The organism is Akkermansia sp. UNK.MGS-1 (assembly GCF_000980515.1).
Classification (GTDB): Bacteria; Verrucomicrobiota; Verrucomicrobiia; order Verrucomicrobiales; family Akkermansiaceae; genus Akkermansia; species Akkermansia muciniphila.
In genome coordinates, this window is record NZ_LBCB01000040.1 from 115,344 (window position 1) to 173,014 (window position 57,671).

At 54.8% G+C, this 57,671-nt stretch carries 43 protein-coding genes (2 of these 43 cut by a window edge); 9 read left to right on the forward strand and 34 right to left on the reverse strand.

The features are described from left to right. Positions 1-739, forward strand: the 3' portion of a protein-coding gene (locus WW58_RS11995; RefSeq protein ID WP_102758705.1) for a beta-N-acetylhexosaminidase. 1,259 nt of this gene lie to the left of the window's left edge; 739 of the gene's 1,998 nt are visible here — the last part of the coding sequence; its start codon lies off the left edge, out of view; it ends in the stop codon at positions 737-739. Positions 740-1,072: 333 nt separating this feature from the next. On the opposite strand, the gene WW58_RS12000 is transcribed toward WW58_RS11995, so the two are convergent. The 6 genes from WW58_RS12000 to WW58_RS12025 form a co-directional block, all read right to left on the reverse strand. After that, entirely contained in the window at positions 1,073-1,552 is a 480-nt protein-coding gene (locus WW58_RS12000; protein WP_146023934.1) for a hypothetical protein, read from the reverse strand. 53 nt (positions 1,553-1,605) lie between these two features. Beyond that, entirely contained in the window at positions 1,606-4,146 is a 2,541-nt protein-coding gene (locus WW58_RS12005) for a ligand-binding sensor domain-containing protein (RefSeq protein ID WP_180975835.1), read from the reverse strand. 1,220 nt (positions 4,147-5,366) lie between these two features. Continuing rightward, positions 5,367-6,767: a glutamate decarboxylase gene (locus WW58_RS12010; RefSeq protein WP_046437926.1), complete on the reverse strand. Its 1,401-nt coding sequence runs from the start codon at positions 6,765-6,767 to the stop codon at positions 5,367-5,369. A 652-nt stretch (positions 6,768-7,419) separates the two neighbouring features. Next, positions 7,420-7,983, reverse strand: a complete 564-nt coding sequence (locus tag WW58_RS12015) for a GNAT family N-acetyltransferase (protein ID WP_046437928.1) — start codon at positions 7,981-7,983, stop codon at positions 7,420-7,422. Positions 7,984-7,987: 4 nt separating this feature from the next. Next, positions 7,988-11,512, reverse strand: a complete 3,525-nt coding sequence (gene dnaE / locus WW58_RS12020) for a DNA polymerase III subunit alpha (RefSeq protein ID WP_046438013.1) — start codon at positions 11,510-11,512, stop codon at positions 7,988-7,990. 32 nt (positions 11,513-11,544) lie between these two features. After that, a complete protein-coding gene (locus WW58_RS12025) occupies positions 11,545-12,591 on the reverse strand; it encodes a quinone-dependent dihydroorotate dehydrogenase (protein WP_102739048.1) in 1,047 nt (348 codons plus the stop codon). Positions 12,592-12,678: 87 nt separating this feature from the next. On the opposite strand from WW58_RS12025, the gene thiE reads away from it, so the two are divergent. Further along, a complete protein-coding gene (gene thiE / locus WW58_RS12030) occupies positions 12,679-13,323 on the forward strand; it encodes a thiamine phosphate synthase (protein WP_022198413.1) in 645 nt (214 codons plus the stop codon). Positions 13,324-13,348: 25 nt separating this feature from the next. On the opposite strand, the gene WW58_RS13700 is transcribed toward thiE, so the two are convergent. The 12 genes from WW58_RS13700 to WW58_RS12095 all read right to left on the reverse strand — a co-directional run bounded on the left by WW58_RS13700 (position 13,349) and on the right by WW58_RS12095 (position 33,204). Next, complete coding sequence (locus tag WW58_RS13700; RefSeq protein ID WP_012419431.1) at positions 13,349-14,023, reverse strand: TetR/AcrR family transcriptional regulator; 675 nt, start codon at positions 14,021-14,023, stop codon at positions 13,349-13,351. Between the two features lie 27 nt (positions 14,024-14,050). Then, positions 14,051-14,743 carry a TlpA family protein disulfide reductase gene (locus WW58_RS12040; RefSeq protein WP_012419432.1) on the reverse strand — a complete coding sequence of 231 codons (693 nt, stop codon included), beginning with the start codon at positions 14,741-14,743 and terminating at the stop codon, positions 14,051-14,053. 67 nt (positions 14,744-14,810) lie between these two features. Then, positions 14,811-17,090 carry a tetratricopeptide repeat protein gene (locus WW58_RS12045; RefSeq protein ID WP_161994070.1) on the reverse strand — a complete coding sequence of 760 codons (2,280 nt, stop codon included), beginning with the start codon at positions 17,088-17,090 and terminating at the stop codon, positions 14,811-14,813. Between the two features lie 94 nt (positions 17,091-17,184). Further along, on the reverse strand, positions 17,185-18,510 hold the full coding sequence (locus WW58_RS12050; protein ID WP_084042792.1) for a hemolysin family protein: 1,326 nt from the start codon (positions 18,508-18,510) through the stop codon (positions 17,185-17,187). After that, the gene (locus WW58_RS12055; RefSeq protein WP_012419435.1) at positions 18,507-19,841 is read right to left on the reverse strand and encodes a hemolysin family protein; all 1,335 of its coding nucleotides are present in this window, start codon (positions 19,839-19,841) and stop codon (positions 18,507-18,509) included. The genes WW58_RS12050 and WW58_RS12055 overlap by 4 nt, the downstream gene beginning before the upstream one ends. A gap of 283 nt (positions 19,842-20,124) precedes the next feature. Further along, complete coding sequence (locus tag WW58_RS12065; RefSeq protein ID WP_012419436.1) at positions 20,125-22,269, reverse strand: polyribonucleotide nucleotidyltransferase; 2,145 nt, start codon at positions 22,267-22,269, stop codon at positions 20,125-20,127. Positions 22,270-23,149: 880 nt separating this feature from the next. Further along, a complete protein-coding gene (gene rpsO / locus WW58_RS12070; RefSeq protein ID WP_022198419.1) occupies positions 23,150-23,404 on the reverse strand; it encodes a 30S ribosomal protein S15 in 255 nt (84 codons plus the stop codon). 101 nt (positions 23,405-23,505) lie between these two features. After that, the gene (locus WW58_RS12075; protein ID WP_012419438.1) at positions 23,506-24,147 is read right to left on the reverse strand and encodes a sugar O-acetyltransferase; all 642 of its coding nucleotides are present in this window, start codon (positions 24,145-24,147) and stop codon (positions 23,506-23,508) included. Beyond that, the gene (locus tag WW58_RS13705) at positions 24,125-24,988 is read right to left on the reverse strand and encodes a L,D-transpeptidase family protein (RefSeq protein WP_157738220.1); all 864 of its coding nucleotides are present in this window, start codon (positions 24,986-24,988) and stop codon (positions 24,125-24,127) included. Before WW58_RS13705 ends, WW58_RS12075 begins: the two co-directional genes overlap by 23 nt. Positions 24,989-25,104: 116 nt before the next feature. Continuing rightward, positions 25,105-26,736: a hypothetical protein gene (locus WW58_RS12085; protein WP_022198420.1), complete on the reverse strand. Its 1,632-nt coding sequence runs from the start codon at positions 26,734-26,736 to the stop codon at positions 25,105-25,107. Continuing rightward, positions 26,723-31,906, reverse strand: a complete 5,184-nt coding sequence (locus WW58_RS12090; protein ID WP_046437933.1) for a hypothetical protein — start codon at positions 31,904-31,906, stop codon at positions 26,723-26,725. The genes WW58_RS12085 and WW58_RS12090 overlap by 14 nt, the downstream gene beginning before the upstream one ends. Beyond that, a complete protein-coding gene (locus WW58_RS12095; protein ID WP_128804712.1) occupies positions 31,906-33,204 on the reverse strand; it encodes a hypothetical protein in 1,299 nt (432 codons plus the stop codon). The genes WW58_RS12090 and WW58_RS12095 overlap by 1 nt, the downstream gene beginning before the upstream one ends. Positions 33,205-33,318: 114 nt before the next feature. Between WW58_RS12095 and truA the strand changes: the two genes are divergently transcribed. Continuing rightward, positions 33,319-34,116: a tRNA pseudouridine(38-40) synthase TruA gene (truA, locus tag WW58_RS12100; RefSeq protein ID WP_046437935.1), complete on the forward strand. Its 798-nt coding sequence runs from the start codon at positions 33,319-33,321 to the stop codon at positions 34,114-34,116. Between the two features lie 14 nt (positions 34,117-34,130). On the opposite strand, the gene nadD is transcribed toward truA, so the two are convergent. Together nadD and WW58_RS12110 are read right to left on the reverse strand one after the other, a co-directional pair. Beyond that, on the reverse strand, positions 34,131-34,712 hold the full coding sequence (nadD, locus tag WW58_RS12105; RefSeq protein WP_012419444.1) for a nicotinate (nicotinamide) nucleotide adenylyltransferase: 582 nt from the start codon (positions 34,710-34,712) through the stop codon (positions 34,131-34,133). Between the two features lie 10 nt (positions 34,713-34,722). Next, positions 34,723-35,400 carry a M23 family metallopeptidase gene (locus WW58_RS12110; protein ID WP_012419445.1) on the reverse strand — a complete coding sequence of 226 codons (678 nt, stop codon included), beginning with the start codon at positions 35,398-35,400 and terminating at the stop codon, positions 34,723-34,725. Positions 35,401-35,588: 188 nt separating this feature from the next. Here WW58_RS12110 and WW58_RS12115 point away from each other — a divergent pair, with 188 nt between their 5' ends. Further along, a complete protein-coding gene (locus tag WW58_RS12115) occupies positions 35,589-37,667 on the forward strand; it encodes an alpha-L-fucosidase (RefSeq protein WP_046438015.1) in 2,079 nt (692 codons plus the stop codon). Positions 37,668-38,256: 589 nt separating this feature from the next. Here WW58_RS12115 and WW58_RS12125 read toward each other — a convergent pair. Continuing rightward, complete coding sequence (locus WW58_RS12125) at positions 38,257-39,015, reverse strand: type II secretion system protein (RefSeq protein ID WP_012419448.1); 759 nt, start codon at positions 39,013-39,015, stop codon at positions 38,257-38,259. A gap of 192 nt (positions 39,016-39,207) precedes the next feature. Then, positions 39,208-40,020 carry a ribonuclease PH gene (gene rph, locus WW58_RS12130; protein ID WP_102758685.1) on the reverse strand — a complete coding sequence of 271 codons (813 nt, stop codon included), beginning with the start codon at positions 40,018-40,020 and terminating at the stop codon, positions 39,208-39,210. A gap of 53 nt (positions 40,021-40,073) precedes the next feature. Between rph and WW58_RS12135 the strand changes: the two genes are divergently transcribed. Then, positions 40,074-41,453, forward strand: a complete 1,380-nt coding sequence (locus WW58_RS12135; RefSeq protein ID WP_046438018.1) for an alkaline phosphatase family protein — start codon at positions 40,074-40,076, stop codon at positions 41,451-41,453. A 12-nt stretch (positions 41,454-41,465) separates the two neighbouring features. On the opposite strand, the gene WW58_RS12140 is transcribed toward WW58_RS12135, so the two are convergent. The 4 genes from WW58_RS12140 to cdaA form a co-directional block, all read right to left on the reverse strand. Next, positions 41,466-43,166, reverse strand: coding sequence for a family 20 glycosylhydrolase (locus WW58_RS12140; protein WP_215833606.1), 1,701 nt, complete (start codon positions 43,164-43,166; stop codon positions 41,466-41,468). A 661-nt stretch (positions 43,167-43,827) separates the two neighbouring features. Beyond that, positions 43,828-44,469: a dethiobiotin synthase gene (bioD, locus tag WW58_RS12145; RefSeq protein WP_046437941.1), complete on the reverse strand. Its 642-nt coding sequence runs from the start codon at positions 44,467-44,469 to the stop codon at positions 43,828-43,830. A 12-nt stretch (positions 44,470-44,481) separates the two neighbouring features. Further along, complete coding sequence (locus tag WW58_RS13710) at positions 44,482-44,634, reverse strand: hypothetical protein (RefSeq protein WP_012419453.1); 153 nt, start codon at positions 44,632-44,634, stop codon at positions 44,482-44,484. Beyond that, complete coding sequence (gene cdaA / locus WW58_RS12150) at positions 44,612-45,403, reverse strand: diadenylate cyclase CdaA (protein ID WP_042447583.1); 792 nt, start codon at positions 45,401-45,403, stop codon at positions 44,612-44,614. The genes WW58_RS13710 and cdaA overlap by 23 nt, the downstream gene beginning before the upstream one ends. A gap of 206 nt (positions 45,404-45,609) precedes the next feature. On the opposite strand from cdaA, the gene WW58_RS12155 reads away from it, so the two are divergent. Beyond that, positions 45,610-46,206: a hypothetical protein gene (locus WW58_RS12155; protein ID WP_031930226.1), complete on the forward strand. Its 597-nt coding sequence runs from the start codon at positions 45,610-45,612 to the stop codon at positions 46,204-46,206. Between the two features lie 418 nt (positions 46,207-46,624). On the opposite strand, the gene WW58_RS12160 is transcribed toward WW58_RS12155, so the two are convergent. Both WW58_RS12160 and panC read right to left on the reverse strand, forming a co-directional pair. Further along, positions 46,625-47,278 (reverse strand): ABC transporter ATP-binding protein, encoded by a 654-nt coding sequence (locus WW58_RS12160; protein ID WP_046437944.1) that lies wholly within the window; start codon positions 47,276-47,278, stop codon positions 46,625-46,627. Between the two features lie 29 nt (positions 47,279-47,307). Further along, positions 47,308-48,153 (reverse strand): pantoate--beta-alanine ligase, encoded by an 846-nt coding sequence (panC, locus tag WW58_RS12165; RefSeq protein ID WP_046437946.1) that lies wholly within the window; start codon positions 48,151-48,153, stop codon positions 47,308-47,310. A gap of 149 nt (positions 48,154-48,302) precedes the next feature. Between panC and WW58_RS12170 the strand changes: the two genes are divergently transcribed. Both WW58_RS12170 and lpxD read left to right on the forward strand, forming a co-directional pair. Further along, the gene (locus tag WW58_RS12170; RefSeq protein ID WP_022198432.1) at positions 48,303-48,899 is read left to right on the forward strand and encodes an OmpH family outer membrane protein; all 597 of its coding nucleotides are present in this window, start codon (positions 48,303-48,305) and stop codon (positions 48,897-48,899) included. 39 nt (positions 48,900-48,938) lie between these two features. Next, a complete protein-coding gene (gene lpxD / locus WW58_RS12175; protein ID WP_046437947.1) occupies positions 48,939-49,976 on the forward strand; it encodes a UDP-3-O-(3-hydroxymyristoyl)glucosamine N-acyltransferase in 1,038 nt (345 codons plus the stop codon). A gap of 59 nt (positions 49,977-50,035) precedes the next feature. Here the strand turns inward: lpxD and WW58_RS12180 are convergent, their stop codons facing one another. Genes WW58_RS12180 through WW58_RS12190 form a run of 3 tightly spaced genes read right to left on the reverse strand, consistent with a single transcriptional unit; the run spans position 50,036 to position 52,655 of the window. Continuing rightward, positions 50,036-50,827 carry an ABC transporter permease gene (locus WW58_RS12180; protein ID WP_046437949.1) on the reverse strand — a complete coding sequence of 264 codons (792 nt, stop codon included), beginning with the start codon at positions 50,825-50,827 and terminating at the stop codon, positions 50,036-50,038. Next, on the reverse strand, positions 50,824-51,612 hold the full coding sequence (locus WW58_RS12185; protein WP_046437951.1) for an ABC transporter ATP-binding protein: 789 nt from the start codon (positions 51,610-51,612) through the stop codon (positions 50,824-50,826). The genes WW58_RS12180 and WW58_RS12185 overlap by 4 nt, the downstream gene beginning before the upstream one ends. After that, positions 51,609-52,655 (reverse strand): ABC transporter substrate-binding protein, encoded by a 1,047-nt coding sequence (locus WW58_RS12190; protein WP_046437953.1) that lies wholly within the window; start codon positions 52,653-52,655, stop codon positions 51,609-51,611. The genes WW58_RS12185 and WW58_RS12190 overlap by 4 nt, the downstream gene beginning before the upstream one ends. Positions 52,656-52,883: 228 nt before the next feature. Here WW58_RS12190 and WW58_RS12195 point away from each other — a divergent pair, with 228 nt between their 5' ends. Beyond that, complete coding sequence (locus tag WW58_RS12195) at positions 52,884-53,543, forward strand: hypothetical protein (RefSeq protein ID WP_046437955.1); 660 nt, start codon at positions 52,884-52,886, stop codon at positions 53,541-53,543. A gap of 86 nt (positions 53,544-53,629) precedes the next feature. On the opposite strand, the gene WW58_RS13715 is transcribed toward WW58_RS12195, so the two are convergent. The 3 genes from WW58_RS13715 to gmhA all read right to left on the reverse strand — a co-directional run. Then, positions 53,630-56,623: a beta-N-acetylglucosaminidase domain-containing protein gene (locus tag WW58_RS13715; protein WP_215833607.1), complete on the reverse strand. Its 2,994-nt coding sequence runs from the start codon at positions 56,621-56,623 to the stop codon at positions 53,630-53,632. Positions 56,624-56,812: 189 nt separating this feature from the next. Then, a complete protein-coding gene (locus WW58_RS12205) occupies positions 56,813-57,319 on the reverse strand; it encodes a D-glycero-alpha-D-manno-heptose-1,7-bisphosphate 7-phosphatase (RefSeq protein ID WP_022198439.1) in 507 nt (168 codons plus the stop codon). Then, positions 57,309-57,671: the 3' portion of a D-sedoheptulose 7-phosphate isomerase gene (gmhA, locus tag WW58_RS12210; protein WP_012419467.1), read on the reverse strand. Its footprint extends 207 nt past the window's final position; 363 of the gene's 570 nt are visible here — the last part of the coding sequence; the start codon falls outside the window, past its right edge; it ends in the stop codon at positions 57,309-57,311. The genes WW58_RS12205 and gmhA overlap by 11 nt, the downstream gene beginning before the upstream one ends.

Genomic DNA, 57,671 nt, shown 5'->3' on the forward strand with positions numbered 1-57,671 from the left:
CAACACCGGCCTGGCTAAAAACGCTATCCGGGACGGACACGACGTTATCAATTCTCTCCACACCTCCACCTATTTGGATTACAGCTACGGCAGCATTCCCCTGCAAAAGGCATATGGGTTCGAACCCGTTTTCCCCGGGTTGGAGGAACAGTACCATTCCAGAGTCAAGGGACTGGGCGCCCAAGTATGGACGGAATGGATTTCCACACCGGAACGCCTGCATTACCAGGCATTCCCCCGTGCCTGCGCCTTTGCGGAAGTCGGCTGGACTCCCGCCGGTAAAAAGGATTTTCCGGATTTCAAAAAACGCTTGAAAGCGTATAGCGAGCGTATGGATCTGATGGGGATCAAGTTTGCCCGGAACGTCATCAGCCAAATAGACAAATCTGACTTTTTCAATACGCCCAGGATTGGCACATGGACGCCTGCCACCCTGACCCGGGAGGAACATTCGTTTGACGTTACCAAACTGGTCAAAGCGTCCGGCAAACACACTGTCACCCTGCTGTACGACAAAGGTGCCCACGCCATCGAAATCGAATCCGTAGCCCTGTATGAAAATTCCCGGGAAATCTCCCGGGACGCCCATGCGGGCAGAAGCGGCGCCCATAAGGAAAATATCCAGTACATTCTGAATGCCCCGGAACCCAGGCAAGGAGCAACCTATACTGTCAAAGCAAAATTCAAAGGGGACGGAGGCCGGGATTCCCACGGGACAGTGTATTTTGAAACGCCATAAAAACACCGTCCCCGTCCTATACCAGAAACAGCAGGGGCTTCACACAGAGCCCCCTTTACTCCGACAAACGGAGCACTGCATCCGCAGACTCATGGTTACGGACACAAGCCTTTCAGTATCATCGGCCTCCCAAGGGCGCCGGCATGTCTTTTCATAGAGGAAGACACCCCTTCCATCAAGCGGCACGAAATTGATACTTTAAACCAGAAAGGCTTACCCTGAAATCAACCTTGCCTTAACAAGGCTCCGGAGGTCGTTGCTTACGAACCTCCGGAGCCTGAACAACCGTGAATCGGCGGAAGATGATTTTCATCCGGGAAAGCCAGACGGAATTTACATGTTATCATCTACCACTTTTTCCACATACTGGAAAAAGATGCTTCCGTCCTCCCCGCTGATTCCATAGTCTCTGACATCCTCAATATTCGCATTCTTGATTCGGGTAATAATATAGACTTTGGAGTACAAAATCCCCCATTCCCCATGCTTTTTCTTATCAAACCAGATATGGTGGTTATAGTATGGTTCAAAATAGATGGTTCCCCCGTCTATCGGATCGGAAATCGGGCCGGAATATTTAACAACAATATGGCTGATTCCCTTGTAACACCATTCCCTGCCGCATTGAGGATTTTTGGAAAGGGTGGTGCTCATTTCAATGGTGGTGTCCATGACATCATAGGACAACCTATCCTCATCATGGTATTTGATTCCTTTTTGAGGCAGATTGAACTGATTTTTGATGATGACTCCATCATAAATGAGACGTCCCCCTTTCCATTCCGTTTTCTGCGGCACTGTTTCCCCTTTCAAGAGACAGATTCCTGAGAGAGAAACCATTATTGCACAGGCAATTTTATTCATTGTTATTTTCTACTTTGTTGTTGTTTCAGCAATTCCTTATTGAGGAATTCTTTCATTTCCTGAACAGTTTTTTCAGGAGGGGTCTTCGCATCGTCCCGATACTGCCTCCAGTCGATGCGCAGCTTGGCCATCAGGCGCAATTCGCTGAGAGAAAAAGGAACAGTACCCGGGGCATTCGGCATGAAATCCCGGGACCTGTTGCCAATATAATAAATCTGGCTCTGATCCCAAGAACGCTTCATGGTCTCATCGAAGGAAGCTCTCACACGGTCGTCGCTTACTCTGGCTTCCCACTGGAGGCAGTCCGCCAGGCAACCACCCTCGGCCCGACTCTCCCGGGCCTGCCGCCACAGGGAAAGAATATACCTGTTCTGAAGACTGCACGCAGCTGGAGTCAGGTACTTGCGCGTATACTGCAACTCATACAGAGGCTTGCACACAGCCTTTTCCCTCTGTCCCAGAGTAGCTCCACTCACCCTTTCCGGAGTGGGGACAATACCGGCCAGAGCACCGGATACGTAATAAGGCAATTCCTCAGGCATTCGAATTTCCCACGGTATTTTTTCATTCACAAACACGCCGTTTAAAATGGTATTAAAGGAACCGTTCCGGCAAATACGGAACAGGTAAATCCCCCCTTTCCTGCTCATGAACCTTTTATAAACCCCGGACCCCGCAAATCTGGAAACGCGTGTGCGCGCCTCCACCGGGTAGGAATACCACTGCTCCATGGATGCAGCAAGTTCCTTCCCCCAATTATTCTGTTCTCCTATCGCAAGATCCCCCTCAATATTGAACTGGAACACAAGGGGAGCGGTGGAAGGGTGCCTTCTGGCTTCCACCACGTAATCCCGCCTGAATTCATTGGTGAGATAACCGTTGGGATTGTAAAAATACAGGGCTATTTCATGGACACCTTCCGGCACCTCTACGGCTACCCATATATCGGGTCCATCCACAAAGCCCGGATACACTTCTCCGTGGTCATCCCACTCCGCCTCTGTCCGCACGGAATCCGTAGGGTCGAAAAGAACGTTGCGGTTATCATTTTCCTTGATGCTATGCACCCACCAGCGCAAAGCGTCCCCTTTCTTGCGGTTGAGCCCCATCAGCCCCTGAATCCAGTAGGGTGACAAGGCCCCCTTGTATCCGGGATGTCCGGGAACGGAAGAAAGGGTACGGAACTTGATAGGCTTGGCTTTGAATTCGGAATTGCTCATGGGGGCATTCGTGGCGCACAGCGTGGCACGCGTGTGCCCGTACTTCCCGCACCAGTCCCCTTTTGTAGTCCAGTCCTCCCCCCGGAACACAATATTCTTCCCCGCATGCGCATCGGATCCCAGCCTTTCCAACCTTCTGAGCACTACAGAAGGCTCCTCCATCTGCGCCGGACGAGGGAACGGGACTTCATTGTCCAGCTGTTCCCTGTCCAGTTTATAAGCCAGAGTCCCCTTTTTCAGACGAACAAAGCCCCGTCCGTATGTCGCCGCCCAAACACTCCCGTCCTGAAGCGCCAGCAAGGAAGGAACATCCACGTTTTCCAGCCCCTTCCTTATTCTCTGATTCACCGTCATTTTTTCAGCATCCAGAACATCCACTCCCTGCATCCGGTAGCCGATGAAAATTTCCTTTCCCTGCTGGATAATGGAAGAAATAAAATCTTCAGACAACATTCTGGAATTCGACTCCCCCGGCACCGCAGTCTTCCGTGCGGCAGAACCATACAGATGGTTGTTTTTCTGGGCATAATCACGCCCTCTCATATAACGCCAAGAACTAATGCCGTTACTGTACGCCAAGCCTGAGCAGGTACCTACCAACACCTGGCCCTTATCCGTACAAGTCAAAACATTGCAGATATTGGAAGGCAAACCATCACCATACGGCTGGTACGGCTGACGGGCGAATTGCCTGTTATCCCAGTACCAGGGAGCCTGAACATTTTTCCACTGCATATACTTTGACTGGCGCGAAGAGCAGGATACCCCGCCGCAAGCATAGGCCAGCCACAAATTCCCCCTGGTATCAAAACCTGCGGAAGCCGCCTGGTCTTCCACCAGGCCGGTGGACCTGTCCAGCGTCTTCCATGAATCGCCTGCAGGATCGTAAATGGATACGCCTCCGGATGTGGCGACGGCCACCTCCCCGGAAACGGGAGAAATGGCCAAAGCATAAACATGCTCTCCATTTAGGGCATTGCTGCGGTCATACATCTTCCATTCCCTTCCGTTAAAAACGGCTACGCCGCTGTCATCCGTGCCCGCCCAGATGCGCCCCTGCCTGTCCTCCGCGATACAGGTGAAATTCTTTCCTTTGGGGAAACCGGAATAATAATCCATATTAAGCCACGATTTTTCATATGTCCGGTCCCCAATCTGAAGGCGGTAAATGCTTTCTTTTTCTCCTACGGCCCAAATGGAGCCGTCGCCAGCTACCAGCGTGCCGCGAATAAAACGGACCGGACATTCCGGAAGTTGCTCCGGTATCTGGACGGTTACGACCTTTCCTGCCGCCCACGCCCCCAACAAAAGGAAAATCAACACAAATGTCCCTACGAAGTGTTTGAATTTAATCAACATAACCAACTATCTCCTGATTATTGCAGGATAATATTATCGGTTTTTATCATTGTCAACGCCATTTTCAATTTATTGTTAAGTTTATCCAAACAAAATACGGCATAATTCGTTTAGAATTATGCACATAAACAATTTAATATATGTTAGTTATATTAAAAACATCAATTCCAAGAAAATCCTCACTAATACTTTTTTATGCTTGGATGGGAAAATACAGGGAACAGGCCTGATAGCAACGTCCGGCATTCCGTTTTTTCAACATGTTTTCCCCGGTTATTCTCTGATTCAAATTTCAAACCTACCATGCGTTTCCCCATATAAAGTTATATTTACCGGCCTTTTTTGAGGCAGGAGAATAAACACAGCTCAAGATCCGAAGGAGAAGCCATCTACTCTTCCGAAGCGGCAATAGGAGGCAATATGGACGTTCCCGGAGGAGGGCTTCCCGATGATGGCCAAAGAAAAAGAAAGTGTTGTCCTCACCAACACGAACAATTCTTCCGGACCTGATTCCAGCAACCAGTTCCGGCATAGTCACGCAGCACCCTTCCGACCATGAATGAGGTATTGCTTCATAAAGCGGGACTGACGGTCAACTGTATATTAAAGCCACCAAAGGAAAGGAGGGAGGAACCAGTCCGACAGGCGGAAAAGAAGAAAGCGAAGACAAAAAAGATGGAATAAAGCCCCCGGTTTTCTCCCTAGATGGCCTATCCGGGCGATTATAATAGCGGTCTGCAGGTTTCTGTTGAGCCCCAAGCCGGGGGTATGAAACATCGCCTCCCTAAAAGATACGGCCAAATTCACGACAGATAGAATTATGCCGTCCCGTACGTTCTTTCCTCATACCCAGGTGCCAATTATTACTTCTAGATAAACGGAAAAAACGAACCTCCCTGACCTATCCAACCCCTCCGGATTATTTCTGGAGAGGGAGGTTTTCCGTTCCACAACAAAGAAAAGGAACATATCATTCTGCATCCGGCCCATAGCAGAACAGCCTTTCCGCCCCGGATTACCTCCCTGGGGCTGTTGAATACCCTGCTGAAATATCGAAACGTATCAAATAAACACTTATTAAAGCTCCGCAGCCGTCAGGTCCACGCACAAACCTTGACAACTGCGGAGCTGCGCTTACACACACTTATTCATCCAACAAAAATCGCTCAGCAGAGCTTCTTCCATCAGGAATGGTGGAAAGCCGTTCCTTCTTCCGCCGTCATCGGAGAAGAGACCGGGTGTTTCTCGAAGAAAGAGAGCATGCGCTTGTAGTCTTCCAGGAACAGGTCTGCCAAATCTTTGGAGAAGCCCTGGCGAACCATGACGCGCATCACCACCGTATCCTGACAGTTGGCAGGGAGCGTGAAGGCGGGCACCTGCCAACCGCGGGTTCTCAGCTTGTCCGAAAGGTCAAAGAGCGTGTAGTTCGCACGGGCTCCATCCTTGATGAAGAAGCAGACGGCGGGAATACCTTTTTCCGGATCGCCCGTACAAATGAATTCATACGGCCCCAGTTTGGAAAGCTCATCTGAAATGTACTTCGCTACTTCGTAGGCCTGTGTATGGATGTTCGTATAGCCTTCCTTGCCCAGTCGGATGAAATCATAATACTGGCAGATAATCTGTCCGGCCGGTCGTGAGAAGTTAATGGCAAAATTGGGAATTTCCCCGCCAAGATAGTTGACATTGAAAATCAACCCTTCAGGCAGTTCGGAAATATCTCTCCAAACGACCCAGCCCACTCCGAGCGGAGCCAATCCGTATTTATGGCCGGAAGCACTGATGGACTTGACGCGGGGAATGCGGAAGTCAAAGACAAGATCCGGGGCGCAGAACGGAGCAAGGAAACCGCCGCTGGCTCCATCTACATGGATGTCAACGCTGATGCCGGTCTTGTTTTCATAATCATCCAGGGCCTTGGCAATTTCCGCCGGCAATTCATAAGCACCCGTATAGGTCACTCCGAACGTGGGAACCACAACGATGGTGTTCTCATCAATCTGTTCCAGCATCCTGTCAACATCCATCTTCCATTTTCCGGGCGCCATCGGGATTTCACGCATTTCAATATCCCAATAGCGGCAGAACTTGTGCCAGCAGATTTGGACAGGGCCGCATACCAGGTTGGGCTTGTCAATGGGTTTGCCGGCGGCTTTCCGGCGGGCTCTCCAGCGCCACAGGGCGGCCATGCCTCCAAGCATGCATGCTTCACTGGAACCGATAGTGGAACAACCAATAGGCTTTTCATTCTGGCTGGCATTCCAAAGATTGGCAATAATGGCAGCGCAGCGCATCTCAATAGCGGCTGTCTGGGGATATTCATCCTTGTCAATCATGTTCTTGTTAATGCTGAGATTCATCAGCATCCTGACCTGCTTTTCATCCCAGGTCTGGCAGAAGGTTGCAAGGTTCTGGCGGGCATTGCCGTCCAGCATCAATTCATCGGACACCAATTGGAAAGCGTCCTCCGCGCGCATCGCATAATCCGGGAACTCATCCTTGGGGAGAAGGTTATCTGCCTCCGGAGAACCGAAAATGGAATTTTCCGCCCGGGCTGTATCGGGTTTTTGATTTGGATCAAACATGACGGTATCTATTGTTTCATCGTTTCCGGGCCAACCGTGAAAGGCAACCCGCATGAAGGATAGAAGCACCCGCGAATAAAAGCGTTCATATTTCCATTGTCATTATCCTAGGTATAATTTTCCCGGAAAAACACAGAGTCGAGATTTATTTCATCATTCATTGATGACTAAAAATTATTTAATTGCAAATATCTTTATAAAAACTCGCCAATATCTCCAGATAACTTTATGTATGACATCTCCATATTATGACAGTTAAGAGAAACGGACGTTTTCGGATGCAATTCCCAGACGGGATAATGTGTTACCCCCCTATCTTAACAATACAACATCCATTGGAAAAAACTGTGTCACGGACTTTTACGGTTCCTGATGCCGAGGCGTGCATGCGCACTTTCAGAAAGGGAAAAATACGGATTAACCCGAATTTCCATCAAAAAAACTGCTGCACAATAATAAAACCAACATCGTGGAATCTTCCCCGCTTTTCCTGATGAGCAACTTCTGGTGCAGACAGGGGGAAGAAATACTCAACCTATACCGGGTTAATGCCGTGGCAAGTTACACCCTTTTAAGCCACGGCTGGCAGCAGAGGTGCCTTCTCCCCCTCCCTGCACTTTTTACCCGGTCAACAGGTGGCATTCCTTCAAGATTACTCCCGTTCAATTTTCCGGAAGGTATCCTTCACATAAAGTACATGCGGATAAAGAATGGAATCCGGAGCTACTTTGGGATGATTGAATTCCGCTATTTTTCGCATTCCAACACGTTGCATCACAGCTTGTGAAGGAAAATTCACGCAAGCAGTAAAAGAATATACCCTGTCAAAGCCGAATCGTGCAAAACCATGTTTCAGGCATGCACGGGCGCCTTCCGTAGCGTATCCGTACCCCCAGGCTTCCGGCACAAGCCTCCAGCCTATTTCCACACACGGTGTAAAGTCCGCTTCAAAATCAGCCCAATGAAAGCCGAGAAGGCCGATCAAGGAACCGGAATGTTTCAATTCCACTGCGTACAATCCATACCCTCTTTCATCCAGTTCTTCCCGCATACGGTTCCACATGGAAAGAGAATCCTTGTCCGTCATGACACCGGGAAAAAAACGCATCACCTGGGGATTGTCGTTCATAGCCGCAAAAAAAGGCCAGTCTTTTTCCCGCCACTCCCGTAACACCAGGCGTTCAGATTCCGGCAATGACAGTTTTCCTCCCGGCATGGCCTTAGTTGTACATGGAAAGCTCTGTTTCCAGCTCCGGGCAGCGATTCACGCGAAACCGTTCATCCAGTTCCAGAATTTGGCTATGGCCCAGGCTGTCCTTGATGGTGAGATTGACTTTGGAACGACCGGGATACCTTTTTAGAATATCCCGTATCTGTTCCAGATTTTTTCTCGTGTGGCGGAGGGGACTGACAATGATATTCAGAGGCCCCTGATCCCCGGATTTGGATTTGCGCTTTTTGCCTCCAAGTGGGTCAATGCTCTGGGCAGCCACGCTTTTGGAGGATGTACGGTCATCCTCCCGGATGTTGGCTCGCATGGAGACGAAAACGCCCGGCTCCAGGCCTCCCTCCATTTCCTGAGCCTTTTCATAAACATCCGACCACAACAACACTTCTATGCTGCCGGTAAAATCTTCCAACGTCAGAATGGCGAATTTTCTACCGGCCTTGCTGATTTTGGGGGTGACGGAACGAACCATGCCGGCAATCTGGTGCTTCTGCTTGAGTTCGTGTGGTTCCAGCGTGTCAATGAGTCCTATGCGGGTATATTTTTCCGCATCAATGACACCGCGCATGGAGTCCAGGGGATGGCCGCAAAAATAAGCGCCCAACAGATCCTTTTCATCTCCCATACGCTGCTCCTTGGACCACTCTGGAACGGCAGGTTCATCCTTCACCCTGGGCGCTTCAAAGGTCATGTCAAACAGAGACCCCTGCCCCAGAGCCTTATCCTTATGTACCTGGGAAGCTCCGCTGAGGGCCAGGTCCACACGTTCGAACAGAACACAACGCGGCTCCAGCGTCCAGTCCAGCGCTCCCGCACGAATCAGGGATTCCAGAATCTTTTTGTTGACAGATTTGGAATCCAGCCTGTTACAAATGTCCTCCATACTGGAAAATTCCCCATTCTTCTCTCTTTCTTCCAGAAGAATCTGCATAGCCCCCTCTCCCACGTTCTTAATGGCCGCCAGCCCATAACGCACGGCCAGCTTGCCGGAGGGCATTTTCTCAGGAGTGAACTTGAGCATGGATTTATTCACATCGGGAGGCAGGATCTCAATACCCATGCGGTTGGCTTCCTGAATGAACACTCCGATTTTGTCATTGTTCGCCTCATTAGACATCAGCCCGCAGAGGAATTCCACAGGGAAGTGGGCCTTGAGATAGGCCGTCCAGTAGGAAATATGCCCGTAGCAGGCGGAGTGGGATTTATTAAAACCATACCCGGCGAATTTTTCAATCTTGTCAAAGATAGCTGTAGCCGTTTTTTCATCAATCTGGTTTGTTTTCCAGCATCCTTCCACAAAGTGGGCCTTTTCCTTGGCCATCTTCGCCGGGTCTTTCTTGCCCATGGCGCGCCGCAGAAGGTCGGCCCCGCCAAGCGTATAGCCGGCCAGCAGCTTGGCCGCCGCCTGCACCTGTTCCTGGTAGATCATCACGCCGTAGGTTTCCCCACTGACCTGTTCCAGCAAAGGATGCTCATACTCCACCTGGCGCAGTCCCTTCTTCACTTCAATCATTTCATCCATAAACTGCATGGCTCCCGGTCGGTAAAGAGCCAGCAAGTCAATGATGTCTTCAATTTTCTGAATCCCGTAACGTCGGCAAGTGTCCACCATGCCGCCGGATTCCAATTGGAAAACCCCCATCGTATCTCCCCTGTTCAGCAAGTCCAGGGTTTCCCGGTCATCCAGAGGGACGGAATCCAGTTTGAACTCCGGCACGCGCCAGCGGGCGTATTGCTCCGCATCATGCATGACGGTCAGGGTTTTCAAACCCAGGAAGTCCATCTTCAAAAGCCCCACTTCATAAATCGCGCTCATGTCGCACTGGGCGACGACAGCGGCATGAGGATCGGACAGATCGTCACGGGTGAGGGCCACATGCTCGTCCAGGGGACGGTCACCGATCACAACACCTGCCGCATGTACCCCCACGTTGCGGATCAAGCCTTCCAGGCGGGTCGCGTACCCCCACAATTCCGCATACCCCTCATCAGAGGCAATCAACTCCCTCAGCTCCTCGTTACTCTTGTAGCTGGACTGAAGAGTCACCTTGGGGCCGGTTTCGATAAGTTTGGAAATACGGTCCCCGTCCGCATAGGACATATCCATCACACGGGCTACGTCCCTGAGTACGGACTTGGCCCCCATGGTGCCGTACGTAATAATGTGGGAAACAGCGCGCTCTCCGTATTTCTGCCGAACATAATCAATTACTTCCGGCCGGCGTGTCTGGCAAAAGTCAATATCAATATCCGGAGGGCTGACGCGTTCCGGATTTAGGAAACGTTCAAAGATTAATCCGAATCTCAGAGGATCTATGTTCGTGATTTTCATGGCATAAGCCACCAAGGAACCGGCTGCAGAACCGCGACCGGGACCTACGGGAATGTCATGATCCTTGGCCCAGTTGATGAAATCCGCCGTAATCAGGAAATAGGAGGGAAATTTCAACTGGTTGATAATTCCAAGTTCATAATCCAGACGATCGCGCAATTCCTTATCTGCAGCTACACGTTCCTTTCCGTACCGTTCTTCCAGCCCCTTATAGCATACTTTACGCAGGTATTCTTCGCGCGACGACCCGTCCGGCGTGCCGAATTCGGGGTATTTCTCCGTACTGGTGGAATCCAGCTTGATGGTAACATTGCACCGTTCCGCAATTTTCAACGTATTTTCCACGGCCTCCGGATAATCCTTGAACACCTCCCGCATTTCCTCTGGAGATTTCAAATACACTTCCGTGGAATAGCGCATGCGTTTTGGGGAAGCCAGTTTTTCGTTGGTTCCGATGCAAATCAGAACATCGTGCATGTCGTGATCTTCCTTCCTGAGGAAGTGCACGTCATTGGTGGCAACAATGGGGGTATTGGTCTTGCGGGCGATACGCACCAGCTCCGGCAGGCATTTTTTCTGTTCCTCCATGCCATGGTCCTGAAGCTCTACAAAAATATTGTCGTCCCCAAAAATATCCTTTAGCGCCAGAAGGGCTTCCTCTGCTTTTTCAGGCTGGTCATTGAGCAGCCACTCATTAAGCGGTCCGGCAATGCATGCTGTACAACAGATGAGGCCCTCATGAAATTCCCTCAGGGTTTCCATATCCACGCGGGGTTTATAATAAAAGCCTTCCAAGTGGGAACGGGACACCAGTTTAACCAGATTCTGCCACCCGGTTTCATTTTCCGCCAGCAAAAGGAGATGTGTGTATTTGCGGCGGCCGGGAAGCTGTTTTTTCACGCTGATGGGCGTCGGGGAAAGGTAAACCTCGCAACCAAAGATAGGCTTTACCTCCTGCTTCTGCGGTCCTTCCGGATGCTCCTTGTTCCAGGCGGCCACGGATTTATTGAGGCTGTTTGTCTCCATGACCAGTTCAATGGCTCCGAACAAATTGCCGTGATCCGTAACAGCAACGGCGGGCATCCCCATGCGGGAACACTCAGCAATGAGGTCCTTGATATGGACGGCGCCGTCCAGCAACGAATATTCCGTGTGATTGTGAAGGTGTACGAAGGAACCGGGCATGGATGGATCCTGTAAGCGGTTAATAAAGGAAATCAGCGGTGAACAGGGCATTCGGCCTTCATGGCTTCCACGCATTCCCGGATAAGGTCCGGGCCGCGATAAACGAAGCCGGTATAAAGCTGCACCAGGCTGGCTCCAGCCTTGATTTTGGCGACGGCATCCGCCCCGTTCATAATGCCTCCAACGCCAATGATCGGAATACGTCCTTTCAATTCGGAAGCAAAAGCTCCAATAACTTCCGTGGACCGTTCCGTCAGAGGAGCGCCGGACAGGCCGCCTGCTTCTTCATGCCGAGGATTGGCCTCTACCCCGACGCGGGAAAGAGTCGTATTCGTAGCAATAAGACCATCCAGTCCCTCATCCAGAAAAACGCGGCTGAGCTCCGCAATATGCTCATCTGTCACATCAGGAGCCACTTTCATAAAAATGGGCACATGGCGACCCGTTTCCGCAGCCAGGTTGGATTGCTCCGATTTCAGGGAAGCCAGCAGACGGGCAGCGGGTTCCGCCGCCTGAAGGTCGCGCAGGCCTGGCGTATTGGGAGAAGAGAAATTAATGGCTATATAATCCGCCACAGGCCAAGCCGCACGCAGACAAGTAAGGTAATCCTGGGCGGCATCCTCATTGGGAGTTATTTTATTTTTCCCAATATTGACACCCAGAACACCGTGAAAACGAGTGGCGGAACGAATGTTTTCCACTCCGGCGGCAATACCTTCATTGTTAAACCCCATCCGGTTGATAATAGCTTTCTGGGGAATCAGCCGGAACAGGCGGGGCTTTTCATTGCCCGGTTGCGGCCGGGGCGTCAGCGTACCCACTTCCACAAAACCGAATCCGGCCTGGCCAAAAGCGCTTACCGTATCCGCTTCCTTGTCCATTCCGGCGGCAAGTCCCACCCGGTTGAGGAATTTCATCCCCAGGATTTCCACAGGATCCGAAGGAACTTCCCCCATTACTAGAGGCAGTACACGCATTTTTTCTGCCAGGCGCAACCCCCACAAGGTCACCTTGTGGGCAGTTTCCGGATTCATTTGGAATAATACACTTTTAGCGGCGGAATATAAGGCGGGTGACACAATGCGGGGAGTGTATCACACCCTCTTTTAGGGTCAAGAATGGGAAGCGTCTTGCCGGGATGATTTTATCCGGTACAATCCCTTGCCATGAACAGGAAGGAATGCCTCTCATCCTGCCGTCTGTACGGTATTGTAGATATGGGATATACAGCTGAACATCAACTACTCCCTGTAACAGAAAAACTATTGGCAGGCGGCCTGCGCATTCTCCAGCTAAGGGCAAAAAACCATAACCCGGAACACATTGAAAATATGGGGCGCCAGCTTGCCCCCCTGTGCCGTAAATACGGCTGTCTTTTCATCATCAACGATTATCCTGAAATTGCCCTGAACATCGGCGCAGACGGCGTCCATCTGGGACAGGATGACGGAGACTTGGCATCCGTAAGGGGGCTGCTGGGAAAGGATGCCGTTATAGGACGGTCCACGCATAGTCCTGAACAGGCCCTGGGTGCATGTGGAGAGCAGGCGGACTATATCGGGTTTGGGCCCTTGTTCCCCACGGGTACCAAACCGGGAAGACAGGCCATTGGCCTGGAAGACATCGCAAGCGTACAGCAACAGCTACCGGAAAATTTCCCTGTCTTCTGTATCGGCGGCATCAATGGGAACACACTGCTCTCCGTACTGGAGACGGGGGCAAATAGGGTAGTCATCGTTTCCTGGCTGCTTACACACCCCGACATCACGGGAACAGTCAGAACTCTCAGAAAAGAACTGGGAGAAGCGTAACGAAAAACGCGCACCCCCATCCATGTTATCCCTGCCTTTCCTCTTCCTCCGGAGACAGAGCCGGACGGGAGATCAGAAAAACGGCGGTATTCACAATCATCTGCAAAATGTGCTCCTGATCCTTCATCCACGGTTCCTTTTCTTGAAGATCCATGCACGCGACATATTTCCCCAACGTAGCATGGAAGATGGAACTCATGATATGCGCATGCCAAGATAAGGAAAGCTCATCATCCCACGGACAGAATCTCCGAATTCTTGCTATCATCTCCTGGATAGATGGAGCATAAAATTCATCATAGATTTTTCTTCCAAGATATTCCGGCTCCTGCGGCAAACGCCACAATAAACGGACATGATCCGGCCCTCCCAGGCTCTCATCCAGAAATAGCCGAAAAGCAGGTTCTATAAATGCACGGGCATACGCCCTCAGGGACGGATGAAGATCCGCCTCTTTCAGCATCTTCATGCGCGCTTTCATCAGAGGTTCCGCATATTGTCTGTAAACAGCCAGATACAGTCCCTCCTTATTCTCAAAATAGTAAACGATAGAAGCCAGATTAACTCCTGCTTCAGAAGCGACCGCCCTCATGGTCACGCCATTAAATCCCCTGAGGGCAAAAAGCTTCTGTGCAGCACGGAGGATTTTGCCGCTGGTTTCCGCAGAACGGTCGGACTGGGATTTGCGGGTAGAAGACATCTCCTAAACAATCAGACAATGCGCCGCCTAGCGGGAAGAACGGCTTGAGCCGATGGCTTTTACCAACTGTTCCATGTTTTGGGAGGACTGAATAGGCTTGCCGTCCTTGTCCACCAGAATCATGGTAGGGATACCGCGTGGAGCTACCTTCTTGGCAAGCTCCGTCAAATCCTCTTTCAACAGGATAGGCCATGGCATGTTATTGGCAGCAGCCCATTTTTGGGCGGCATCCAGGTTCTGGTCCAGATTGCACATGATTACTTCCACATCCGGATTATCCTTTACCACCCTGTTATAGGCCTCCACGCTGTGAGGCGCATTCCGGCAGCAAGGACCGCACCAGCTTGCACTGAAATACAAAATGAAATGCTTGGGATTCAATTTCCCGTCCCTCTTTTTAAGTTTGCCGTTTTCAAGCATGTAAGTCTTTCCCTTCATCTCCTCCGCCACAGGGCCGGACGGCATGGACGACCATTCTGCAATAGGCTTGCCGATAACTTCCTTGTGTTCCTCCAGCCATGCGCGATCTTCATCGGAAAGCTTTTCCAGCGGCATCGTAATGGGCTTTTTAGCCGTCGTCACCAATTTGACGGTCTTCATATTCAGGGCTACTGGACGGGCTTCCACCGTACTGCCCGTATTTTTATTAGTCCAGGTGCGGAGGGAAGGATCATCCGCTACTCCGGAAGAATCCGCCCAACAGAGAGAGGACCCCATCATGAATGTGGATGCCAATAAGATACACCAAGATGAAAATTTCATACACATAATGCTAATATACTATTTCTTATCTTCCATGTCGAGAAGCTGATTCCAAAATTTGCCTGGCCCGGGCATGTCCCGGGTCGCGGCGCAGGGCTTCCGCGGCAGCGGCAGCGGCCTCACGGTACCGCCCATTGCGGTAAAGCATCACCGCAAGAGTGAAAGGAATATCCGCATTTCCCTTTTCCAGGGAAGAACAGTTTTCCAAATCCTGCAAAGCCTGCTCCAGCCGGCCCACTTTTTCATTCAACAGAGCACGGTTAAACAAAGCACGAATAAAGGAAGGCTCTATTTTTAAAGCTTCGTTAAAGGATTCCAAAGCTCCCGACTCATCATTATTTTCAATCTGGCCCAGTCCCAGGAGATACCACAGATTGGCATCCCTGGGAGCCAGGCGTACAGCCTCTTGCATCTGATCCACCGCCTCCCGGCTGCGGCCTTGAGAAGCCAGGAAAACGGCATAATCACGGTGCACCACGGATGAAGTGGCATCCCATTTCAAAGCTTTGGAAAACCACAATTCCGCAGTTTTCACATCCTTACGGCTAATGGCTATCTGGGCCAGCTTCATAGCTCCGGAAGGCTGGTCCGCCTGGTGCAAAGCGGCAGCAGTAAGCTCCTTCATTCCCGGACTGTCCGGAGGCAGGGAATCCCGGAGAGCCCATTCCGCCTGCAAGCGCACGACCCTGAACGGATCATTAAGAAGTTTGCCCGCAGCAGGATTACCCACTCGCCCCATCACTTTGGCGGCGGCGGCTCGCGTCAGAGGATCCGGGTCCTTAACCGCCGCCGCGGCCACTTCCTGGACGGCGGGTTCATGAGCCCATGCATCCATCAAATCCAATAACGTAGCGCGCCATGCACCCACTTCCTCCCTCTTAAAACATTCCATAAGCAGAGGCAAAACATCTTCCTTTCCTTCGTAGGCATGCTGAACGGCCCTGGTCCGTTCCCTGTACTGCGCCATTTTGGGTTTAGCTCCGTAATATTTCTTTACCGCCTCCGCAGCCCATTCATTGCTTTTTTCCTCGTGGCACATGGTACAGGCATTCGGAATCCCCAACTCTACGCTCAGCAAAGGATCAGGAGAATTGAAAGAATGATCCCTGCGGGGGTCCCGAGCCATATACAGGCTTTCCGGCATATGGCATTCCACACACCGGGCACCCATGCTGGACTGAGGACATGGCGTATGCGTAGCCATGTCAATAACGGGAGCTTTTACGCCGTTTACCGCTTCTCCAGTACCGTGACACCTCAAGCAGAGCGTATTATCTTCTTGAGGAAGCTTCAGTGTTCCCGTATGCGGATCATGACAGTCCAAACAGGTCACTCCCGCCTTGCCCATACGGCTTAACCTCAGACCAGTCTCGCAATAATCCTCATCCCTTTGCATGCCATTGGGCCAGAAAACGCCGGGCTGCACGGGAAGCACCAGTTGGAAATGATTGTCAAAGCGGTCACCTACGGCAAAATCATGATCAAATTCATCCCTCCGGGCATGGCAGGAAGCGCAGTTATCATGAATCTGCTGTGGCGTTAGCTTGTTCCTGGTGGAAATCATGCAACCCGTCCCCGCCTCCGGCTTGTCCAGCAGGGGGCCGTGGCATTGAATGCAAGTCACTCCGGGTTCCGTCCAGGTAGAAGCATACCGATCTTTAACAGGATCATAATTCTTATGGAACAAAGACATGTGGCACCACGCGCACTGCGTGTTCCAATTCATGCCTCGTCCTGTCCAGTGCCCCCAGTCTCCCGGCTGGCGGGACTCCTTGCCGAAAATATCAAACCATTCTTTGCGGTTCACGTCCCATGCAGCGCTCAAGGTATGAAAACCGCCGTCCTTGGCAGGAACCAGATACTGCACCAGGGGAATTCTCCCTGTGGCCCATTCCGCGCGCCAGGAGGTTGAAGACTGACCGTCATGGACCATGCGCCCGTGACCATTCGTAGAGAATTGGAGAATGCTGCCATGAGCGTCCAGCTTCATGTTATGGAACGCTTCAGATTCCCATTGATCTCCCAGTTTGCGGAATGCCCAGGCATGGTCTGAACCGGCCCACTGACGGAATTCCTTTTCATGACATGCTCCGCACTGCATGGAAATAGGCACCTCATTCTGGTCCCAGTGCTCACTGCCTCCTGAAAAAACAACCGGCTGCGCTGCCGCTCCAGAACGTTTGTCCATCCAGGCCTTCACCATTGTGCCCAGTCCGATCAAAGCCCCAAGAACAACGAGGAGAACCACCCATTTCTTCATGGAAGGGCGGTTCACAGGGGCATCAGCAGATTCAGGGGCGGACATGGCGGAAATATTCTGCCATATCATACGCGCTCCACCAAGGAACTTTTACATCAGGCAGCACAGTCCTTGACATGCCCAGTCCGTAAACGGCAGATTATTCCTCCTCTTCCAGGACCTCTTCCCGCATCAGGGTAGTAATCCGGGTCACGGTACAGCGCTCCACACCGCCATTCTCCGTCCGGGTCACCTTGAATTCCAGCCCTCTATAGCCGACAGTATCTCCTTTCTCCGCAGGAGCTTCCAGCAAATTAAGAATCAGGCCCCCTACGGTGTCTATTTCCCCGTCCTCCAAATCCATGTCCATGGCCTCCCCCAATTCCTCAATGCGTGCCAGACCGGATACGTCACAGGAGAAGCCCACCGCATCCCTAGGCAACTCCGTCAGCACTTTAATGCGGCCTCGGTCCCAGCCCATTACTTCGGAAAAAACATCCGTCAGGGTCAAAAGTCCGGAAGTCCCCCCGTGCTCATCCAGAATAATGGCAAGGCGCACATTGTCCTTCCTCATGATTTCCACCACATTGTCAAACTTCACCGTTTTGGGAACCTTGGGTATGGCATGAATGTATTCAGGAGTCAGAGCCTTTCTGCGGAACATGATACGGAACAGATCGCGGGCATGCACCATGCCCACCACATGGTCCAGATCACCGCGGTAGACAGGGTAACGCGTACGGCGAGTGCGACGCACAATTTCCCGTATCTGCTCATGTTCCGCCCCTTCTGGAATGGCGTCTATCCTGACGCGCGGGGTCATGACCTGGTGTACATACAGATCATCCAGGTCAAACAAGCCGTCCATGATGCGGCCGGATTCCTGCGGCAACGCCCCGTTCTCATGGCTCTCTTCAATAATATACTGGAGTTCTTCCGCAGAATGGTAGTGGGACTTGGATTCATTACGGTCCACACCCAGCAACCCCAGAAAGAAATTGCCCAGGGCATTCATACCCACTACCAGCGGATACAGACATAGCTGGATCACGTACATGGGCATCGCAATGATGAGGCAAAGCTTTGCGGCGTACTGTAGGGAAAGCGCCTTGGGCACCATTTCCCCAAGAACAATATGCAGGTACGTCAGCACCGCCACGGACAGGATGCTGGCTGCGCCATGAGCCACCAGCCAGGAAGCCCAGCCGTACTGCGCCAACCATTCATGGAGCCATCCAGCTACCGCATGCTCTCCGTACATACCCAACCCCAGACTGGCGAACGTGACGCCAAGCTGCGCCGTAGCAATGTAGCGGTCCTGTAACCGGGGCGTTTTCAATATCTGGGAAACGCGGCGCGCCACCATGTTGCCGGACACACCCATCTGCTCCAATGCCGCACGCGGAGCGCCGAGCAACGCAAATTCTGCAGCCACAAACAGGCCGTTCAGCACAATCAGCAACAGAATAATGAAAACCGTCATCATGCATCCACCCCGCTTTCCATGGCAAATTCATTTTCCTTTCTCTCCGGAGGCAGCAGCAGGATAGAGGAAACACGGTTATGGTCCATCTTTTCCACCACAAGCACGCGTCCGGCGATAATCAGGCGGTCCCCATCCTTCGGAATGCAGGACATGTGCTTGATCACGCAGCCGCCCACAGTAGTGGCGCCATTCATCAAAAAGGGTACCAGGCATTCCGCCTTATGGGCACGCATCATGCCGGGGATGCGCACGGAACCATCCGGAAGGGTTTCCACCTTTTCCCCGGAGCGGATGAATTCCTCATCTATATCTCCCACCATTTCTCCCAGCAGACGTTCCAGCGTCACCAGCCCCACAAACTTACCGTATTCATCCAGAACAAAGGCTTCCTTGGCCCTGTCTTCCCGCAAACGGGCCATCAGCATCTCTACCGTCTGCATTTCCATCACGCATGGCACCTGCCTCAGCATGGAACGGAGAGGAGGCAGAATTCCCTTTTCCGCATAAGCGGATACCATATCTTTAATATGCAGCATGCCAATGACAGATTCACGGTTCCCTTCATACACGGGAATATGGGTATGAGGCCTATCTGCGATCATATTCAAAATATCTTCCTGTGTGGCATCCACATCCAGGCAAACAAGCTGAAAACGGGGAATCATAATTTGTTCCACCGTTCGTTCCGCCAGGGACAAAGCGCTGTGCAGCCGTTCATGCTCATCTTCCTCCAACATCCCGCCCTGGTGACTTTCATCCAGCAACATATTAATCTCCTGCTGGGAGTGGATGTGCTGATGGCCGCCAGGTGGGAGCCGGAACAGTTTAAGAAGCAACAAACCGCTTCCATTAAGAAAGTCAATGAACCATGCGAAGAAAGCCAGTGTCCATCGCATGGGATAATAAGTATACAAGGCCGCCTGCTTGGGAAACTGAAGAGCCAGGGATTTGGGCATCAATTCTCCAAGAATTACCTGAAAAACCGTCAAGCCTATCAGTACAACAAGAGCGGCTGCAGAATTGGCCATTACGGAGTCCATCCCACCAAACCGCTCAAACAGAGGGAACAGATAGGCGGCCAGTTCAACCTGTCCGTATGCGCCCAGAACCAGACTGGAAATGGTAATGCCGAACTGGCAAGCCGCAATGTAGCGGTCCAGCTCTTTTGTATTTTCCAAAATCTTAAGCAGATGAACAGCCACCCTGCTGCCGTTCTCCGCCATTTCCCGGATCATGTTGCGGCGTACGCTCACTGCGGCGAATTCTGCTGCAACATAAAAGGCGTTGACCAGAATCAGAAAAAGAATAACGAAAGTGACAAAAAGAATCATGTATGGCAGGGGTGTCCGTAAAACGCAACGGGCATCCGCATCATAGGAACCGAAAAAATCCTGTCAAGAACGGGAAACAAAAAAATCTGCCATGCGGAAAGAGCTCCATTCCTCCCGTCCCTTTCCAGCATTCCAAACTTTCTCCTTCCGGCACAGGTAAAAAAATTCCGGCGATCACGCAAGCAGTTGAAGCAACTGCAAAACATCTTTCCAGCAACCGGAAAGCCCCGTTCCCGGAATAACCGGAAACGGGGCTGAGAGTTTAAAGGCTCAACGAAAAACGTTATTCCGTAATGCCGGCGGCTTCTGCTTCGGCAGCCTTGGCATCTCGCAAAGCGGCACGTATGGACATTTTCACGCGTCCCTTGTCGTCAATACCAATGCACTTGGCGGTCACCACGTCTCCGACGCTCACGACGTCCTCCGTCTTGGCGGTGCGGCCTTCGGCCAGTTCGGAGATATGAATCAGGCCATCCTTGCCGGGCAGCACTTCCATAAACGCTCCAAAGGTGGTCGTGGAAACAATCTTACCGGTGTACAGTTCCCCGATTTCAATGGTCTTGAACATGCGGGTGACCAATTCCAAAGCACGGTCCAGGCCTTCCTGCTTGGCGGCGTAAATATGCACGGTGCCATCTTCCTCGATATTGATATCGGCGCCGGATTCGGCCTGAATAGCCTTAATATTCTTGCCGCCGGGGCCGATCAGTTCGCCAATGCGGTCGGCGGGAATTTTGGTGGTCTCAATACGGGGAGCATTCGGGCTCATCTGGGCCGGAGCTGCAATGGCTTCATTCATGACCTTCAGAACATCCGTGCGGCCGGCTTTCGCCACGTGAATGGCTTCCTCCAATATGGAGAGGGGAATGCCGGGCAGCTTGAGGTCCAGCTGGTAGCCTGTCACGCCTTCCGACGTGCCGCAGAGCTTGAAGTCCATATCACCGTAAAAGTCTTCGGAACCGATGATATCCAGCAGAGTTTTGTAAGAGGTGATTTCATGCTGGTCATTCTGTTCCGTCACCAGGCCCACGGAAATACCAGCTACAGGGCGCTTGAGGGGCACGCCGGCCGCCAGCAAAGACATCGTGCCCGCACAGACGGAAGCCATGGAGGTGGAACCGTTGGATTCCATGATTTCAGAAGAGACGCGAATGGCGTACGGGAATTCCTGTTCGCCAGGCACGACCGGAGCGATGGAACGTTCCGCCAAAGCGCCGTGGCCGATTTCCCGGCGGTTCTGACCGCCGAAACGGCCGGTGTCTCCCACGGAGAAAGGCGGGAAATTGTAGTGCAGGATGAAACGCTTTTCATTCACGCTGCCCGTGTAATTGTCCATGTACTGGCGTTCTTCCATCGGAGCGAGCGTCGCCAGGCAAAGGGACATCGTTTCACCGCGGGCGAACATCGCGGAACCGTGCACCACAGGAGGCAGCACATTGACTTCCGCAGTCAGAGGGCGCAGCTGCTTGAGAGCCCGGCCATCGGCCCGCTTGTCCTTTTCCATGATGGAGATGCGGAAAGCCTTTTTCTGAATATATTCAAAAACCTGTTCCACATCAAAGTCAGTAGCTTCCGGATGGCGTTCCTTGATGGCGGCCTCCACTTCGTCACGCAGGGCCCCCACTTTTTTCTGACGCTCCACCTTGGAAGGGGCGTAAATGGCTTCCTCAATACGATCGCCGGCAATTTCATAGCCGATTTCCAGCAATTCCGGCTTGGCAAGGCAAAGTTCATAAGCGCGCTTCTCCTTACCGCAAACGGCGCGGAGCTCTTCCTGCTTTTCGCAAATGACCTTCACGTTCTCCTGGGCGACACGCAAAGCGGCGATAAAATCTTCTTCCGGCAGTTCATTAGCGGAACCTTCAATCATGATGACCTGATCCTTCGTGCCGGCAAATACCAGATCCAGCTGACTATGTTCACGCTGGGAGTTGGTCGGATTGATAACAAACTGTCCGTCAATACGGCCCACACGCACAGCCCCTACGGGTTCGGCAAAGGGAAGATCGGAAACGACACAGGCGGCGGAAGCGCCGTTAATGCTCAGGATGTCCGGTTCGTTTTCACCATCGGCGGAGAGCAGAAGCGTAATTACCTGCGTATCGTAGAAGTAGCCCTTGGGGAACATCGGGCGCAGGGGACGGTCCGTCATGCGGCACGTCAGGATTTCCTTTTCCGTGGGACGCCCTTCGCGTTTGAAATAGCCGCCGGGGAACATACCCGCCGCAGCGGCCTTTTCCTTGTACTCCACGGACAGGGGGAAGAAGGTTTGCCCTTCCTTGACTTTGGTGGCGCTTACCACGGTCACAAGAACGACGGTATCGCCGCTGCGGACAACAACAGCACCGTCCGCCAAACGGGCCATCTTGCCGGTTTCAATCGTGATAGGATTCGTACCAACGTTGCATTCAACTGAATGTATGCTCATTATATTTTTTGTCTTTCAATCACCCGCAGCCTCATCAGCCCATCCAGGCCGGCTCCGGGCGGGAAGCCTGAATGGCGTCAGGTACGGGCAGTGCCTCAGGAAGATGTTATCCGCAACAGTCCTTTCCCAGAAACAGAGGGAGAATACTGTCCACGCGGCAGGACGCGCATCCCAGATGGATCAAACGCTCCGGCCCAGTCTTACCGGCTTGACAGCCTGTGAAAATCCGAAAATTTCTCAAGGCATGCCCGACAGAAACGTTTCGGGAAACGAATCCCCGAACGTCGAATGAGAGCATAATCCCTGTCAAGGATAATGCAAGCAAATAGTTTGATAACCATAGCAGTCCATTTCCTTCCAGGGCTTTAAATATCCACCCGCATGGGGAGAAAAGGTATTTTTCCCATCTCACCTTCATCCATTCAATATTCTTCGCATTCCTGATTGAAATGCATTACTCCAAGCAAAATATCCGGAAACGTCCGCCTTCCCTTCTTCACAGGAGCGGAAATGCAGAATTTAAGGACGGACTGAGTATTCCTGCCTGACTCCCATAACAGCCGCCCACTGCTTTTTCATCCATATTTTCCTATTCTTTGCGCGGCTGCATCATACCCGCAATACCGGACTTTCCGTCCCCAGCAAACATTTACGCAGGAATAAAGGGGCAGTCATGCCAACAAAAACAATCTCCACACTCCAGAATATCTTCTTTCACAAAAAGACAGGCCTTTCAAACTCTCCTGACCAAAACACAAATCCACAGTCACCCGCCATGCCCCCCTTCCATGACAACGCTACCATGCCAGCCCCCCCATAAAAACAACGGCCGCTGCGGAAAACCGCAACGGCCGAATCAAACGGGAATATGCTCCGCCTTTTAGCGGCGAAGGCCAAGACGCTGGATCAGACTCTGGTACTGGGCCAGATCTTCACGCTTGACGTAATCAAGAAGCTTGCGGCGCAAAGCCACCATCTTCAACAACCCGCGGCGGGAAGAAACATCATGTTTATTCGTGCTCAGGTGTTCGGTCAGGTGGGCGATGCGCTGGGTCAGGCGGGCAATCTGGTAGCTGGAACTACCGGAATCCTTTTCATGCATCTTGAATTCCTGCAAATTGATTTCGTTACTCATAAGTGTTTTCCTTGAATGTATTTAGCTCGTGGCAGCGGCTAATCGACACTGTGAGGGCGCCAACTATGCATCATCCAGCCCCAAAAGCAATTCAAATTTCGTCATCCCGGGGAATTTGCCTTCGGTCCCTGGGAAAGCGGCCCCTCTCCATTTTCCCCGGTGTCCCAGACTTCGCGGTCCTTTTCCGTCACGGGGCGAACCACACGGCAGGGATTACCCACGGCCACTACATTGGCGGGGATGTCCTTCGTCACCACGCTGCCCGCGCCTATCACGGAATTTCTCCCAATACGCACGCCCGGGGCAATCACCGCATGACCGCCTATCCATACTCCATCCTCAATGGTAATGGGCAGAGCAAATTCCAGCCCCTGCCGTCTCAGCCCCGGGTCTACGGGATGCCCGGCAGTATAAATGCCCACGTTGGGACCTATCAGCACGTCATTGCCGATGGTAACGGCAGCGCAGTCCAGCACCACGAGGTTGAAATTGACATACACGCGGTCCCCCAGCCGTATATTGGAGCCGTAATCACAACGCAGCGGAGGTTCCAGATAACACCCCTCTCCCATTTGGCCGAAAAGCTCCCGGGCCAATTCCCGGCGCAGGCTTTCATTTTCCGGAGCGGACTGGTTATAACGGAAAACAAGCCGGCGCGCCCTGAGCCGGGCGGCAGCCAATTCAGAATCCTGGGCATGATATAAACGCCCGGACAGCATGTTATTCCAGTCCTTCGAGGCCATTGGATGAAGAGGGGGTCACAGCGTCCGCCTCAGAAAAAGGCAGCTGCCCGTTTTTCTGTTCTCCAACAGACGGCATGGCGGCGGCATCTTTTTTTACGGACGTTTCCGATTTTACAAGTTCCTTCTTTCCAGAGGAAGCTGAATTTGCGCCAGCCACCGGGGCAGCAGGCTTGTGCACCGTCCGGAACATTCCGGACGGCTTTTGTTGAAGCTCGTGAATATTCCAGTTTCCATCCCTGACAACCACACGGGTTCCTACGGGAGCTATTTCAAAGAGATTTTTCGCAATCAAGTGGGGAACACGGATACATCCATGGGAGGATGGATGACCGGGCAAGTACCCTTCATGAATTCCTACAGCCCCGTTCACTCTCATGAAATAGGGCATCTTGGCAGGTTCAAACCTCTCGCCGGGACGGGGGGAATCCCTTCGTATATCCCCATCCCGCAATTCTCCGTCAGCGTTAATAAACGCACCGTAATAGGAATGATGGTCTTCCTCCTTGGAAGCAATGAGGAAGTAGCCGGAGGGCGTCATGCCGGAACTTCTTCCGGAACTGATGGGGGCATACGCAATGCGGTGCGTCCCCCGGTAGATATACATCATCTGCTTTTTCTTATCCACTACGACCAGCAGCTTTCCGGGCAGCGACGGATCATCTTCCCACTTGAGCAGGTGCCCCGGAATAGTTCCCGTTTCTTCAAAATACCCCGTCATTTCTTCTACCGGAATATGGGAAGAGGGGACAGGGGAAAGCTCCCTTCCCGTGGTACCGCAGGACGAAAACAAAAACGGAACACACAGGCAGGAAACCAACGGATGGAAAAGGGATAATTTCATCTCAATAAGTCGCATCACTGCGTTAGACAGCTGGAGGCCGGAAAAAAGAACCGCTTTTTGACAAAACTGTCAACTATCAATCAAAAAAATCTCTTTTCCTTTACTCCTGCCCTCTGTTACCACATCCGGGCGCGCCTGCCGCGCTCCCGGCCGTTCCCGGTTCCGTGGAGCAGGCCATGGGACCAAGCCTCCGCAAAGGTTCGTGCGGCATCCGCCGTATGGGAATGCCCGTCATGCACGGGGCTTTCCGCAATGGCTCCGCCTACGCCGGGAGGCCTGGACCTGTACAACTCCAGATGCTCCACGCCTCCCGGCTCCTCTTCCCCACAGAAGCCTCGCGCCTTTTCCTGGGTGCGGGCATGGAAAAAACTGCGCTCCAGCAATTCCCTCAGCGTATTAATGCCACGCCAGACATCCGTGGTTCTGGGGACGACGCGCACATTCACCAATCCCAGCCTCCCCATATTCTCCACATAAGAAATGCCGTGCGCATCCCTCCGTGCAGCATCATGAGGCAAAAGATGGAATGTTACCGCCACACCATGATTTTTCTCCCAGTCCTTCATTTTTTCAACGTAATGGGCCAGGGGCTGCTGGCTGGCGGCATAATGGTCCAGCCAGTGGAAACTGTCTCCCATGATCTGCACAAGCCAAATGGCCGTATGGTCACTCAGCCCCAGATCCCATGCCGTGAAAGTGGGAGCGTCCGGATCAGCCTCAAACTCCACCCCTACCCGCCCCCGCTCCCGCAGGGCCATGATACGGCTGCCGTAAATACTGCCTTCTTCCCCTGTAGCAAAAGCCTCCTGCGGCGTTCCCGGATACTCCTGCTTCATGGAGGCGCCCATCACCCGGGCCATCCGGGCATACCATCTCTTCTGCCCCGCATCCAGAACCACTCCGGTCTCCCGTTCCAGAGAAAGGAAATACTCATCCAGTTCCCTGCTCCATCTGCCGCGCCCCGGCAAAGTGTACTCATCCTGGTCAAACCAGCTGAAAAAAAAGAATCTGAAATCCAAGGGGGAAAGCTCGCTTTTGCCCATGTTTTCCATGGCCTGGCGCGTCAGTTCATAATTCACTCCGTACCGTCCGCCCTCATGAGTGCTTTCCTTCAGAATAAAACCTCCGGGGGGAACTGTATTGATTGCCCCCGTACGGATTTCCCTGGCTCTCCACGGAGCATGCACGGAAACATACGCCAGCTCGGAAACATGGAGAAACTGCATGGTTCCCCCTCGCAGATTAGTCCCCACCCGCACATCGCTCCCATTGGAGAAAGCCAGGCGGCTGCGCGCCAACGTACGGGGTTGCCATTCCCCCTTTTTTTCCACGCCGGACAGGCTCTTGATTCTCTCTCCCAGCCGGGCCAGGGCCACATCCATCGCAGAGGGGTTGGGCGGCACGTAATCCAGATGGTCCCAGGCAAAATGCAGCTTGGCCAGTTTCTGCTGGGCGTCCGGCAGGCTTTTATCAATGATTCCGCAATGAAAATTGGACCGGAACAGGCTCATATCCAGCATCAACATGGCCACATACGTAGAAATGCCCAACTGGCGCGCCTTCAGGATGTCATTCCTGTACCACAGCCGCTCATGCAGCCGCCTCTGCGCCCTGTTCAGGGAAAAACGCTGGAGCTGACCGGCTTTATTTTCTATCCAGTACAGGTGTTCCAGCCTCCAAAGCTGGCTGGACAGGACGGACTGCCACGACAGGCTCCATGATTCCGTCAAATGATTAGAATTTTCCATACTCCTCTATTAATTCTTTCAACAGGGCTCCTTCCCTGGTCATCCCCTTCTGGGCCTCCGTCCCCTTGTCCAGGGGAAGGCGGTATGCCAGTGGATCGTTCAGCACGTGGGAAACGAACCGGAGTGCCTGCACCATCACGGGATCAAGCAGATCAAGTTTTCCTTTCAAATAACTCTCACGTACGCCCAGTTCTTCATACATCCTGATTACATCCTCCATGAAGCATCCCACAGCCTGTCTTCTGTTCCACCACCATCGTTCCTGAGCATCCGCATCCCCCAGCGTTTCCAAAATCCGACCCAGGAACCGGGTACGGCTCGCCCGTGAATCTTCCGGGGAAGGTTCCTCTCCGGCTCCCGTAAAACACTCCAGCGGAATATAGGAATCCCGTTCGGACACCGCAGGCGCTCCCCGGCTGTCCAGATAAACGCCGTTCCATGCATGTACCACGTAGGGCGCGCGTGCCTGCCGTACGGGACTTTCCGGAATGCCCGGCATCAGGCGCACGGTATGCCCCGGGTCGTCCGGGTCACGGTAAATCACGCAGTTGGCATACATCGCGCGCGCTTCCTCCGGCTCAGGAAGAAAGGGAAGCATGCCGCCTCTCAGTTCCTCCTGCCTGCGGTCCAGAACACCAATCAGGGAAATGGCCTCATCCAACGGGAGTTCCCGGTTCCAGACAGACGTCACCCCCCCGGGAGCCGCTCCGGAATCAATCCGGTAAATCTTCCCTTTCCAACTAACCCCGGATTCCGTAGCTTCCGGTCGGCCTGCAAAATCCCGCCTCACCGCATCCAGCGTCTCCACAGCCCGGACCACATCCGGACGGCTACGCCAGGCGGCAGGGGCGGGAACGCCACGCCTGACGGAAAAATCTTCTTCCACATACAGGGGCGCTTCCAGAATGGGTTCCGGAAGATGTTCTCCCAAAGCCTCCAGGGAAACATCCTTCGCGCGCAGAGGTCCCAATCCGGTCCGGAACGGCTTTTTCACCAAATGCAGGTACAGGCCGGGATGTTCCGGATCCGGACGCCAGGAATTCAGCTGGGGGAACTCCTGAAGCGCCCGGGACAGTTCCCTCATGCGGCTTTCCGCCAGCCGCTCCATCCTGCGTACGGAACCGCCCGCGTATCCGTCCAGCGCGGACAGGGAACGCACCAGTCCCTCTTTCACGTGATCCGGAACGGTAAACAACAGCCGTCCGGACATCAGGCTGTGAGAGTACCGCTCCACCATGGGGAGGCGGACCTCCCCTCCGGCCGGATCCCAGGCACGCTCCGCCCGTATGCGTTCATTCATACCAACCGTCTCTCGGAGCATTCCCATAAACTCGGCAGTGTCCGCATCCTCCCTCAGCGTTTTCTTCAGCAATCCGGCCCGGCGCACCAATTCCTCAAGAGGTTCCGGAACCCTGTCAGGCATTGCGGCCCCGTAACGCGCCCAGGAAGCCACCGTTTCCGGTACGGTGTCATGATCCAGATGGGCAAAAAAATACTCCTTGGACAGCTGGGACAACTCTTCAATCAGTTCCGTTTCCCCTGGGAGCTTCCTGCGGCGCGGCACACGTTCCAAATGTTTCAACATCTCCCAAGCGCCTTCCGGGGAAAGCTGATCCGTGCGCATCAGCCGGTCCCATACGACTTCCGCCTTGTCTTCGATCAAAGCCAGGGGATTGGCCGTATTATGAAGCCTCAGCCGGTGCATTACCAACCCCTTGGCTGAGGAAACGGGCAAATTATCCGCATCCACGCCCAGCCTCTGTACGGAACCCACATACTTTTCGTGAATATTCATGCGCTCCAACAGGGCATCACGGCTCATCAGCGTTTCAGCGGCAAGGCGCCCCCGGCCCGTCACCTCCAGACGATCCCCGGACCCCACCGCTCCGCGCACGCCGTAACCAGCTTTCAGCATATCCGCCACCGCCATGGCCGTCAGGCTGTCATACAGGCAGGGGAGCCGCCCCCCCTGCACGTTTTCCAACCCGGTGGTCAGCCTCAGATAATTGGTATCCCATTCCGGCCGCCCGTTATGGGCATGCCATTCCCAGCTACGGATCAAATCCCTCTTAGCCGAGCAGGCGGCAGAAAACATCATGGAAACATTGACCATCAGGTCCGCTTCCGCCGCCTCCCGAGAAGGATGCCAGTCCGACCACCTTCCATTGGGATACTTTACTCTCCACAGCCTTTCCGCCCCTTCCCCTCCGGGTGAGGACTGGAACAGGCGCGGGGTCAGCAGGAGAAGACTCTCCACCGCTTTCCGCGTCCCCGGATAAATACGCGGCGAAACCTGTTCCGGACCGGCATGCAGCCGCGGAGCATCCAGCACAGAGGCATAACGGGCCACGTTCTCCGGCGCCACCTCCAGAAACCGGGCCAGCAACCGCCCGTAACTCTCCACGGGCGTATAGCCGCGCCCCACATGCACGTCAAATTCCTTCATGTTGGGAAGTACGTGGTACAGGCTGTTCACATCCGCCTGGATTCCCCATACCATGCGGTTCATCTCCCGCAGCTCAGGGCTTACCCCATGGCGTTCCTCTCCGCCAAGAGAAGCCATCATGCCGCTCATCCTGGCCAGGGCGGAGGGAAGGCCGTCCGGATTAAAAGATTCAGACAACAAATCCGGAGCATTCAGCAACGCACTCCCTTCCTCCAGCCACCGGCGCGCCCTGCCGCAGGCGCCTTCATCCCGGCAAAACGACTTCCATAAACGAAAAGCCACATGCCCGGACGCCTCTTCATGCGGCACGCCGTGTACCCGTTCCATCACTCCTTCATAAACATTGGCTCGTGTCCGCAGATCCATATCCTCCGTAACGGCGTCCCAGTCCCTGCCGGAAAAACCCGCACGGCGTCCCGCCTCTTCCGGATAAGCCAGCAGCAACATCCTGTACGGCCGATAGGAGCGCTTCTTCAGCCTGTCCGCCACAAACGCTCGGCGCAAAGCATCCGCATGAATATCATATTCCTCCGCATTCCTTAAACGCCATGGGATTTCCCGTCCGTTCCTGTTCCGGACCAGACCCAAATCTTCCTCTTCCATACGGCCCAGAGTCTCATACCAGGAAGAAAGAGCCTCCTCTACGGAAGGCCGGCCCTGCGTTCGCTTCATCTCCACACCGGGAGCCGGTTCCGCCGCATAAACAAGCTGCCCGTCCGCTGCGGCGGCTTCACCCACGCGGGGCAGACCGGCACGCAACAGCCACTTGGTTCTGGCCGTAACATAATCCGGATGAGGAAAAAGCTTTTTCAACACCGCTTCCGATTCGGGGAAATCCCGCATCTTCCAAGGCTTTGTACGTACAGGAGAAGGCAAATCCAAAAAATCTCTCACATCCTGTTCCGTCTTCAAAAAAGGCTCTCCGGCTTCATCCAGGGCGCGAGACCACTCCAAAGCCTTCCTAGAAATGTACAAAGACCCCCACAGCGGAGAATTACGCAGGGACTTCTGCAACAATTCCCCGGCACGGTTTACATCCTTATCCTGCAAAATCCTGGAAACCGTTTCATCCGGAATTCCGAATACTTTCAGAGGGGAACCGTCTCCAAGCAGCATTCCGGCATGGCGGAAATGGTTCAGAGCGACCTTTCCCGCGCCTATCAGCAGGAAAGGCATCATCATGACGGCCTCCCTCAACTGGTCATCCGCGGAAGCCTGTCTGGCTTTCCATCCCTCCCAGTCCACACCGGACGCCTTATTCGTAAGAGCTCCCACGCCTTCCTGAACGACCATGGGCGTCAACTCCATCAATTTATTTTCCGCCTCCATCTTCACGGCATCCGCCGCAACGGCTCCCATTCCGGGAAAAAACGCACCAGGATTCCCTGATGCGGGCCTCATGGCCCGGAACGCCCGCATTCCCTGCCCCAACATCTTCTGGCCCAGTTTCGTCATTCCGAAGGAAAGCAAGGTATTCACCCCGCCGGAGACGACAGCTCCCCCCATCTGGGCATCAAACACGCCGTCCGGGTTCATGCTCCGGGCCTCCGCCATATGGCGCCCCGTCTCCCCCGCCATCAACATGCCAAGCCCGGCAGGGCCGCAAAACGCCAAAGCCGTGGACGCTCCCTGCTGGGCCATGTCCACCAGCATCTCCCGGAACCAGGGGGAATCCTTTCCCCCACGCAGCGGGGCAAACTCCATCCTGGCAAAATTCCTCAGTTCTTCAAAACTCCGGGAATAATTGTCCAGCGCCTCCTTTTCCCGTCCCTCCGGCAGGAGCCATGCTGCGCCGTTTACGGCCAGCTGGGCCGCATTCTCCGCAACCTCTGCCGCACCGCGTTTAAGCGCCCCCCCCAGGGCATCCCGAAAGGCGGGACGGGAACGCAAATAGGGAGCCATCATGCGGAACACCTTCTGACGGTCTCCATCCCCCAGGGAAGCCAGGCAATCCACGGCGCGTATGACGTCCGGAACTCCGGCAACGGCTTTCCGGTTCAGCTGTATGGCGGGAAAACCTTCCTTCACCGGCTCCTCACTGGCTACCAGCCCCTCCAATCCCTTGCGGATGATCCCGGCGGCATCCGCCAGACGGTTCCTGTCATCCAGAGCATCGGATACGGCCCTGCCTTTCAATTGTCGCGCCACAGCCTGCAAATCTTCCGGCCATGCGGAAATGGCTTCCCTTCCCCGTTCGTCAGGAACCGTTCCGCCACCGGACAGAGCACGTTCATACTCTTCCTGGTATAATTCAAACAAAGCATCCCTCCGGGAAAGGTGTACCTGATTGTGCATGGAAACTGCCACGAACAATTCGTCATCAGACTTGCCGGACGCTCCATACTGCCGCGCCACCTGTTCCCGGATACTCTTCCAGTCCCTCCGGATGCGTTCACGGGGAATCGCGCCAGAATCCGCCACCCAGGACTGCATGACGCACGCGGCAATTCTTTCCCGGTCCGCCGTCCCTTCCGGATACATCGCCTCCGCTTTCAGCCTCACTTCCCGCGGAATGGTCATCACATCCCCCGTCAATACGCTATTCCAATATTCTTCCCTTTCCGACTCCCGTTCCGGGAATTTTTCCGTGCCGGAAGGTACGGAAAACACTGCGTTCCCTTTCCGAATATGGCTTTCCCCCACAGTTCCGGGAACCGCTTCCGGAAAACTCCCTTCCAGCGGGAGCGCCCCTGTCTGTTCCCTGGTTCCATTATCTTCCATCATCACTTTCCTTCTTTTCCGTTATTCATATCTGAAAACCCCACCCAGCCGGCATCCTGGAGGCGTTTCTCTTTCTCAAAAACCTTTTCCATCTCCGCAGCCGGCTGCTCCGGGGCCCTCTTCACCGCCTCTGCCAATTCCGTCTGGACACGCTTCCATTCCTCTGCCGCACGGGCATCCTCAGGCGGCCCCCATGCGCCATTCCGAAACATGGCGGACAGGCGACGGGAAGCAGCGCGGCGCAATTCGCGGGGTATGCCCAACATCACCTCGCGTCGCCGGAGAAGCCTTTCCACCTGAACGGCAGGCAAACCTGAAGTGGCCACTTCTATCAGGGCGTCAGCATCTTCCTCCCCTCCGCAATCCTCATCAATCAGCGAGGTCATGCGGCACAACAGCATATCGTCCTCCGGAATGCTGATACCGGAAAATTCCGCCGTCTGCCTCCGGTCACGGGAAGCCGTATAACGCCTTAGCTGCTCGGAACTGATCAAGCCATGCTTTTCAGCATTCGCCAATCCGTCATCCCGCAGCAACCCGCCGCCGGACACGGTGGCCGCCAGAGCATCCGCATAACGCCGCTTCAACTCCCCATACGCTGCCGCAGCCTCTTCCGCCACCTTCTTTTCCTCCGGAGTTTCCGGCATCTTCTCCTGCCGGGAAACGATGCTTACAGCGGCCGCCGGATCACGGCGGACCTCCTCCACCGCCCGGTTCAGCGCTGCGCGGGAATGCGCTTCCTCCGCCATGCGGGAAGCCTCCTCTCCCGTTACAAATATTCCGCTGCCCTCCTTAATCCTGCGTTCGGCCAGAGCGGCCTCTCCCTGCTCCACGGCAGACTCCACCCCCCCGGCCCAATACCGGCGCGCCTCCTCCAACTGCCCCAGATGGGACATCTTCTGCAAATAAATGCTCCCGGCAGTCTCCAGATTCTCTCTCGCCATGGCCACGCGCTCCCTAACCGGGCCGGACATACGGGCAGGCAGATAGGAAGGAAGCCGTTCTGACAGCGCCTTCTTCCATCTCTCCTGAAGGTGTTCCGAATCCCCTCCGGCTTCCAGCTCCCGCATCACGTCCTGTTCAAAACGATACATCCCGTCACGGGCCTGCGCCCATTGGCCGGCATCCCTCACCTCCTGCATTTCCTTCAGCGCGGTTCCCGCCACTCCGGACACATCCATCACGCCCGCCGCCAGATCCCGCACACTGGCGGCCTGTGCTTCAAAAGCATTCAACGGAATCACGCCGGACAAATCCGGAGCCACATGCAACATTCCAAAATCCTGTATTCGTATAGCCATCTTTAACGGCTTCCAAGCTAAAGAGCGGATGGAACGCACGGCATCCATTCCAAACCGTCACCGTCCGGCACTTGCCGCTTGCCAAAACCGGGCCGTTCCAACACAATCACCCCTATGACCCGCATTCGTTTCACCGCCGCATATGACGGACGCCCTTATCTGGGCTGGCAAAGCCAGCCGGGAGGCCGTACCGTCCAGGACGTGCTGGAACGAGCCTTTTCCGGACTCTTTGGAACCCCCTGCCGTATCCACGGTTCCGGCAGGACAGACGCCGGCGTTCATGCTCTGGGCCAGGTTTTTCATGCAGACGCTCCGGATACCCACCGCATTCCTGCGGACAAATGGCCTGCCGCGCTCAACACGCGCCTTCCCCGAACCATCCGGATTACCCATGCGGAATACGTTCCTCCCGGTTTCCATGCCCGGTTCAGCGCCACGGGAAAAACCTACCGTTACTGCATTTCACGCGCACCCATCCTCAACCCTTTTGACGCCGGGCTGGCCTGGCACCGCCCGCTGGCATGGAGCGTGGATATTCTGGAACAGGCGGTACACCTATTCCGGGGAACGCATGACTTCACTGCTTTTGCCGCCCTGCGCGGCAATGAACCGCGCCCTATTCCGGAGGGTTACTTCCGCCGAACCATCACGCAGACACAAGTGGCACAGACAGGGGAACATGTCTTCATCACCTTTACCGGAACGGGCTTCCTCTACAAAATGGTGCGCCTCATGACGGGAGCCGCCCATGAAGCCGCACGTGGAAAAATAACGCTGGAAGAACTGGCTCGCCTCATCAACGCTCCGCTCCCGGATGACAAAAGCCCGTTTTGCGCCCCGCCGGACGGACTCACGCTGATGAGGGTCCATTACCCGGAAGAAACGTTCGGAGACAAAAAGAAAATAAACTGAAAACAGCCGTCCTTCTAGACGCGTGCCGTACCGTACAGCCCTTCCCTCCTGATCAGCGCCTCCACTTTCCGGTTCAGATGGGGAACCGGACATACGCCCGAACGCAAATCATGCCGTATGCGGGTGGAAGAAGCGGGTTCATCCCCTTCTATGAAAAGGGCGCGCACCCCTTTCCTGGGTGATGGAACCCCGCCGCGGCGGTAAACAATGAACGTCACCAGGCTGGACAAATATTCCCAGCGTCCCCACTGTTCCAGAGAATCCCACTGATCCTTGCCCATCAGCCAGAACAATTCTGCACCGGGATAACGCTCCGCCGTCCTCTCAGCCACCCTCCACGACCACGAAGGAGGCGGAAGTTCCAAATCCGTCCGGTCAAGCATGGCCCAATCCAGCCCTTGAACAGCCAACTCAATCATCCGGCAGCGCTGGTCATCCGTCACGGAGGGGGCCTGCTCCTTCAGCGGAGACAGGGAACACGGCATAAACAGCACGCGGTCCATTCCGCAATATTTCCGAGCATGCTCGGCCATGCAAACGTGCCCCTCATGCACGGGATCAAACGAACCGCCGAAAATACACAGCTTCACCGTCATCCACCAGAAGTCAGAGTCCTTCCGTTCCCTTGTAAGGCAGAAACCCGCCGATGGGAACGCGCACCATCCTTTTCTCCAGAGGCAGGCGGCGGAAGCGGGTAATAAAATCCGTCAGGCGGCCGTAATTGCGCTCCGTCTTGGGAATCCCCTGATGGCCGCAATTCACATCCGGATTGTAATGCAGCTCCACATGAAGATGGGCCGGATACATGCCGCGGTTCGTGCCGATAGTGCCCACCTGGGTGCCGCGCAGCACCAACTGCCCCAAAACAACGTTAATATCGTTCAAATGGGAATAAAGCGTCTGGCAGCAAAGAACCTTTCCGGACTTGGGTTCGCGGAAAGCATGGCGCACAATCACCACCTTTCCCCACGCGCCCCGGGCGTCCGCCGCATAAGTTACCACCCCGTGGCCTACGGAATAAACGGGATCGCCCAAATCGGAATTGCCTCCTTTATTGCCGTTCCAATCCTCACCCATGTGACGGGGGCTTTTCAGACGCAGACCGCGGGACCGGTAATAGCCGTTGCCGTCAGGCTTTCCTACCGGAAAATCAAAACCGTCACAAAGAGGAACAAGCGCAAACTTGCTGTCCCGCCGGGCCATGTAAACGGGAGCGCTCTCGCTGATCAACGCGGAACCGGTCAGAAAAACCAGCGCCAGCAGTAAAAAACGGAAATAGGACATGGGAACGAAAGTCCTTTGTATGCTAAACGGCTCCCTACTCCGTATCAAGCGGAATTCCCCGCATGTCGGAGTTAGAATTCACTAACACGCTCCCCCATGTTTCCCACTTCCTTTCAACTTGACAGCAAAGCCTCCGTATGAAAGAAGGGAGGAGCGATTTTCGTATTTTTCAACACACTTTTTTCCGCATGAACAAACTAACCACACTCTTCCTCGGAACGGTTCTCTCTTCCTCCATGCTGCCCGGCTGGACCGCAGCACCACCCAAACCATACGGCGCGATTCCAACACCCGCCCAAATCAACTGGCAGCGCATGGAATTCTACGGCTTCATCCACTTTGGCCTGAATACGTTCACGGGACGGGAGTGGGGTTACGGCGATGAAGACCCGAAAATTTTCAACCCCACGGATTTCAATGCCTCCGATATCGTCTCCACCTTTAAAAAAGGCGGAATGAAAGGAATGATTTACACGGCCAAACATCATGACGGCTTCTGCGCCTGGCCCACCAAATCCACGGACCACAACATCACCAAGAGCCCTTGGAAAAACGGAAAAGGAGATGTAGTCCGGGAATTCGCCCTTGCCTGCAAAAAGCACGGCATCAAATTCGGCACCTACCTCAGCCCCTGGGACCGCAACAACGCGGATTACGGCAAGGATGGCTACCTGGACGTTTACTATAAACAAATCCGGGAACTGCTGACCAATTACGGGCCTGTCTTTGAAATCTGGTTTGACGGAGCCAACGGAGGAGACGGCTATTACGGAGGAGCCAGGGAAAAGCGCAATATCGGTGACGCGGAAAAATACTACAACTTTGAAAAAATCGTGGAAATGATCCGCAAAATCCAGCCCAGCTGCATCATCTGGGGAGCGGGCCACTACGGAGACGCCCGCTGGGGAGGCTCCGAAAAAGGCCACGTCAATTATCCCCATTGGAGCACTGTAGGGCTGAACGGCGGGGGCGGAGGCACCGGAAAACGCGGCGGAGAACGCTGGGTGCCTGCGGAAGGAGACACCACCATCAACCATGCCGGCTGGTTCTGGCACCAGGGACAGGCATCCCGCGTCAAATCCCCTGAAGAACTTATGCAGGTATGGTTTGATTCCGTAGGCCGCGGGGCCAACCTCATTCTGAACGTGGCGGCGGACAAAACGGGCAGACTGGATCCTGCGGATGTCAAATCCCTGCTGGAATTCAAAGAACTGCGCGACAAGCTATATGCCAGGGACTACGCGTTGGGAGCAACCGTCACAGCCAGCCAGACGCGCGGCAACGACAAAAAATTCTCGCCCTCCAACATGACGGACGGCAACATTGAAACTTACTGGGCCGTGGAAGATGACAACCTGACCCCCACCGCCGTTATTACGCTGCCCAAACCCGCCACTTTCGACGTCATCCGGCTGCGCGAACAAACACGTCTGGGACAACGCGTGGACTCCTTCAATATTGATGCTTTCGTCAATGGCAAATGGGTTTGTATCGACAATGAAGGGAAAACCATCGGCAACCAGGTCATGCGCCGCCTGAACCGCCCCATCACTACCCAGAAACTGCGCCTGCGCATCACGGGCAGCCAGGCCACTCCCTGCATCTCGGAATTCTCCCTCTTCCGCCAGCCTGCGGGCGCCGTGCGGCCCTCCATCTTCCGCCGCGGAGACAACCTCGTCATCATTGCGGACGGCAAAAATAAAATCCTGTACACGACGGACGGCAGCGAACCCAAAGCAGGATCTCCCGTTTACAGCCAGGGTGCTAAATTTACGGAAAGCGGCATTGTCAAGGCTCGCTGCCAATTCTCCAATGGTAAATTGGGCCCTGTCAGCCAGGCCAAATTCGGCATCAGCAAAACCGGATGGAAAGTGAAAACCGCCACATCCGGGAATGCGGCGGCGGCCATAGACGACAATCCGGAAACCTCATGGCTTGCCAAGGCGGAAGCGCCTCAATCCTTTGTGGTGGATATGGGAAAACCGTACCAGGTTTCCAGCTTCTCCTACCTGCCCAGACAGGATGGAAAAACCTCCGGCATGACGGATAAATACCAATTTGAAGTAAGCGCGGATGGGAAAAACTGGACGAAAGTGGCGGAAGGGGAATTCTCCAACCTGCGCGCTAACCCCATTGAGCAATCCGTTAATCTCAAAAACATGAACGAACCCGTGCGTTACTTCCGCTTCATCGGCACCAGTTCTCTGGACGGCAACAGCGCTTCCGCTGCGGAAATAAACGTTTTCGGCACTCCCGCAGGCAAATAAAAACTTCCCTGACTTTTCTCACCAGGGCATTCCGGTTTTTTACGGCCGGAATGCCTTTTTTGCGGCACGAACCCATTTGCAAAACAGGCTCCGGCAGACAAACCGGCATCAAGGAAAACGGGAAAGGACAGGCCAGAATTCCGTCCAACTCCCCCTGCAGCGCTTCAATAGGCTGGGAATGTCCCGTATATCGCCGCAACGGCCAAAAGTCCAAAGGGACGGCTCCTGCATAGCTGCCTTTTTCAGCCACCGCCGGTATGCGGAACATATTGAAATCGGAAAAAGCCCTGCAACCCCATGCCAACGGCAGAACCCCGGGAAAAACGCCTACCGACTGAAATCAGCCACGATATCATCTCCGGAAGGCTTCTGTTCCATTTCCTGTTTGTACGAACAATCTTCTCCCTGCCGTCGGAAAACCTGGCGCTTTTCCTTACATCGTAAAATCTATTTTAAGCAAACAACGGGAAGACCCGGTCAACTCAGCGAGGGATTTCCGCAAAACAGAAGCTTTCCTTTTCAAAAATCAGGTATGAAAAAGGGCGCATCCTTTTGGATGCGCCCTGTGCAAATCATGCCGGCGGCGAATTTACTCCTGGCCGCTGAAATCAGGCGTGAGGATCAGGAACTGGTCGCTGATGTCCTTGCCCCTTCTCTTGGGAATGAAGGTATCCTGAAGGTTGTCGTTGTCGTCCAGTTCCAGGGTCTTGGCACTCTGGGCAGTCGTGAAAATCAGAACCTTGCCGCGGAAGCTTTCCGGGTCAAAACGCACGGCATTGCCAGCCACAACGGTGCTGCCGTCTTCACCAGGAAGCACGGAAGTGACCATCAGGGGATATTCCCCCACGGAACTTCCAATACCCACTTTCTTGTTATTGTCACCCTTGCGCATGACGTAGGAAATACCCACTTCACCGGGGGTCAGGGCCTGACCGTCGTAAATTTCACCGTTGGGAGTAACGGTGGAACCGCCGGAAGGAGTCTGAACCTTGGCGTAGAAGTTGCTTTCGGAAACAGACTCATTGCCCAGAAGCTGACGGAAATAGTCATTGGAAGTATCGCCCTGAAGTGCGCCCAGGCCGCTCATATAATTATGCTGGGCAACAACGCGGTCGGCAGTGATGTCATCGGGGAAATTGCCCAGTTTGCTGTTGGATTTGAACTCGTTCATCGCCACGCCCACGTTCTTCATGTTGGTCAGGGCCTGCATCTGGTCGCCTTTGTTGATCTGGTTCAGGATAGGACCATAGGCCACGGAAGCCAGCAGGGCGATAATGGCAATGACAACCAAGAGTTCAATCAGGGTAAACCCCCTGCGTAACTGGTGTGTTGCAAAAGATACTTTCATTGTTGGATATGATGGAATGTTTACAGTTTAAGAAAACCGTACGTGGTTATCTATGTTCGTTTCTACTATTAACGCGATTTCCCAGTCAGGACAAGCATATTCTCATAAAAATCTTGGTCCTGCAAGGAGTGAAAACTCTGCCGCAGCCCCCCTGCAAAAGGCCCGGAAAATACCGGGCCATGGGGAAAAATCCTACCTGCCGCTGCCGAAAAAGGAACTCAACCCTTCCAAAGCTCCGACGGACGGCCTGTCCTCCTCGGCAATCACCTGCCGCTGGAGTTCCGCGATCTCTTCCAGCCCCTTGCGGCCTAATTCCAGCATCCGGTTCATCTGATCCTCCGTGAACACGGCCTCTTCACCGGACCCCTGCACCTCCACAAACTCTCCCTGGTCGGTCATCACCAGATTCATATCCACTTCCGCATCCTTATCCTCCACATAGCAGAGATCCAGCAGAGCCTCTCCCTCCAGTATTCCCACGGATACGGCGGAAACCAGCCTTTTCATGGGAGACTCCGCCAGCTTTCCTTCCGCGACAAGCTTGTTCACGGCAATGGCCAGAGCTACGGAAGCCCCGGTAATGGAAGCGGTGCGGGTACCGCCATCAGCCTGTAAAACGTCGCAATCCACCCAAATCGTGCGCTGGCCGATCTTGCCCAGATCCACGGCCGCCCTCAGGGAACGGCCGATCAGACGCTGGATCTCGCTGGAACGTCCGTCCAGTTTCCCCGCCGTAATATCCCGGCGTTTACGGTCAAGCGTGGAATAGGGAAGCATGGAATACTCCGCCGTCAGCCATCCTCCCTCCACACGCTGAACCTTCATCCAGCGGGGTACATCCTCCTCAATCGTAACGGCGCAAATCACCTTGGTGCGTCCGAAAGTCACCAGCACGGAAGCCGTGGCATTCGGGGCGATACCCGTTTCAAAGCTGATCGGACGCAACTGGTCCACAAGTCGTTTATCCTGACGTTCCATGCGGGGAATCATGACGGATACCGTCATCTTTTTCAAATGGAAAGATGGAATTCCCGTTCCAAACCGCTAATATCCCTCCCATGAAACACCCTCGTACCCGTGTGGCCGTCATTGACGTGGTGGCCCTTTCCCGCCAGATGATGGAACACATGCCGCGGCTCTCCGCCTGGGCGGAGGGGCGGAACGTTTCCTCCTTCCCTCCGGCCTTTCCGGCCCTTACCTGCTCTGCCCAGAGCACCTACGTGACAGGGCTTTCCCCGCGGGAGCACGCCATTCCCGGCAACGGATGGTACAACCGGAACATGTGTGAAATCCAATTCTGGAAGCAGTCCAACAAGCTGGTGCAGGGCCCGCGCCTCTGGGAGAAACTGAGGGAACGGTACGGTTCCGGCTTCACCTGCGCCAAACTTTTCTGGTGGTACAACATGTATTCCACGGCGGACTGGACCATCACGCCGCGCCCCATGTACCCGGCGGACGGCCGCAAGATCTTCGACATTTACACCCAACCCATGGAACTCCGGGAAACCATTAAAAAGGATCTGGGAGAATTCCCCTTCCCCACCTTCTGGGGCCCCATGGCAGGGATTCAGTCCTCCCAATGGATAGCAGACTCCGCCCGGTGGGTGGAACGGAAACATCGCCCTGACCTCAGCCTCATCTATCTGCCCTATCTGGACTATGACCTTCAGAAATTCGGACCGTCCTCGACCCAGGCTGCCCACGCGGCAAAGGCTATGGACGGTCTTCTCTGCGACTTGATCGACTTTCTGGAACGGGAAGGCGTCACCCCCGTCGTCCTCAGTGAATACGGTATTTCCGACGTATCCCGCAGCATTGCCCTCAACCGCCTCTTCCGGGAACAGGGCTGGATCACCGTCAAACCGGAAATGGGTACGGAAATGCTGGACTGCGGCGCCTCCCGCGCCTTTGCCGTGGCGGACCACCAGACTGCCCATATCTACATCAATGATCCTTCCGTAAAAGAAGAAGTGAAAGCACTGCTCTCCGCCACACCCGGAGTGGAAGAAATCAGGGAAACGGACTTCTCCGGCCTTTTTTCCGCGGCTCTGGAACGCCTGCCGGAATTCACCGCCGTCGCAGCCCCGGATGCATGGTTCACCTACTATTACTGGCTGGATGACACCAAGGCGCCGGACTTCGCCCGCTGCGTGGACATCCACCGTAAACCCGGCTATGACCCTGCGGAAATGTTCTTTGATCCGAGCCTTACCCTCCCCATGTTCCATGCCGCCGCCTTTCTGCTGAAAAAAAAGCTGGGGTTCCGCGCCCTGATGAAAGTTATCCCCCTCAATGGCGACCAGGTGAAAGGTTCCCATGGCAGAGACCGGGTGCCTGCAAACCAGCAGCCCGTATTCATCGGCCCGGCCTTCCTGCCGGAAATCCATGCCGCTGAGGATGTCCATCAAGCCATCCTCTCCGTCTTTGAAAAAGAATAATAGCGGTTCCCCTCAGCGGGCATCCGGACGGGGGTCATATTCCAGGCCGGGAACCTCCCGGTAATGAATGCCGTCCCACAGGACGGGAATGCAGCAGAAAAACCAGCTTCTCTGGCCGTCGTCTCCCTTCCAGTGCCCGAACACGCTGCGGATCAATACACGGTTCAACCCCTTGCGGAGCTTGATCTTTACAGGAGGGCGGAAAAAATACCCTTCCCAGGTCAGAGGAGATTCTTCAATGCGCCCCTTTCCCCACCCCGTCCAGGGCAGGCTCTTGAAAGGCCACCTGGGAGGGTTCACGCGCCTTCCGTTCAACCATACGTCCCCGCCGGAAAAATCCCAGCTTCCCTGTTCAGGGGCGCGTGCGCTACGGTACCCGCCTGAATGCCCCCACATGCCGTTCAGGCCAAACATCAGCCACACCTCCTGCTCCCTGGGGCTGCGGATGAAAGTCAGAGCATAGCAGGTTCCATCCTCCTTTCCAACCTCCCTTGACATCAGCGTGGGCCAGTGGTCCGTCCGGTACTGGTTCCGGTGCATGTTGAACATCGCAAAAAGATGCCTGACATGTACGGCGGCGCCGTAAACAGGAGTCTTCTTCCAGGCCAGTATCCTGTCCCCGTCCCTGTAGGAAGGGGTTATTCTTCTTTCCGGTTCAAAAGAGGTATCATTCTTCCCCCGGTGGTCGAATGGCCCCACCAGGCTCCAGGCAACGTCCGCCTGTTTCACATAGGCAAAAGGAACGCCTTGGAAAAAATGATCACGATGGAAAGCCAAACGCTGTTCAAACTCCCGGAATTCCTTCCAGCCGTCCGTTCCCCTGGGGGGAAGCTGGGCCATATAATCCCTCCTCTTGGTAGCGCTTCCGCGCCAGACACGCTCTGCAAACGTCAATGCACAAGGATAAAACGGATACTGTTCCAGCACCCGCCTCTCACTGCTCAGGTTTCCGTCGCACCACACGGGCATGATGGCCCCCAACGCCTTATCATCCCCTTGAGGCACCTCGCAGGGCTGCTGGAAAAACACCTGGTACACGCCGGACTGGGAATCCGCCCAGTCAATGTAAAAACCATTGCTGTCGATGCGCTTCATATTCTTATCCATCCTGGTGTCGGCCTCGTTCTCTCCCCAGCACATCAATACGGAATCCTTATCGTGCGGGCCGCCCGGAGACCACACGACCACCTCCTTGCCCTTCCCGCGGATATGCTCCGCCATGCGTGGGATAAAATCCTTCATGGAAATGTGCGCCTCGTCGGACCCCATGTGGAAAAACCTCCCGGGAAACAGGGAAACGGCCTCGTCCACGACATCCTTCAATATGGAAACACCTTTCTCCGTCTGCATGCCGGTCTTCATGGCCCTGGCAAAAGGCTGGCTGTGTCCCGGCATGTCAATCTCCGGAATCACCTGGATATTCAGCCGGGCGCAATAATCCGTCAGATCCTTCAATTGAGCCTGTGTATAAAACCGCCCCGGGAGCCGGGACTTCCAATGAAAAGCCCCATCCGTCAGGGCCGGATACTTCTTCACTTCCAGCCTCCATGCGGGATCATCCGTCAAATGAAGATGCAGCGTATTAATCTTATAGCGGGAAAGACGGCGCATCACATCCTTGATCAAGGCAGGAGACATATAATAACGCCCCACATCCAGCATAATTCCCCGCAGGACGAAAGCGGGTTTGTCACTAATACGCACAACAGGCATGGCAAATTCCCCTTCTCTATTGAAAACCAGTTGCCGCAGCGTTTGAAGAGCGTTAAAAAAACCGCCAAAACTTCCTCCCTGACGGTTGCTTTTCCCAATCCGACGGACAGGTCATACCCCTCTCCTTTCATCCTGGCGTCCGGAAACAATTCCCATGTCATGGCACCTTCAGCAGCCCCCCCACTATTCAGGGAACCCTGAATGCCGGAAGTCCTGAATATGTCCTTGATCTCCTTCATCAAATCATCCCTGCCAGGAACATCCGAACCAACCTTCACATGAACGCTCCTGAAACCTGCCTCGCCCGCGCCCCTGACGACTTTGGAAGGATATGGAATAAGCGCGGGGGAAGAAAACTCCGGCACAGGCGCGGTAACCACCCCTCCGGCCAGCGGCCCCCATGAAAAATAAATCAGCAAGGCAATAAAAAACCGTACGGGAATGCTGAACACTCTGAACAAAAGCATTCCTTAACTACGGCATTCCATCTCCGCTCCTGTCAAAACAGGGCTTTCTCAACTGGGAAACCAAATGCTTTTCCCATCCTCTCCAACACCGACATGCTTATTCCTCCATATCGCTGTTTCCCTCCGCAAATCCGGCAATAACGAACGGGCGTCTTCGCTATCGTCCCGTTCATTCGCCAGACAGACTCCTCCAGTCAGTGCAAACGTTCCAGCAGGACGTCCATGTCCATGTAATCCTGCCCGTGAATCAATTCGCCGAGAATGGGCGCATCGGAAAACTCCTCCACCATGCTCCTGTTCGTCACGCAGGCAGTATCCCATTCATCTTTCACATTATTGAACACGATGCCCAGGCATTCCAGGCCGCGTTCCTTGATTGCATTCAGCGTTAACAGGGCATGGTTGATGGCTCCCAGCTTGTTGCCGATCACCAGAAGAACAGGCAGCTTGAAATCCGCAGCCATATCGCTGAAATTCCTTCCGGGGCCAATCGGGACTTCCCATCCTCCCACCCCTTCCACCACCACGCACTCATGTGCGGCGGACAAAGCGTCATAAGCCCGCAGGATAACCTTTTCATCCACTTTCGTATTCTCCAGCCGTGCGGCCACATAAGGACACGTGGCATTCCTCAAAAAAACGGGATTCAGTTCATCCAGCGTCAGATCCTTCGTCCCGGCTTCGCGCAAAAGGCGGGCATCCTGCCTGTCTCCGCAGGCCACGGGTTTGAACCCGGCGGCATTGATGCCCGCTTCTCTTAGAGATTTGACGATCAGGCAGCTCACATAAGTTTTACCGACTTCCGTATCGGTACCGGTAACAATGAAATTCCTCATAACGGTAAATATTCAGGGATGGGATCTTCTAATCTCCTCAAGCTGCCCGCGGGAAGGCACGCCGTCATTCGTGGTCACCCAGTGATTGATGAAAGACCAGATAATCACGGCCAGCACCAGACAGAACAACTTGGCAGGCCAATTAAGCAATAGCAGTTTTTTCATTGGAAGAAGAAATATTCAGCAGCTCTTCAAGGCGTCCCTTCAACTGTTCCGGAGTCAGGTTGCGTTCCAGCTTCCCGCCTACGGCCAACGCGATAGCCCCCGTCTCCTCGGACACCACCACCACCACGCAGTCGCTCTCCTCGGACATGCCCACGCCCGCGCGGTGGCGCAGCCCCAAGGTACGGTCGCTCATTTCCTTCTGGGAAACAGGGAACACGCAGGCAGCCGCAGAAATGCGGTCGCCGGAAATCACCACGCCCCCATCGTGGAGAGCCGTCTTGGTATGGAAAATCGTCAGGGCCAGTTCCGGAGAAAAAATGGCGTCCAGCTTCACGCCGGAATCCTCAATAGGCTTCATGCTGATGCTCCTCTCAAAAGCGAACAGGGCGCCGAACCGCTGGTTGGAAAGCTTGCTTACCGCCTTGCAGAAATTATCCAGGAAATCCACCCGCTGAAGCTTGGCGAAGGAAGAAAAAAACGGGTGGCTTCCCAGCTTTGCCAGCCCCACGCGCAGCTCCGGCTGGAAAATCACCACCAGAGCCAGCGCCAGGCCGGGGGCGAAAATGCGCGTCAGTATCCACGAAATAACATTCAGCTGAAAGAAAAAGGCCAGCACCACCAGGGCCAGAAAGCAGGCGAACAGCCCCACCATGATGCGCGCGCCGCGCGTTGCGTGGAAAGCACGGTAAATCTGGTACAGGAACACCCACAGGATGAAAATTTCAACAACCGCCCGGAGCGCATCCTTGATCACAATCCAGTCCCACATGCCCAACAGGCTACACAACAACCCGGCCGAATGCAATACCGATCCTCTCGCGTTGCCGGCAGGCTCCGGGAATTTACCGTTCATCTCAGTTCCCGAATTTGAAGACATCTCTGTACGTTCCGGAGACAGATAGAAGTTCTTAAAAAGAAGAGCGGTTCTTTGGAAAATAAATAATAACAATAAATAAAAATTGGATTAAATAAACAATGTTAATCCGCATAAAGCAAGGCTTCAGAAAACTGAAATTCTCTCTGGATTTACGGCATGAACTTGCGGCGGATACACTGAAAAACCAAACAAAAAATAATCACCAGATGATAGCAATCGAACAATTAAAAGAAGTAGGGAAAATCTGGCTCGCCTGGGTAAGGCTTCAGGATCATGATCCTGCCGAAGTCACGCAAATATTTGAAAAACTTAAAGGAGAACTGGATGTAAAATTAGGAAGAGGCTGGCAAAAATATGACCCGGTAATAAAAAAAGGAAGGCCCCAATCCTATAAAAAACTCTTTCAAGAATTGGATAGTGACAGTCAGGAATCCGCAAATGCATTGATCCAATATTTCAATGAGGGAATACCGGAAGACGCTCCTGTCTCGCCAGTCATACACCTCATTCTCATCTTATGCGTCTGTGAAGTAGGACGTGGATATGGCCAGGCGCCGGACAATATGCTGGCTTATGCACATGATCTCATTGATTATCCCAATCTCACATGGAGCTCACTGCTGGACACAGCGGGAAGTTCCCCGGAGTTCGCATTTCTATGCAAGGGTGATTCCGATGAAGACTATAAGGAATAATGCATGAGCACCGTCCGCAACCGACTCACCGGTGAGCCTCCCGCACGGCATGGGTTCCCTGTATCCGGGCACAGGGAACTTCACCCCCATCGTCGGCAAAAGGGACAGCCGCAGGCGGGCTCGGGCAATTCAGAAACATAGGCGGCCCTTCCTGCCTTCCATCTGTCTCAATCCTGCGGACATCAAAAGTTGGTACATCAACTTTTCTCATCACCTCAATTTCCGGGCCAAAAACCTAGCCGCCGTCATGATAACGGACACCTTCCTTTTCCGGAAACCGAACTGCCATCAACAGGAAACCTTCCGGAAACGCTGGATTACCGCCGCATGGGGCAGATGCCCCAGAGCGACACCAGGCCGTCCTGCATCTGACGGCGGGCATCAAATAAAACGCAGGCGGCCCCTACACCCGGCAGCCTCAGACGGCCTGCCCGTCCATAATCGTAATAATGCGGTCCCCTCTCCGTGCCAGATGCTCGTCATGCGTCACAATCACCAGCGTTTTGCGGGACTCGTCCGCCAGGCCGAACAAAAGGTCCAGCACCTCTGCGCCGTTCTTCCGGTCCAGGTTCCCGGTAGGTTCATCCGCAAAAATAATGGGGGCGTCGTTCGCCAGGGCACGGGCGATTGCCACGCGCTGCTGTTCCCCGCCGCTCAGCTCGCTGGGCAGGTGGTTCAGGCGGTGGGACAGACCCACGCGCTCCATCAGTTCCCTCACATATTCCACGCGCGGCCTCCTGCCAATGGAGGAAGCCAGACAGGCGTTTTCCAGCGCTGTCAATTCCGGCATCAGCAGATAATTCTGGAAAATAAACCCCATGTTCCGGTTCCGGAACACGGCCCGGGCCGTGGCGGACAAGGCGTAAATATCCGTGCCGTCAATCGTTACCTTTCCCTCTTGCGGTGTTTCCAATCCGGCCAGCGTGTACATCAGCGTGGTCTTTCCGGCCCCGCTGGGGCCGCACAGGAACACCTTCTCTCCGGCGGCAATGTGCAAATCCACCCCATGCAGGATCTCAATGGACTTCTTGCCGATGGAATAGCTGCGGTGGAGGTTGGAGGCGGTAATCACGGGCGCAGTATAAGAAAATCCTCGCCGTATTAAAGTTCTATGTTGTCAATAAGACGCACGTCGCCGAAATAGACGGCGGCGGCCATCAGGGCCGGCTTCCGGTTCTCTGCCAGCGGCTGCATGGTCTCCGCATCCACAATCTCCAGATAATCGATGCGCGTGCCGGGTACACCCTCAATCATGGCGGCGGCATGCTCCTTCACCTTGGAGGCGTCCGCCCCGGCCTGGAACTCGTCCCGGGCCTGAAGCATAGCCTGCCGTATTACCACGGCCTGCTCCTTCTGCTCCGGCGTCAGGCGGGCGTTCCGGGAGGAATAGGCCAGACCGTTGCCATGCCTTACAATCTCCGCCCCGTGAATGCGCACCGGAAAATCCAGGTCGCGCACCATGCGGCGGATAATGGCAAGCTGCTGGTAATCCTTCTTGCCGAAAATAGCGTCCGTGGGCTGTACCAGGTTGAACAGTTTGGCAAGCACCGTGCAGACACCGGAAAAATGCCCCGGGCGGGACGCACCGCACAATGTTGTGGACAAAAAGCTTTCTTCCACGGCAATGCTGCGTTCTCCGGAATACATTTCTTCAGGAGCAGGGGAAAACACATAATCCACGCCTGCACCTTCGCACACCTCCAAATCCTTTTCAGGAGTCCGGGGATAAGTCTGAAGGTCGGAGGAATTGTTAAACTGGATAGGATTGACGAAAATACTGGCAACCACCACGCCATCCTCCCCGGCCAACTTGCGCGCCTGTTCCAGCAAAGCGCGGTGTCCGGCGTGGAGGGCCCCCATTGTGGGGACGAGAACCACATGGTCATGTTTGCGGTGGTGCTTGAGGAGGGCAGCCCTCAACTGGGCCTTGGTGGAAAATGTTTGCATGCGCCTAAAGTGGCCCCTTGATGACAAAAGTTCAATCCTGAAATATTGCTAGAAGGTTGACGCATGCCATTCCACATGTAAACTGATAAAGTCAGAAGACGCTAAAAATTATGAGATTCTTCAAAACAGCATTAGGTGTATCAGCAGCAATGGCATTAAGCGCCACGGCCAACGCTGAACTTAAGGTAGCGACGGTGGATGTGCAGAAACTCTTTGCCGACTACTACAAGACCCATGAAGCCCAGGCGGAAGTAGACAAGGCTGCCCAGACGGTACAGGAAACCAACAACACCCGCGCGGAAACCATCAAAAAGATGGAAGCGGACTTCAACGACATGGTCAAAAGGCTTCAGGATCCCATGCTGAATGAAAAGGACAAAAAGGAGCTGGAGCAAAAAGCCCAGATCAAGCGTCAGGAAGTCATTGCGCTGGAACAGGAACGCCGCGGATTTGTGGAACGCCAGCTTAAATCCCTTCAGGAACAAATGAAAGTGCGTTCCGCCAAAATCATGGGAGAAATCACAAAAATCACGGAAGGCATCGCCACCAAGGGCAACTATGACCTCGTTCTGGACAAAAGCGCCCAGGCCCTTCGCTCCAACCAGGTATTCGTCTACACGAAGCCCGGCATGGACATTACCCCCACAGTGATGAAAGAACTCAACAAGGACGCCCCCGAAGGGTTTGACCCCTCCAAGAAAAAGGCTCCGGCCGTCCCTGCCGCTCCCGCGGCCCCGGCCAACTAACCCTTGACATTACCCCCGGGAAGGCGGAATCATATACCCATGAAGCTTACACTTGAAGCCGTGGCCGCCCTCACCGGGGGAAAAATACTTTCCGGCGCCCCCGAACTGACTGTATTCGGGGTCGCTTCCCTTCTTGACGCATCCCGTGAAGAAGCCTCCTTCCTTGGCAATGAAAAATACTTCCAGGACTTCCTGCATACCTCTGCCGGAATCGTGCTGGTGCCGCCGGGCCTGCCTGCGTATCCGGAACACGCCGCCTTCGTGGAAGTGAACAACCCCTCCATGGCATTCAACGCCCTGGTGAAATATTTCATGGCTTCCGCCTACCGGTTCACCCCCGGCATTCATCCCACAGCCATCATCGACCCCACGGCCAGCTTCAACCCGGACAAAATCCATGTAGGAGCCTATACCTGCATCGGGGCTCACTGCGTAATCGGAGACGGAACGGACATTGGCAACGGCTGCGATATCGGAGACGGCGTCACCATGGGGGAAAACTGCCGCCTGCATGCCCATGTTACCATCAGGGAACGCTGCAAACTCGGCAACAGGGTGACCATCCAGCCCGGAGCCGTCATCGGTTCCGACGGATTCGGCTTCCTGATGGGAGACAATGGACGCTACGTGGGCATTGACCAGGTAGGAATTGTGGAACTGGGGGATGACGTGGACGTAGGGGCCAACACAACTATTGACCGCGCCAGATTCGGGCGCACCATTGTGGGGGAAGGCACCAAAATAGACAACCTGATCCAGCTCGGCCATAACGTCGTTGTCGGCAGGCATTGCATCATCGTCGCCCAATCCGGCATAGCCGGCAGCACCAAAGTGGGGGATTATGCCACCATCGCCGCCCAGGTCGGCATCTCAGGACACCTCAACATCGGTTCCAAATCCACGCTGGGCGCTAAAACGGGAGTCATCTCGGACATTCCGGAAAACTCTACTTACTGGGGCATGCCGGCTTTCCCCTACAAGGACGCTACCCGCCAATATGCCGCCCTCAAAAAACTTCCGGCACTGATTAAGGAAGTCCGCGCGCTCAAAAAGGAGCTGGATTCTTCCGGCAAATAACGGGCACCATATCGCCGGAACGCTCTGCAGCCCCTCTCCGTGTTTCTGTTCCCGCCGCTTCAGGCCTGTCCTGTCCCCCAGCGGCGGTGCAGAAACCGTTCCAGAGGAGAAAACAGAATCTTGTCGGACAGCAGCCCAATCACCACAATCACGAACATGATGCCTACGACCTGGTTCATCGCGTTCAGTTCGCGGCCGAAATGCAGCAGCTGGCCCAATCCGAACCCGGTCAGGATGGGAACAAAAATTTCCGCAGCCATCAGGGAGCGCCAGGCAAAAGCCCATCCCTGCTTCATTCCGCTCACCACAAACGGAGCGGAAGCGGGAAGCGTCACATGAATCAGGCAATAAATGGGTCCTGCTCCCATGGTGCGCGCCGCACGGGCATAAATGGGCGGCACGTTCCGCATGCCGTTGGCCGTAGCCAGGATTACGGACCACAGCGTCCCCATAATCACCACGAACAGCATAGCCCCTTCCGTCTGGCCGAACCACAGGGTTGCCAACGGAACCCAGCACACGCTGGGCAGAGCCTGGAACCCCAGGGAAACCAGTCCCAGAGTATTCTGCATAAGCTGGAAACGGGAGCACAGCATGCCCAGGGGAATCCCCGTCACCAGGCCGATTCCATACCCCATCACCAGCCTTTTCATGGTAATCCATGAAGCCTCCTCCAGAGACCCGTCCTGAAATGAAGAGCGCAGATACTCCCATACTTCCAGCGGAGAGGGAAACAAATAAGGCTTCCAGACCCTCAGGTCGCTCAAATGCTGCCATGCCCAGACCACGAGAATAAAAAACACAAGCGAACAGGCGTGCGCCCCCCACTTGGACCATTTGTTCCTGTTCATGCCGTGGCTCCTTTCAAATCACGGGTAATGCGGGCGGACAATTCCGCCAAATCACTGCTGTTAATATCCCTAGGATGAGGAAAATCCACGAAATATTCCTCACAGACGCGCCCCGGATGTGGAGTGAGCAACACCACACGATCCCCCAGGCACACGGCCTCGCGCATATTATGCGTAACGAAAACAATCGTCATGCCGCAGCGTAAATGAATCTCCTGAATATCCTGATAAAGCTGTTCGCGGGTCATGGCGTCCAGGGCGGCAAAAGGCTCGTCCATCAGCAAAATGCGGGGGCTGGCAGCCAGGGCGCGGGCAAGCGCCACGCGCTGCTTCATTCCGCCGGAAAGTTCATGAATATGAGCATGGGCACACTCTTTCAGCCCCACCAGTTCCAGATTCTTCTCCGCCATGGCAAGCCGGTCTCCCCGAGTCAGTCCGGGCACCAGCTTCAAGCCGAACATCACGTTCCCCAGCACATCCAGCCACGGAAACAGGGCGGACTCCTGAAACATCACAGTGCGGTCCCGTCCGGGTCCCGTCACAGGCTCCCCGTCCAGCTCCACCACCCCGGAAGAAGGAAACTCCAGCCCTGCAATGATATTCAGCAGGGAAGTCTTCCCGCAGCCGCTGGCCCCCACCAGGCACACGAACTCGCCTCCTCTGATATTCAAATTAATGCCCTCCAGAGCCACCACCTTTCCGCGCCTCCCGTCAAACACCTTGCTCACGCCGGCAATACGGAGCTTGCAGCCTCCGGGGCCGCAATGTTCTGCACCCGCAATCATCTTCCGCCCGCCTCCTTCGCCATGGTCAACTGCTCCTCCGCCGCCTCCGGCACCACCAGTCCGCCTACATCCGGAACTTCTTTCATAAATCCGGCCTGATGGGCGTCCTGCACAAACTGCCGGAGCTTGGGAATGGAAATCCTGTCCTTGATGACGATGCTTTTCCAGGCCTCCGCAATCAATGCCGGGTCTATTCTGGAATGCGTCAGATCCTCCAGCTCCCTGACCACGATTGACTGGACCTCATCCGGATGCAGCCTTATCCATTCGTTCAGCTCCTCATGCGCCTGCACCAGGGCTTTCGCCACCTCCGGCTTTTCCCTGAGAAACTCCGCTCCACATACCAGCACGGTCGCGATGGACTCTTTCTCGTCCACCAGCACCCTGCCTCCCGCCGTCAGCACCAGGCGGCTCACCCAGGGTTCCACCGTCCACACGCCGTCCAGCTTGCCCTGCCGGAACAGGCTGAGCTGTTCGGGGTTGGGAGTCGGCAGAATAGTCACGTCCCCGCCGCGCTGCGTCACATGCAGGCCGCCGCGGGAAAACCAGGCGCGGGCGGAAACATCCTGCGTATTCCCCAGTTGGGGAGTAGCAATCACCTTGCCGCGGAAATCCGCAGGCTCCTTCAGCGAGGAATCCTTCGGAACCACCAGGGCGGCGCCTCCTTCCACAGCTCCGGCAATCATCCTGATATCCTCCCCGCGGGAACGCACAAACGCATTGATGGCCGGGCTGGGCCCCACATAAGCCAGTTCAATGGACCGGGCGAACACGGCTTCCATGGCGCTGGGGCCCGCATTGTACACGTACCAGTTGATCCTGACATCCTTTCCGGTAGCCTCCTTCAGCCGTTCTTCAAACCACCCCTTCCCCTGCCGGGAAAAATGATGCGCCACCAGGCCCTGCACATGTGTCACGTTGGGAAAATGACCGAAATTCAACTCTACGACATTGGGATCTTCCTTCTCCTTCTTTCCGCAGGAAACAGCCAGCAGACATAAAAACAGGGCCGGTAAAATCATCAGGAATCTGGAACGGGTCATAAGCAAAAAGAATGGGATACTGAGGCACAGCCGTTTTTCCGCGGCCTTTCAGGCACCGACTAGCAGAAGAAGCCGCCGGAGGCAAGAAGCCGAAGGCAACAACTTTGTCACAATGTGGACAGTAAAAATGCCCGTTTTGTTGAAAAATAATCCCGGTTCCGGATCTGAACCGGGCTTTATTGACAAACCTGCACGTTCCCGTTACAAAAGCACCATTCCCAACCCGCCATGCAATCCTCCCCCGACCAGCCCTCATCCGGAGCATGGCTGGGCCTTCCTCCGGATGAAGAACGCCCGGTAAGCCGGGGCGCCAGGTACCGTTGCATCTTTCTGATGCTCCTGTACTGGGCCGTTCTTTCCGCCATTCCACAAGGCGCGGACCGCCTTGCAGAAATAGGAACAAATCTCCCTCTCTGGATGGGAGCCCTGGAACTGACTCCCTTCCTGCTGGTGCCGGCCTTCCTGTTCCTGGCGGTGCGAACAGGCGCCCAATGGAGGGCCTTGATGATAACCGTATATGCGGGCCTGTTCCTGAACCTGCTGATGAACATGGCGCTTCCCTCAGGCGCCATGTGGGGAGACCTTCCCGCAGCCGGCCCCCACGGTACGCTTGTCTGGCCCGGAGGGGACCACCGGGAATGGCTGGTCACGCTGCCCCGTTTTCCCCAATTCTGGGCTCTCGTCATCTATGTCTTCCTCTCCGGCAGCGGAACCCCGCCCCTGCTTCGCCTGCTGGCCCTGGCCTGGTGGTTCCTGCTTTGCGTGGCCCCCGTGAACACGGGCATGGTGGGGTATGCGGACATCCTGGGGCCTCTGGTCATCATCGCCCTCGTCCTCGGCTGCATGCACCTGGCGGAAAAAAGAGCCTCCCGGCAAACCAAGGGCTAACAATCCAGGACGGCCATTCCACGGAAGAAACAGCCGCCCCAGGGCCGGCGGACACCACCCGGCGGAAAACTTCCCGATGCCATCCGTTATTTCCAGATTACTTCAAAAATATTTACGGAACTTCCCTTTTTCCCGGTCAGGCCGAGGGCCTTCACCGGTTTTTTGACGGATTTCAGGCTGAACGTATTAACTTTCCTGCCCTTGGCCAGATTGCCCACGGGAACCCACCGTCCGTCAGCCCCACAGGCCAGCACGGAAGCCTCCTTCCCGTCGGACAGGACAATGACGGAACCCGCACGGGGAAAATCACAGGGAATCTCCGCCCTCTCCGGAGACAGCTCCACCTGGAGGAACGTTGCCAGGTTGAAATCCCCGGCAGCTCCGCTGTCGGCGGACTTCCCACCCTTGTTGGCAAGATTCAGCCGGAACTCTTCCAGAGTCACCTCCTGCGGGGAGGAGGAGGCGTTCAACAGCCTGATGCCCTTGATCACTCCGCCAATATCCGCGGAACCGTCCTCCTTCAACAAAACCTCCGTCCAGGACTTTCCGTCCATGGAAATGAACAACTTGGCCCACTTCATATCCGGCGTCTTCAAATTGACGGAGGCGAACTCCACGGACGCTCCCGCCGGAATTTGAAGGCCCAAGAACTTTTTCGGCGGCAGGGGATGCACCTCCATGATGCGCTTCAAGGAAATATCCCTGTCTCCTGCTTCAACCACGGCATTCCTGAACGCGGGAGCATCCGTCAGTACGGAAGGCGCGGCGGGAGCATTCACCTTGAAATCCCGGATAGCCGTCCACACGTCCGGCTTGCCTCCCGGAACCCCCTGCGCCGTAGCGCGGTAACGCACAAACCGGCTTTTTTTGCCATTTCCCCGGTACTCCACGCGAAGCCCGCTGGACTCCGGCATCAGGGAAGACCAGGACTGCCCGTCCAGGGAAACCTCCAACTGTCCCCTGTTCACAGCGTCCGTATCGGAATCATTGCGGCCCATCACAATGGAAACGGTGCGTATCTCCCGTGGAACTCCCAGATCCACGCCGAAAAAGTCACCCTTCTTCTGAACCTCTTTGCAGTAATAGAACGACTCGGGATCGTCATCCAGCATCTTCTCGATGCCAATCTTGGACTTTGTGGAAACATAAGGCTTCACACGGCCAACGGCCTGCCCGCTCACGCGGGAAAGCACGGGGGTGGAACCCATGTCCAGCAGTTCCCGCACAGCGGGAGCCATCACCAGTTCGGACGGCTTCACGGCGGTTTGCCACGGGGAATTCTTCTTGGTCACTTCCGTAACGTGCTTATTGATGGCCTTGCTGATTTCCCTGCTGTAACGCTGCATCTCGGCAAGCAGGCAGGCGGCCTCCATGGCATGATTCAGAGCTCCGGCGGCATTCCCCGCCTCTGTGGCCTCAATCATGCGCATACTGTTCACCCCGGCTTTCCCCAGGGACTCGAACTGGATGAGCCACGGCTCCACCTCTGCAACGAAAGCGGGATTATTAGACTTGGCCCGAATCGCGGCCGGAGCTTGGGCCATCTTCGCGAACTCAGCCTTCAGGCGGTCAAACGCCTTGCTTCCAGACACCCTGGCCCCGCGGCGGCACAGTTCCAGCACCTGCTCCACCACGGGGGCAATCTCTACGGACTCCTCTTTGCGGTAATTGTGCCCGCTGGGGCCCCCGTCGCTATTATGATCGGCAAACGTCTGCATGGCGGAGGAGCAGCCGGGGAACAAAATACGGATGCTGTCCTTCCATGTCCTGTCGGAATCATAGGCCTTGGCGTTCCAGGTCATATTCGCCACGCTGAACAGGGAAATCTTGGAAGCCTCCGGCTTATCCATCGGATTGGAAGCAAACCCTTGCATAAATGGCATCGCGTCCGCATCCACGCCATAGGTGCGCCCCAAAAACAGGGCATGGCGCACGTAATCCGTCACCGGGAAATTCCACCAGATAAACGCCGGACGCTTCAAATACTTATTAATCCCCTTCAACGCAGGAGTCCGTATATCGCTCACAATGCTGGAACCGGTCCACATGATGCCTATATCCTTGTCCAGATGTTCCCCCATTACCTCATGGTAGCGGCCACCTCCGCCGGAATACGCTGTGGGGCATACGATCAACGGCGTCACGTCCGGTTTTTTGTGGATAAACTCCTTATTCAGGTAATTCAAAAACTCCACCTGACCCTCCGGTTTGGCCCCCTCCCCGCCGATGTCGTCAAAAAATACGGCAAAGGAACGGAATCCCAGGTCATACATCATCTCAAACTTCTTCACGGCCGCCTTCCGGTCCGCCTCGCCCCAGTGAATATCCGCTCCGGGATGCACGGCCCAGACAAAATTCACCTTATTCTGCTTCGCGACCTTCACTAGCTCTTTCAGGTCCTTCGCCATATCTGCGGGATAAGGCTCGCGCCAGCGCTTGGAAAAACCGTGGAACACGTCATCCTTCGGGCCGTAGATGTAAGTATTCATCTTATACTTCCCGTAAAATTTGAACTGGCTGATGCGACCTTCCTGCCCCCAGGGCAGACCGTAAAACCCTTCAATGGTACCGCGGAAAGGAACATCCGGCCAATCCAAGACCTCCACTTCCGGCACTGTCACGCCGGAAGAAGTCTTCTCCGCCAACTGCAACAGCGTCTGGGCCGCGTAAAACAGGCCTTCGTCGTCATACCCCGTCATCCGTATTCCCTGGGGCGTAACGCTCAGGGAATAGGCCCCGGCCTTCCGGGGAACATTACCGGCAGGCTTTTTGCTTCCTTTGATGATAGTCATCTGCACAGGCAGCCCGTTTGGAGCGAGGGAAAACATGCTTTTCAGGGCATTCACGGTAGGTTCATCCCGCGCGCCCAACAGCTTCAGGGCCGGAACCGTCACGGAACCACCGCTCCTGGTCATCTTCTGCGGAATGGGATACACCGGCATCTTGGCCGTTTTTCCGGCACGGGAGCCTTCAGGAGAGGCGGAAAAAGCCGGAGAAGAAGACTGGGCAGAAACAGGAAGGGCAAGGCCGGCCCCCAGCGCGGCGGCAGCCATCATGGATTGGAAAAGTATCAGATTCATACGTGCAAAAATAAAAAGCCTGTACAGGCCAGGTTCACGAGACTACGGCCGGATTGTTCCACTTCTAACAGGCTCCTCTCCGTATGTCAAAATACTTTGCCCCGCACCGGTACCATGTCGCCCGCCCCGCTGCAGGGGATAACTCCAGGGACAAACCGCAGTGATTTTCCCCAAGCAACTATTCCCGGCCTACAGCCTTGCCGCCACTTCCTCCAACGTCTCCACACGGGCCGTGGCGAGGGTGGGAACATCTTCCGCAGAAAACAGGAAATTGCGGCCTACTCCGGCGGCAAGAGCCGCCCGGATGTCCCGCTCCCGGTCACCTACGGACACGCAGGCTTTCATATCCAGCCCATGCGCGGCGGCAGCCTTCAAAAACAGGCCGGGATTCGGTTTCCGGTCGGGATGTCCGTCATCCGCGCTGGGACAGTGAAACACACCTGCAATCTCCGCACCGGACGAACGGAACACCCCTCTCATATATTCCGTCAACCGCTCAAAGTCATCTTCAGAAAACATGCCGCGTCCTATGCCGGACTGGTTGGTCGCCACCAGCACCAGATACCCCTTCTCTTTAGCCTGGCAGCAAAGATTCAGAATTCCGGGAACCAGCCGGAAGTCCTCTATGCGGTGCACATACCCGCCATCCACATTAACCACGCCGTCCCTGTCCAGAAACAAAGCCTTACCCGCCATATATCTCCCGTTCAACCAGTTCGCAAACCAGATGCCCCACTGCAATGTGCATCTCCTGAATGTTGTTCGTGGCATCGGAAGGAACGGCAATGCAAAACTCCGCAACTTCTTTCATCTCTCCGCCTCCGCGGCCTGTCAAGGCCACCGTCCGGACGCCCATCCGGCGCGCCAGCTCCATCGCCAAAACGATGTTCCGGCTGTTGCCGCTCGTGGAAAGCCCCACCAGCAGATCTCCGGGACGGCCCACTCCCTCCAGCTGCCTGGAAAACACCGTCTCATAACCGTAATCATTGCCCACGGCGGTCAGGATGGAAGTATCCACCGTCAGGGCCAGCGCATTCATGGCGGGGCG

What these genes read in the sequence shown, in the direction of transcription:
- WW58_RS12010 (WP_046437926.1), bottom strand. Translation starts at nt 6,767, where the DNA reads ATGTTTGATCCAAATCAAAAACCCGATACAGCCCGGGCGGAAAATTCC.
- WW58_RS12015 (WP_046437928.1), bottom strand. Translation starts at nt 7,983, where the DNA reads ATGCCGGGAGGAAAACTGTCATTGCCGGAATCTGAACGCCTGGTGTTA.
- dnaE (WP_046438013.1), bottom strand. Translation starts at nt 11,512, where the DNA reads ATGCCCGGTTCCTTCGTACACCTTCACAATCACACGGAATATTCGTTG.
- thiE (WP_022198413.1), top strand. Translation starts at nt 12,679, where the DNA reads ATGAACAGGAAGGAATGCCTCTCATCCTGCCGTCTGTACGGTATTGTA.
- WW58_RS13700 (WP_012419431.1), bottom strand. Translation starts at nt 14,023, where the DNA reads ATGTCTTCTACCCGCAAATCCCAGTCCGACCGTTCTGCGGAAACCAGC.
- WW58_RS12040 (WP_012419432.1), bottom strand. Translation starts at nt 14,743, where the DNA reads ATGATGGGGTCCTCTCTCTGTTGGGCGGATTCTTCCGGAGTAGCGGAT.
- WW58_RS12045 (WP_161994070.1), bottom strand. Translation starts at nt 17,090, where the DNA reads ATGTCCGCCCCTGAATCTGCTGATGCCCCTGTGAACCGCCCTTCCATG.
- WW58_RS12050 (WP_084042792.1), bottom strand. Translation starts at nt 18,510, where the DNA reads ATGATGACGGTTTTCATTATTCTGTTGCTGATTGTGCTGAACGGCCTG.
- WW58_RS12055 (WP_012419435.1), bottom strand. Translation starts at nt 19,841, where the DNA reads ATGATTCTTTTTGTCACTTTCGTTATTCTTTTTCTGATTCTGGTCAAC.
- WW58_RS12065 (WP_012419436.1), bottom strand. Translation starts at nt 22,269, where the DNA reads ATGAGCATACATTCAGTTGAATGCAACGTTGGTACGAATCCTATCACG.
- rpsO (WP_022198419.1), bottom strand. Translation starts at nt 23,404, where the DNA reads ATGAGTAACGAAATCAATTTGCAGGAATTCAAGATGCATGAAAAGGAT.
- WW58_RS12075 (WP_012419438.1), bottom strand. Translation starts at nt 24,147, where the DNA reads ATGGCCTCGAAGGACTGGAATAACATGCTGTCCGGGCGTTTATATCAT.
- WW58_RS13705 (WP_157738220.1), bottom strand. Translation starts at nt 24,988, where the DNA reads ATGAAATTATCCCTTTTCCATCCGTTGGTTTCCTGCCTGTGTGTTCCG.
- WW58_RS12085 (WP_022198420.1), bottom strand. Translation starts at nt 26,736, where the DNA reads ATGGAAAATTCTAATCATTTGACGGAATCATGGAGCCTGTCGTGGCAG.
- WW58_RS12090 (WP_046437933.1), bottom strand. Translation starts at nt 31,906, where the DNA reads ATGATGGAAGATAATGGAACCAGGGAACAGACAGGGGCGCTCCCGCTG.
- WW58_RS12095 (WP_128804712.1), bottom strand. Translation starts at nt 33,204, where the DNA reads ATGGCTATACGAATACAGGATTTTGGAATGTTGCATGTGGCTCCGGAT.
- truA (WP_046437935.1), top strand. Translation starts at nt 33,319, where the DNA reads ATGACCCGCATTCGTTTCACCGCCGCATATGACGGACGCCCTTATCTG.
- nadD (WP_012419444.1), bottom strand. Translation starts at nt 34,712, where the DNA reads ATGACGGTGAAGCTGTGTATTTTCGGCGGTTCGTTTGATCCCGTGCAT.
- WW58_RS12110 (WP_012419445.1), bottom strand. Translation starts at nt 35,400, where the DNA reads ATGTCCTATTTCCGTTTTTTACTGCTGGCGCTGGTTTTTCTGACCGGT.
- WW58_RS12115 (WP_046438015.1), top strand. Translation starts at nt 35,589, where the DNA reads ATGAACAAACTAACCACACTCTTCCTCGGAACGGTTCTCTCTTCCTCC.
- WW58_RS12125 (WP_012419448.1), bottom strand. Translation starts at nt 39,015, where the DNA reads ATGAAAGTATCTTTTGCAACACACCAGTTACGCAGGGGGTTTACCCTG.
- rph (WP_102758685.1), bottom strand. Translation starts at nt 40,020, where the DNA reads ATGACGGTATCCGTCATGATTCCCCGCATGGAACGTCAGGATAAACGA.
- WW58_RS12135 (WP_046438018.1), top strand. Translation starts at nt 40,074, where the DNA reads ATGAAACACCCTCGTACCCGTGTGGCCGTCATTGACGTGGTGGCCCTT.
- WW58_RS12140 (WP_215833606.1), bottom strand. Translation starts at nt 43,166, where the DNA reads ATGCCTGTTGTGCGTATTAGTGACAAACCCGCTTTCGTCCTGCGGGGA.
- bioD (WP_046437941.1), bottom strand. Translation starts at nt 44,469, where the DNA reads ATGAGGAATTTCATTGTTACCGGTACCGATACGGAAGTCGGTAAAACT.
- WW58_RS13710 (WP_012419453.1), bottom strand. Translation starts at nt 44,634, where the DNA reads ATGAAAAAACTGCTATTGCTTAATTGGCCTGCCAAGTTGTTCTGTCTG.
- cdaA (WP_042447583.1), bottom strand. Translation starts at nt 45,403, where the DNA reads ATGTGGGACTGGATTGTGATCAAGGATGCGCTCCGGGCGGTTGTTGAA.
- WW58_RS12155 (WP_031930226.1), top strand. Translation starts at nt 45,610, where the DNA reads ATGTTAATCCGCATAAAGCAAGGCTTCAGAAAACTGAAATTCTCTCTG.
- panC (WP_046437946.1), bottom strand. Translation starts at nt 48,153, where the DNA reads ATGCAAACATTTTCCACCAAGGCCCAGTTGAGGGCTGCCCTCCTCAAG.
- WW58_RS12170 (WP_022198432.1), top strand. Translation starts at nt 48,303, where the DNA reads ATGGCATTAAGCGCCACGGCCAACGCTGAACTTAAGGTAGCGACGGTG.
- lpxD (WP_046437947.1), top strand. Translation starts at nt 48,939, where the DNA reads ATGAAGCTTACACTTGAAGCCGTGGCCGCCCTCACCGGGGGAAAAATA.
- WW58_RS12180 (WP_046437949.1), bottom strand. Translation starts at nt 50,827, where the DNA reads ATGAACAGGAACAAATGGTCCAAGTGGGGGGCGCACGCCTGTTCGCTT.
- WW58_RS12185 (WP_046437951.1), bottom strand. Translation starts at nt 51,612, where the DNA reads ATGATTGCGGGTGCAGAACATTGCGGCCCCGGAGGCTGCAAGCTCCGT.
- WW58_RS12190 (WP_046437953.1), bottom strand. Translation starts at nt 52,655, where the DNA reads ATGACCCGTTCCAGATTCCTGATGATTTTACCGGCCCTGTTTTTATGT.
- WW58_RS12195 (WP_046437955.1), top strand. Translation starts at nt 52,884, where the DNA reads ATGCAATCCTCCCCCGACCAGCCCTCATCCGGAGCATGGCTGGGCCTT.
- WW58_RS13715 (WP_215833607.1), bottom strand. Translation starts at nt 56,623, where the DNA reads ATGAATCTGATACTTTTCCAATCCATGATGGCTGCCGCCGCGCTGGGG.
- WW58_RS12205 (WP_022198439.1), bottom strand. Translation starts at nt 57,319, where the DNA reads ATGGCGGGTAAGGCTTTGTTTCTGGACAGGGACGGCGTGGTTAATGTG.